The sequence below is a fragment of the Pseudoflavonifractor sp. An187 genome, from assembly GCF_002160275.1.
In the GTDB taxonomy this organism is placed as follows: Bacteria; Bacillota; Clostridia; order Oscillospirales; family Oscillospiraceae; genus Enterenecus; species Enterenecus faecium.
This window is the reverse complement of sequence record NZ_NFKG01000015.1, coordinates 1-52259: the sequence shown is the minus strand read 5'-3', so window position 1 is coordinate 52259 and position 52259 is coordinate 1. Positions and strand designations below refer to the sequence as shown.

51 protein-coding genes, 5 tRNA genes and 2 pseudogenes are annotated in these 52259 nt (G+C 58.6%); 32 read left to right on the top strand and 26 right to left on the bottom strand.

The features are described 5' to 3' along the window. Positions 1-417, top strand: a 417-nt coding sequence (locus B5F22_RS12305; RefSeq protein WP_087392140.1) for a hypothetical protein, incomplete at its 5' end; no start/stop codon positions are given. A gap of 53 nt (positions 418-470) precedes the next feature. On the opposite strand, the gene B5F22_RS07925 is transcribed toward B5F22_RS12305, so the two are convergent. The 9 genes from B5F22_RS07925 to B5F22_RS07885 are packed head-to-tail and all read right to left on the bottom strand — an operon-like array spanning position 471 to position 9008. After that, positions 471-1079 carry a V-type ATP synthase subunit D gene (locus B5F22_RS07925; protein ID WP_087232697.1) on the bottom strand — a complete coding sequence of 203 codons (609 nt, stop codon included), beginning with the start codon at positions 1077-1079 and terminating at the stop codon, positions 471-473. A gap of 30 nt (positions 1080-1109) precedes the next feature. Further along, positions 1110-2507, bottom strand: coding sequence for a V-type ATP synthase subunit B (locus tag B5F22_RS07920; protein ID WP_087392139.1), 1398 nt, complete (start codon positions 2505-2507; stop codon positions 1110-1112). A gap of 10 nt (positions 2508-2517) precedes the next feature. Further along, positions 2518-4281: a V-type ATP synthase subunit A gene (locus tag B5F22_RS07915; RefSeq protein WP_087392138.1), complete on the bottom strand. Its 1764-nt coding sequence runs from the start codon at positions 4279-4281 to the stop codon at positions 2518-2520. Positions 4282-4296: 15 nt separating this feature from the next. Beyond that, entirely contained in the window at positions 4297-4914 is a 618-nt protein-coding gene (locus B5F22_RS07910; RefSeq protein ID WP_158096653.1) for a V-type ATP synthase subunit E, read from the bottom strand. Between the two features lie 40 nt (positions 4915-4954). Continuing rightward, entirely contained in the window at positions 4955-5260 is a 306-nt protein-coding gene (locus tag B5F22_RS07905) for a V-type ATP synthase subunit F (protein WP_087232709.1), read from the bottom strand. A 12-nt stretch (positions 5261-5272) separates the two neighbouring features. Next, positions 5273-5707: an ATP synthase subunit C gene (locus B5F22_RS07900; protein ID WP_087232712.1), complete on the bottom strand. Its 435-nt coding sequence runs from the start codon at positions 5705-5707 to the stop codon at positions 5273-5275. Between the two features lie 36 nt (positions 5708-5743). Continuing rightward, positions 5744-7645 carry a V-type ATPase 116kDa subunit family protein gene (locus B5F22_RS07895; RefSeq protein ID WP_087392136.1) on the bottom strand — a complete coding sequence of 634 codons (1902 nt, stop codon included), beginning with the start codon at positions 7643-7645 and terminating at the stop codon, positions 5744-5746. Positions 7646-7656: 11 nt separating this feature from the next. Further along, positions 7657-8691 carry a V-type ATPase subunit gene (locus tag B5F22_RS07890; protein WP_087392135.1) on the bottom strand — a complete coding sequence of 345 codons (1035 nt, stop codon included), beginning with the start codon at positions 8689-8691 and terminating at the stop codon, positions 7657-7659. Then, positions 8688-9008: a hypothetical protein gene (locus tag B5F22_RS07885; protein WP_087232722.1), complete on the bottom strand. Its 321-nt coding sequence runs from the start codon at positions 9006-9008 to the stop codon at positions 8688-8690. The genes B5F22_RS07890 and B5F22_RS07885 overlap by 4 nt, the downstream gene beginning before the upstream one ends. 259 nt (positions 9009-9267) lie before the next feature. Here B5F22_RS07885 and B5F22_RS07880 point away from each other — a divergent pair, with 259 nt between their 5' ends. From B5F22_RS07880 to spoIIR, 5 genes are all read left to right on the top strand, one after another. After that, a complete protein-coding gene (locus tag B5F22_RS07880; protein WP_087232725.1) occupies positions 9268-9747 on the top strand; it encodes an Lrp/AsnC family transcriptional regulator in 480 nt (159 codons plus the stop codon). Then, positions 9747-10910, top strand: coding sequence for an aminotransferase class I/II-fold pyridoxal phosphate-dependent enzyme (locus B5F22_RS07875; RefSeq protein ID WP_087392142.1), 1164 nt, complete (start codon positions 9747-9749; stop codon positions 10908-10910). The genes B5F22_RS07880 and B5F22_RS07875 overlap by 1 nt, the downstream gene beginning before the upstream one ends. Positions 10911-10937: 27 nt before the next feature. Continuing rightward, positions 10938-11540, top strand: coding sequence for a bifunctional phosphoserine phosphatase/homoserine phosphotransferase ThrH (gene thrH / locus B5F22_RS07870; RefSeq protein WP_087392134.1), 603 nt, complete (start codon positions 10938-10940; stop codon positions 11538-11540). A gap of 15 nt (positions 11541-11555) precedes the next feature. Further along, entirely contained in the window at positions 11556-12395 is an 840-nt protein-coding gene (gene ispE / locus B5F22_RS07865) for a 4-(cytidine 5'-diphospho)-2-C-methyl-D-erythritol kinase (protein WP_087392133.1), read from the top strand. A gap of 185 nt (positions 12396-12580) precedes the next feature. Then, entirely contained in the window at positions 12581-13204 is a 624-nt protein-coding gene (spoIIR, locus tag B5F22_RS07860) for a stage II sporulation protein R (RefSeq protein ID WP_087392132.1), read from the top strand. A 3-nt stretch (positions 13205-13207) separates the two neighbouring features. Here the strand turns inward: spoIIR and B5F22_RS07855 are convergent, their stop codons facing one another. The 3 genes from B5F22_RS07855 to B5F22_RS07845 form a co-directional block, all read right to left on the bottom strand. Further along, on the bottom strand, positions 13208-14017 hold the full coding sequence (locus B5F22_RS07855; RefSeq protein ID WP_087392131.1) for a MetQ/NlpA family ABC transporter substrate-binding protein: 810 nt from the start codon (positions 14015-14017) through the stop codon (positions 13208-13210). A 444-nt stretch (positions 14018-14461) separates the two neighbouring features. After that, entirely contained in the window at positions 14462-15163 is a 702-nt protein-coding gene (locus tag B5F22_RS07850) for a methionine ABC transporter permease (protein WP_087232820.1), read from the bottom strand. 58 nt (positions 15164-15221) lie between these two features. Continuing rightward, positions 15222-16226 (bottom strand): ATP-binding cassette domain-containing protein, encoded by a 1005-nt coding sequence (locus B5F22_RS07845; RefSeq protein ID WP_087392130.1) that lies wholly within the window; start codon positions 16224-16226, stop codon positions 15222-15224. 783 nt (positions 16227-17009) lie between these two features. Here B5F22_RS07845 and B5F22_RS07840 point away from each other — a divergent pair. The 4 genes from B5F22_RS07840 (at position 17010) to B5F22_RS07825 (ending at position 22076) form a co-directional block, all read left to right on the top strand. Then, complete coding sequence (locus B5F22_RS07840; RefSeq protein WP_087392129.1) at positions 17010-17684, top strand: response regulator transcription factor; 675 nt, start codon at positions 17010-17012, stop codon at positions 17682-17684. Continuing rightward, positions 17681-18676 carry a HAMP domain-containing sensor histidine kinase gene (locus B5F22_RS07835; protein WP_087392128.1) on the top strand — a complete coding sequence of 332 codons (996 nt, stop codon included), beginning with the start codon at positions 17681-17683 and terminating at the stop codon, positions 18674-18676. Before B5F22_RS07840 ends, B5F22_RS07835 begins: the two co-directional genes overlap by 4 nt. Positions 18677-18774: 98 nt before the next feature. Continuing rightward, positions 18775-19458 carry an ABC transporter ATP-binding protein gene (locus B5F22_RS07830; protein WP_087392127.1) on the top strand — a complete coding sequence of 228 codons (684 nt, stop codon included), beginning with the start codon at positions 18775-18777 and terminating at the stop codon, positions 19456-19458. Further along, positions 19455-22076, top strand: a complete 2622-nt coding sequence (locus tag B5F22_RS07825; RefSeq protein ID WP_087392126.1) for an ABC transporter permease — start codon at positions 19455-19457, stop codon at positions 22074-22076. The genes B5F22_RS07830 and B5F22_RS07825 overlap by 4 nt, the downstream gene beginning before the upstream one ends. Positions 22077-22776: 700 nt before the next feature. On the opposite strand, the gene B5F22_RS07820 is transcribed toward B5F22_RS07825, so the two are convergent. The 8 genes from B5F22_RS07820 to B5F22_RS07785 all read right to left on the bottom strand — a co-directional run bounded on the left by B5F22_RS07820 (position 22777) and on the right by B5F22_RS07785 (position 29562). Next, positions 22777-24042, bottom strand: a complete 1266-nt coding sequence (locus B5F22_RS07820; protein ID WP_087371560.1) for an ATP-binding protein — start codon at positions 24040-24042, stop codon at positions 22777-22779. A gap of 6 nt (positions 24043-24048) precedes the next feature. Beyond that, positions 24049-24705, bottom strand: coding sequence for a response regulator transcription factor (locus tag B5F22_RS07815; protein ID WP_087232758.1), 657 nt, complete (start codon positions 24703-24705; stop codon positions 24049-24051). 20 nt (positions 24706-24725) lie between these two features. Beyond that, positions 24726-25370, bottom strand: a complete 645-nt coding sequence (phoU, locus tag B5F22_RS07810) for a phosphate signaling complex protein PhoU (RefSeq protein ID WP_087232761.1) — start codon at positions 25368-25370, stop codon at positions 24726-24728. A 13-nt stretch (positions 25371-25383) separates the two neighbouring features. Next, positions 25384-26139, bottom strand: coding sequence for a phosphate ABC transporter ATP-binding protein PstB (gene pstB, locus B5F22_RS07805; protein WP_087392125.1), 756 nt, complete (start codon positions 26137-26139; stop codon positions 25384-25386). Positions 26140-26154: 15 nt separating this feature from the next. Continuing rightward, the gene (pstA, locus tag B5F22_RS07800) at positions 26155-27003 is read right to left on the bottom strand and encodes a phosphate ABC transporter permease PstA (protein ID WP_087232767.1); all 849 of its coding nucleotides are present in this window, start codon (positions 27001-27003) and stop codon (positions 26155-26157) included. A 3-nt stretch (positions 27004-27006) separates the two neighbouring features. Then, positions 27007-27921 carry a phosphate ABC transporter permease subunit PstC gene (pstC, locus tag B5F22_RS07795; RefSeq protein ID WP_087392124.1) on the bottom strand — a complete coding sequence of 305 codons (915 nt, stop codon included), beginning with the start codon at positions 27919-27921 and terminating at the stop codon, positions 27007-27009. 126 nt (positions 27922-28047) lie between these two features. Then, positions 28048-28908, bottom strand: a complete 861-nt coding sequence (locus tag B5F22_RS07790) for a phosphate ABC transporter substrate-binding protein (protein WP_204210557.1) — start codon at positions 28906-28908, stop codon at positions 28048-28050. Positions 28909-29043: 135 nt separating this feature from the next. After that, on the bottom strand, positions 29044-29562 hold the full coding sequence (locus B5F22_RS07785) for a putative ABC transporter permease (protein WP_087392123.1): 519 nt from the start codon (positions 29560-29562) through the stop codon (positions 29044-29046). 158 nt (positions 29563-29720) lie between these two features. Between B5F22_RS07785 and pyrB the strand changes: the two are divergent. The 6 genes and pseudogenes from pyrB to B5F22_RS07755 form a co-directional block, all read left to right on the top strand. Next, positions 29721-30617: pseudogene (gene pyrB / locus B5F22_RS07780) on the top strand (aspartate carbamoyltransferase); the annotation flags it as partial. 244 nt (positions 30618-30861) lie between these two features. After that, positions 30862-30935: transfer RNA gene (locus B5F22_RS07775), tRNA-Gly, on the top strand. 3 nt (positions 30936-30938) lie between these two features. After that, positions 30939-31015, top strand: a tRNA-Arg gene (locus B5F22_RS07770). A 212-nt stretch (positions 31016-31227) separates the two neighbouring features. Next, a tRNA-His gene (locus B5F22_RS07765) sits at positions 31228-31303 on the top strand. Between the two features lie 55 nt (positions 31304-31358). After that, a tRNA-Gln gene (locus B5F22_RS07760) sits at positions 31359-31433 on the top strand. 52 nt (positions 31434-31485) lie between these two features. Continuing rightward, positions 31486-31561, top strand: a tRNA-Lys gene (locus tag B5F22_RS07755). Positions 31562-31833: 272 nt separating this feature from the next. Here the strand turns inward: B5F22_RS07755 and B5F22_RS07750 are convergent. Further along, the gene (locus tag B5F22_RS07750) at positions 31834-32403 is read right to left on the bottom strand and encodes a site-specific integrase (protein ID WP_242955083.1); all 570 of its coding nucleotides are present in this window, start codon (positions 32401-32403) and stop codon (positions 31834-31836) included. A 6-nt stretch (positions 32404-32409) separates the two neighbouring features. On the opposite strand from B5F22_RS07750, the gene B5F22_RS12600 reads away from it, so the two are divergent. The 4 genes from B5F22_RS12600 (at position 32410) to B5F22_RS12595 (ending at position 33944) form a co-directional block, all read left to right on the top strand. Then, entirely contained in the window at positions 32410-32640 is a 231-nt protein-coding gene (locus B5F22_RS12600) for a hypothetical protein (protein ID WP_242955082.1), read from the top strand. Between the two features lie 184 nt (positions 32641-32824). Then, on the top strand, positions 32825-33511 hold the full coding sequence (locus tag B5F22_RS07745; protein WP_087392120.1) for a class I SAM-dependent methyltransferase: 687 nt from the start codon (positions 32825-32827) through the stop codon (positions 33509-33511). Between the two features lie 36 nt (positions 33512-33547). Then, complete coding sequence (locus tag B5F22_RS07740; RefSeq protein WP_242955084.1) at positions 33548-33763, top strand: copper resistance protein CopZ; 216 nt, start codon at positions 33548-33550, stop codon at positions 33761-33763. A gap of 37 nt (positions 33764-33800) precedes the next feature. Beyond that, positions 33801-33944, top strand: coding sequence for a hypothetical protein (locus B5F22_RS12595; protein WP_242955081.1), 144 nt, complete (start codon positions 33801-33803; stop codon positions 33942-33944). A gap of 197 nt (positions 33945-34141) precedes the next feature. On the opposite strand, the gene B5F22_RS07730 is transcribed toward B5F22_RS12595, so the two are convergent. Next, on the bottom strand, positions 34142-34537 hold the full coding sequence (locus B5F22_RS07730; RefSeq protein WP_087232781.1) for a metal-dependent transcriptional regulator: 396 nt from the start codon (positions 34535-34537) through the stop codon (positions 34142-34144). Between the two features lie 243 nt (positions 34538-34780). On the opposite strand from B5F22_RS07730, the gene B5F22_RS07725 reads away from it, so the two are divergent. From B5F22_RS07725 to B5F22_RS07670, 12 genes are all read left to right on the top strand, one after another. After that, the gene (locus B5F22_RS07725; protein WP_087232784.1) at positions 34781-34993 is read left to right on the top strand and encodes a FeoA family protein; all 213 of its coding nucleotides are present in this window, start codon (positions 34781-34783) and stop codon (positions 34991-34993) included. Positions 34994-35130: 137 nt separating this feature from the next. After that, positions 35131-37137: a ferrous iron transporter B gene (locus B5F22_RS07720; protein ID WP_087392118.1), complete on the top strand. Its 2007-nt coding sequence runs from the start codon at positions 35131-35133 to the stop codon at positions 37135-37137. A gap of 387 nt (positions 37138-37524) precedes the next feature. After that, complete coding sequence (locus B5F22_RS07715) at positions 37525-38076, top strand: DUF3793 family protein (RefSeq protein WP_087373181.1); 552 nt, start codon at positions 37525-37527, stop codon at positions 38074-38076. 45 nt (positions 38077-38121) lie between these two features. Next, a complete protein-coding gene (locus B5F22_RS07710; protein ID WP_087232790.1) occupies positions 38122-38544 on the top strand; it encodes a flavodoxin in 423 nt (140 codons plus the stop codon). A 110-nt stretch (positions 38545-38654) separates the two neighbouring features. Then, entirely contained in the window at positions 38655-39575 is a 921-nt protein-coding gene (locus B5F22_RS07705) for an AraC family transcriptional regulator (protein ID WP_087392117.1), read from the top strand. Between the two features lie 169 nt (positions 39576-39744). Further along, positions 39745-40017: a DUF6110 family protein gene (locus tag B5F22_RS07700; RefSeq protein ID WP_087238102.1), complete on the top strand. Its 273-nt coding sequence runs from the start codon at positions 39745-39747 to the stop codon at positions 40015-40017. Between the two features lie 52 nt (positions 40018-40069). After that, positions 40070-42184, top strand: a complete 2115-nt coding sequence (locus tag B5F22_RS07695; protein WP_087392116.1) for a heavy metal translocating P-type ATPase — start codon at positions 40070-40072, stop codon at positions 42182-42184. Between the two features lie 214 nt (positions 42185-42398). After that, positions 42399-43409, top strand: a complete 1011-nt coding sequence (locus tag B5F22_RS07690; RefSeq protein WP_343223932.1) for an iron chelate uptake ABC transporter family permease subunit — start codon at positions 42399-42401, stop codon at positions 43407-43409. Continuing rightward, positions 43406-44383 carry an iron chelate uptake ABC transporter family permease subunit gene (locus tag B5F22_RS07685; RefSeq protein ID WP_087392114.1) on the top strand — a complete coding sequence of 326 codons (978 nt, stop codon included), beginning with the start codon at positions 43406-43408 and terminating at the stop codon, positions 44381-44383. Before B5F22_RS07690 ends, B5F22_RS07685 begins: the two co-directional genes overlap by 4 nt. 2 nt (positions 44384-44385) lie before the next feature. Then, positions 44386-45138 (top strand): ATP-binding cassette domain-containing protein, encoded by a 753-nt coding sequence (locus B5F22_RS07680; RefSeq protein ID WP_087392113.1) that lies wholly within the window; start codon positions 44386-44388, stop codon positions 45136-45138. Positions 45139-45186: 48 nt separating this feature from the next. Next, positions 45187-46191: an ABC transporter substrate-binding protein gene (locus B5F22_RS07675; RefSeq protein WP_204210558.1), complete on the top strand. Its 1005-nt coding sequence runs from the start codon at positions 45187-45189 to the stop codon at positions 46189-46191. A 91-nt stretch (positions 46192-46282) separates the two neighbouring features. Continuing rightward, positions 46283-46954 carry a peroxiredoxin gene (locus tag B5F22_RS07670; RefSeq protein WP_087232809.1) on the top strand — a complete coding sequence of 224 codons (672 nt, stop codon included), beginning with the start codon at positions 46283-46285 and terminating at the stop codon, positions 46952-46954. Positions 46955-47437: 483 nt separating this feature from the next. Here B5F22_RS07670 and B5F22_RS07665 read toward each other — a convergent pair whose 3' ends face one another. From B5F22_RS07665 to B5F22_RS07650, 4 genes and pseudogenes are all read right to left on the bottom strand, one after another. Continuing rightward, positions 47438-48637, bottom strand: coding sequence for a hypothetical protein (locus tag B5F22_RS07665; RefSeq protein WP_087392111.1), 1200 nt, complete (start codon positions 48635-48637; stop codon positions 47438-47440). Between the two features lie 5 nt (positions 48638-48642). After that, positions 48643-49065 (bottom strand): hypothetical protein, encoded by a 423-nt coding sequence (locus B5F22_RS07660; RefSeq protein ID WP_087232814.1) that lies wholly within the window; start codon positions 49063-49065, stop codon positions 48643-48645. A gap of 410 nt (positions 49066-49475) precedes the next feature. Next, complete coding sequence (locus tag B5F22_RS07655; RefSeq protein ID WP_242955080.1) at positions 49476-50936, bottom strand: IS1182 family transposase; 1461 nt, start codon at positions 50934-50936, stop codon at positions 49476-49478. Between the two features lie 157 nt (positions 50937-51093). Next, positions 51094-52259 (bottom strand): annotated as a pseudogene (locus B5F22_RS07650) (FIVAR domain-containing protein); the annotation flags it as partial.

The window sequence follows — 52259 nt, the reverse complement described above, 5'->3', positions numbered from 1 at the left end:
CCCCCCACGGTGGCCCCCACGCCCAACCCCTACGAGGAGGAGGCGGAGGCCTTTATGGAGACCTTCTCCCAGGACCACCCCGGCTATGAGCTGCTGGACTACGCCGTGGGCAGCCCGGACACCGCCCCCATCCATGCGGCTGTCATCGCCAAAGACACCGAGAGCGGCTCCTCCTCCACCCTGTTCCTTCTGGGTGACAACGGCGTGACCCAGCAGCTGGAGCTGGCCCAAGACTCCTACACCGTCTACCGGGAGGAGGACGGCATCACCCTGAAAGGAAATGTGGTCCACCTGTCCCTGGATCTGTCCATCCCAGCTGCTGCCTCCCTGTGGGAGATTCACGACTATGCCATCACCGTCACCCAGGACGAGAACGGCATCCAGAACACCAATCAGGACACCATCCGAAGCGAATAAGCAGAAAAATACCCCTGAGACTCGTTTGTGCGTCTCAGGGGTATTTTTTTCGGTTATTTGCCCGTCTGGCGCTTGATGACCTTCAAGCGCACAAACTCTTCCCGTTCCTTTTCCTCCAACGCCTCAGTGATGAAACGAATGGTGTTGTCCAGGTCGGGGATGACGATGTTTTTCAAGGCGTTGGCCCGCTTCTGGGCCTTCTTGATGGCCTGGGCCAGGCGGTAGATGGAGATCTCCACCTCCGCCATACGCCGGGTCAAGTCCTTGACCTTGGCAAACTGAATGTAAGCCTGGTCGAAGGCGGGGGACGTATAGGCAAAGCCATAGGTGGGGCTCAGGGGCGGGGTGTTGTCCGGGATGTGGGGCAGCTCCACCCCCATCACCGAGCGCCAGCGCACGTCCAGACTGTTGTCCGGCTCCACGCCCTCCGCGATGCGGTCGCACAGGCCCAGCTCGATGTTTGCCTTGGCCAGGGCGATATAGGCGGACTGGAAGACCTGGTCAATCTCCCGCTGGATGCGGGAGGCGTCCTCCATCAGTGTCATCATTTCACGGACCAGAATGTTCCGCTTCCGGTCCATCAGCTCATAGCCGGTGGTTGCCAGCGCCCGGGAGCGCTTGGCGGCCATGAGGTTACCCTTGGTGGGCAGAATGGCAGCCATTGGGCCACCCCCTTTCCGTCACATGTCCCATTACAGCTCGCCCAGGGACTCGAAGGCCCCTTCCTTGTAGTGCTCTTCCAGCTCCTTGTCGCTGATACGGTCCAGCTCGCCTTTGGGCAGGATGGACAGCAGGGCCCAGCCCAGCTCCAGGGTCTGCTCCAGGGTGCGGTCCTCCTGCTGGCCCTGGCGGACAAAGTACTGCTCGAAGGCCCGGCCAAAGCGCAGGTACTGCTGATCCAGGGGGGACAGCTCATCCTCGCCGATGACCGAGGCCAGGCTGCGGGCGTCCTGCACCTTGGAGTAGGAGGCAAACAGCTGGTTGGACAGGGCGGGGTGGTCGGCCCGGGTGTAGCCCTCACCGATGCCGTCCTTCATCAGACGGGACAGAGAGGACAGGATGTTGATGGGGGGATAGACCCCGGACTGGTCCATGTTCCGGTCCAGCACGATCTGGCCCTCGGTGATGTAGCCCGTCAGGTCGGGGATGGGGTGGGTGATGTCGTCGTTGGGCATGGTGAGAATGGGTACCTGGGTCACCGAGCCCTTCTTGCCCACGATCATGCCCGCCCGCTCGTAGAGGGAGGCCAAATCGGAGTACAGGTAGGCGGGGAAGCCCTTTCGGGAGGGAATCTCGCCCTTGGAGGAGGAGAACTCGCGCACGGCCTCGCAGTAGGAGGTCATGTCGGTCATCACCACCAGCACGTGATAGCCGTGGGTGAAGGCCAGATACTCGGCGGCGGTGAGGGCGCAGCGGGGGGTGAGGATACGCTCAATGATGGGGTCGGAGGCCAGGTTCAGGAACATGGCCACCCGGGGCAGGGCCCCGGACTCCTCAAAGTTGCGGCGGAAGAACTCGGCCACGTCGTTTTTCACGCCCATGGCGGCAAACACGATGGCGAACTCCCCGTCGTCCCCGGCCACGTGGGCCTGGCGCACCATCTGGGCGGCCAGCTCGTTGTGGGCCATACCAGCGCCGGAGAAGATGGGCAGCTTCTGGCCACGAATCAGGGTAGACGTGCCGTCGATGGCGGACACGCCGGTGTAGATGCAGCTGCGGGGGTACTGGCGGCTCACCGGGTTGATGGCGGAGCCGTTGATGTTGCGCCGCTCGTCGGGGTACAGCTCGCCCAGGCCGTCAATGGGGCGGCCCGCGCCGTCAAAGACACGGCCCAGCATCTCCTTGGACAGGGCAATGTCCATGGGCTTTCCGGTGAAGTGGGTGGAGGTGTTCTCCAGAGAGATGCCACGGGTGCCCTCAAACACCTGGAGCACCGCCCGGTCGCCCTCGATGAGAATGACACGGCCATAGCGGCGGGAGCCGTCGGCCATCACCAGCTCGGCCATCTCGTCGTAAGACACGCCGGAGACCCCTTCCAGGGCCACCAGGGAGCCGTTCAGGTCAGATAGTCCGGTATATTCCAATCTCATGGCAGTCACCTCAGCTATTGGCAGTGTTGACCTGCTCCAGGGCTTTGTCGATCATGGCGGCGTAGTCGTCGAACTTGGACAGGTCTTCGTTGGGAATCTCGTACTTCATCTTCACCACCGTGTCGAAGATGCCGGTGGCGGTGTACTGGGACAGGGGGATGGAGCGATCAATGCCCTCCTTCACCCCGTCGTAGAGCCGCAGAATGGTCTGCATCATCAGCAGCTGCTTTTTCAGGGGCACGTAGGTGTCCACCGGGTTGTAGGAGTTCTGCTGGAGGAAGCCCAGGCGGATGAGGCGGGCGGTCTCCATGATGAGCTTCTGGTTTTCAGGGAGAATGTCCGAGCCAATGAGCTTGACGATCTCCATGAGCTGGCTCTCCTCCCGCAGCAGGTTGGCAATGCGCTGACGGCAGGGGGCGAAGTCCGGGGAGACGTTCTCACTGTACCAGTCCTTAAAATCCACAGTGTACTCCGAGTAGGAGTTGAGCCAGTTGATGGAGGGGAAGTGCCGGGCGTAGGCCAGGCTGCGGTCCAGGGCCCAGAAGCAGCGGACAAAGCGCTTGGTGTTCTGGGTCACCGGCTCGGAGAAGTCGCCGCCCTGGGGGGACACGGCGCCAATGACGGTGACGGAGCCCTCCTTGCCCTCCAGGGTCTCCACATAGCCCGCCCGCTCGTAGAACTCGGCCAGACGGGAGGCCAGGTAGGCGGGGAAGCCCTCTTCGGCGGGCATCTCCTCCAGGCGGCCGGAGATCTCACGGAGCGCCTCGGCCCAGCGGGAGGTGGAGTCGGCCATGAGGGCCACGTGGTAGCCCATGTCCCGGTAATACTCGGCAATGGTCATACCGGTGTACACCGAAGCCTCACGGGCGGCCACCGGCATATTGGACGTATTGGCAATCAAGATGGTACGGTTCATCAGGGGCAGCCCGGTGCGGGGGTCCTTCAGCTCGGAGAACTCCTCCAGGGCCTGGGTCATCTCGTTGCCACGCTCGCCGCAGCCTAAGTAGACGATGATGTCTGCGTCCGACCACTTGGCCAGCTGGTGCTGGGTCATGGTCTTGCCTGCGCCGAAGGGGCCGGGGATGGCGGCGGCGCCCCCCTTGCCGATGGGGAAGAGGGTGTCCAAAATCCGCTGACCCGTGATGAGGGGCCGGTGGATGGGCAGACGCTGGGCGATGGGCCGGGCGCCTCGGATGGTGCACCGGGTGGCCAGCTTCAGCTGAGTCACCTTACCCCGGGCATCGGTGACCTCCACCAGCACGTCCTCCACGGTGTAGGGGCCATTGGGCACCACCCGGGTGACGGTGCCGTTGAGTCCGGCGGGGGTGAGGCAGCGGTGGAGGATGGCGGAGGTCTCCTGGCACTGGGCGTAGAGGGTGCCGGGCTTGACGGGGTCTCCCTCTTTCACGGTGATCTCCACGTCCCATTTCTTTTCAAGGTCCAGGGCGGGGATGTTGACGCCTCGGCCCAGGAAGGGGCCGGAAATGGCCTCCAGGCTCTTCAAGGGGCGGGCGATGCCGTCGAAGATGTTGCCCAGCAGGCCGGGGCCCAGCATCAGGGCCATGGGGGACCCGGTGGTGGTGACCGGCTGGCCGGGGGCCAGTCCGGCGGTGTCCTCGTACACCTGCACAGTGGTCATATCCCCTTCCACGCCCACCACTTCACCGATGAGCTGCTGGTCGCCGGCAAACACCATGTCCATCATGGCCAGGCCTTTGCCGCCCACCACCTTTACCACAGGGCCGTTGACACTGTAAATGCGATATTCACTCATTCCACTTCCCCCTCCTTACATCTCGTCCAAGTCATCGGACAGGGACAGCCCGAAGGACTCGGCGAAGTGGCCGGCCAGCTCGTCCAGCCGGTTGTCGAAGGAGCAGTCCACCCGCAGCCCTAACTGGCTGCACTGGAGGATGAAGCCGCCCAGGGAGAAGCTCCCCTCCTGGCACTCCACCTTCACCGGGGCCAGGGCGGCGGAGAGCTTGGGGGCAAAGGACATGTCCTCCCCCCGCAGCTGCACCGTCACCGCCTGAGCCCCGGGCAGCTGCTCCATGGCACGGCGGAGCATCTGCACCATGTGGTCGTAGTAGTCAGGGGTGACGGTGAAGGTGCGGATGCGCTCACACACCTGCTCAAACACTTCCTGGGTGATCTCCTTGCGGCGCAGGTAAATCTGGCGCTTGCTGTCCATCAGGTGCCGGGACACCTCCCGGCCGGACTCCGCCCGGATGCGAGCGGCCTCCCGGTCGTAATAGGACCGGGCCGCGTCCTTGGCCTCAATTTTGGCCTCCGCCAGAGCGGCAGCCCGCTCCTCTTCCAATTCTTTCTTCATCTGCTCACTCTGCTGGGCGGCGTTGCGCACCACCTCTTCGGTGAAGTGAAGCAGCTTTTCGGTTTGTTCTGGCATGTTGAGATCCCTCCTTGTCATATGGGACTTGCCTGTCCAGTTAGAGCTTGACTCCAATGGCCTCCCGGATGTATCGGCCAATGGCATCGTGGTTGCGAGTTCCATGTCGGTCTGGAATCTCCACCACCAGGGGGGTGCGGCCACTCATCTTCCAATCCCCCAGCTGGTCGGCACACAGCTGGGCCAGGCTCTCGGTGATGAGCAGAATGCCCACCGTGTCGTCGGCCAGAGCCTTTTGAATGGCCTTCTCCGCCTCCTCTTTGCTGCGGGCTACCACGCCCTCCACTCCGGCCAGGCGCAGACCCACTTGGGTGTCCGTATTATCGGAGATGACAAAGTAACGCATGGGTGGTCTCCATTAGGATACGAAAAGGAGCACCAGGGCGATGATCAGGCCGTACAGAGCCACGCCTTCGGCCAGACCCACGAAGATCAGGGACTTACCGAACATGGAGTCGTTCTCGGAGATGGCGCCCAGAGCGGCGGAAGCGGAGGAGGACACGGCGATGCCGCCGCCGATGCCGGACAGGCCCACAGCCAGGCCGGCGCCGATGTACTTCAGACCAGTGGCCAGACCGTCCGCAGCGGCGCCAGTGGCAGCGGCAGCGTCAGGGGCGGCAGCGGAGGCCCCGGTGAGGCCCAGCACAGCGGTAATCACGAACAGGCCGCAGAACATGGCGATGTTGCCCAGCAGGGCGTGACGGGCGGAAGCGCCGGTGAGCTTCTTGACCGCGATGGTCACCAGGGGCAGGAACAGCATCAGGGAGCCCAGGATAAACAGGATAATTTTCATAATAATGACCTCCAATGTTTGTGTTTTTGAGATGGATTAAGAATTTTTCGCCGTATAGTCGATGATGCGGGGGCTATACTCCCGGCCGCTGTCCTGATAGAACCGGCCGAACAGCTCGTAGAATTCCAGACGCAGCACCTGGATGCCCACCAGCAGGCCCTCAAAGCCCATGACAAACAGGTTGCCCAGAATGAGGACGATGGGGTTGAGGTTGGCCCCTGCCATGGTGTGGATAACCAGCATCAGACACACGTGGGTGATGGCATAGGCGCCCACACGCAGGAAGGACAGGGTGTTGGTGAGGAAGGACAGCAGGGTCTCAAACAGCTCGAAGAAGCCGGAGACCAGCAGGCCGCCCAGGGATTCGGGCTTCCAATCCTCTTTTCCCTCCGCCAGTGCGGACAGGGGCTCCCGGAACAGGATGAGCACCAGGGGCAGCACCAGCACCGGCAGGACGTACCACACCCGGAACAGGCTGAACCCGGTGAGCAGGGTCACCATAGCGGCAATGATGAGGCCTAAATAGAACACCATCCCGGCCAGGCCGTTGGGGCCAAAGAACATCTTATCAAAGTCGTGCTGACGGATGCCGTTGAGCACATTGAGCACCATCACAAAGGCCAACATCACCACGCCCATGGCCAGAGAGGCCACCAGCAGGTACACCACATTGTTGCCCTCCAGGATCTTAAAGCCTGGGAGGATGTCCTCAAAGCCAAACACAGAGCCGTAGACAAATCCGAATATGGTGGAGGAGATGCCGCAGCAGACGATGATCTTCCCCAGCCACATGTGCTTTTTGGTGGCTAAAAACAGGCCGATGAGGGCCAGGCCAATGCCCTGCCCCACGTCTCCGAACATGATGCCGAAGAAGATGCAGTAGGTGATGGCCATAAAGGAGGACGGGTCATACTCGTGGTAGTTGGGCAGGCCGTACATCCGCAGGAAGGGCTCGAAAATCCGGCCCAACAGGGAATTTTTCAGCTTGGTGGGCGGGGTCAGCTCGGTCTCCTCCGCCTTATCCACCACATAGTCCAGCTTGCCATAGGCGTCCACCCGGGCCAAGAACTCGGGCAGATCGTCCTCGGGCACCCAGCCCATGAGGTAGAAGGTCTCTTTGGAGCGGGCACCGAAGCGGCGCATCTCCATGACCTGGTTTTCCCGGCACAGCCAGGACCGCAGGCTCAAGAGGTGGTCCTTCTGCTGCTGGGCCAGGTCCTGGCGCTGGGTTTTCAGCTGTCCCAGGGTCTGCTCGTCGTCCTCCATCTCGTGGCGCAGGGCCTCAATGGCCTCCTGAGCGGTGCCGCCCAGGCGCTCGTCCAGGGGCACAGGCACAAAGTGCATGGAGTCAAAGAGGGCGTCCACCTTCTCCTCCCGGGCCTTGAGGGCGAAGTAACAGCCGTACACTTGGTTGTTCTCCGTGTGGGTGGGGAAGAAGAAGCAGTCCTCTCGCTTGTCCAGCACCTCGGAGAAGGTGCGGTAGCTGTCCTCAGGCAGGTGCCCGAAGCGGAAGGACAGGTGGTCCATGTTGCGCAGGGTGTCCAGCTGCACCGAGATGCCAGCCAGCTTCTCCAGCTGGGACACGGAAGAGCGGTCGTCCGCCTCCTCCTGGCGCAGGGCCTCCTCCCACTGGTCCATCTGGTCCAGCTGCTGGGTGAGGTCATCCAGATATCTCTGGCCCTCTTCCAGGTCTGCCCCCTCGGCAAAGGGGCGGTATTCCGGCTCCAATTCCAGCCGGGTGAGCACTTCCTCTGCTTGCCGCAGCAGAGGCATCACCTGGTTGGGCATGTTCAGGGACCGCAGGTGGTTGTTGCGGTGCATCACCTGTAACACGCTCTCCGGGTGAAACGGTCGGTCCACGACACACTGGCGCACCACCGCTTCAAATTCCGGCAGCGGGCCTGTGACCGTGACAAACTTCATTGCTTGAACAGACATGTACTCCCTCCTCAGCGGTCCATCATGTCCAGTATGGACGGATTCAGGGCCATCTGGTATTTTGCCGCCTCCACCGCGGACACCACCGCTTTGAGCTCGATCTCTCGCAGGTTCATCAGCGCCACGGCGCTGTAAATGGAGGGTTTGCCCATCATCAGCTGGCGGCGGCTGGTGCGGTAAATGGTGGCGGTGTAGAGATAATTCAAGTCCTCCCCGCTATGCTGGTCAAAGATGCGGCCATAGGGGGTCTGCTGGGCCAGCTCCAGCACCGCCTCAGCGTTGGGGGCGGCGCACATGGCGTGAATCATCTGGGGCTTGAGCTTGTAGTGGTAGGGCAGCAGCACCGGCAGGTAGTTGTCCTCCTGGGGGAAATACCGCTTCATGCGCAAAATGTGCATGAGGTTGAGCATATCCACCTGACTTCCCACGGATTTCTCCATAATCCGGCGCACATCTCCGTCGTATTTCCGGCGGATGATGGACTGGAGCTTTTGGTAGTATACCCCGCTCAGCAGCGCCTCGGTGACGCCGTAGTCGGGCAGAGCACCGTCGGCGGAGCGCAGCCGCTCCAGGGCATCGTGGTAGATACTTCCCCGCGTGGCCTCCACCAGCCCGTCATAGGTGGTGCAGCGGCGCAGGGCCTGCACATCCACCCGGGTGTGGCTCATAAAGGCCGGGGGCAGCGGCTCCACTTCCTTATAAATACTGGCGTGGAGGTGGCGCAGAGCGGTGAGGATCTCGTCCATCCCCGCCCGCATAATGGGAAAGCCCATGACGGCCCGGTCCTTGTGGGGCACAAAGGCCATCAAGCTCAGGTACTCCCGGCGAATCTGCTCCCGCAGGGCGGTCTCCAGGGTGGCACGGGTCAAGAGAGCATCTTGGGGCAGATGCTCCGCTGCATGGCTCCACCCGGGCAGCTGGCGCAGCTCGGCCAGCACGTCGTCCACCGAGCGCATCCCGGCCAGATGCTCCAGGTCCTGCCGGGTGATGCGCTTGCCATAGATGGCCTTGGCCTTGGTGGCCAGGGCCTCATATCCGGCGCTCACGGAATGTCAACCGTCTGGTGGAACAACGTATGCACCCAGTTGTCCCCATACCGAGTGTACGCCCGCTCCATTTTGGCGTTTGCGTCATCCAAACGCACCTTCTGGGCAGCAATCAGCTGCTCTTTCTTCTCTTCCTCCTGGCTTTTCAACTCCTCCAGCCAGGCTTTGGCGCGATCCAGATACTTCTGTCGAATTGCAGCCTTTTCCTGCTCCAATTCTGCCTCGAAATTGGCTTTCTGGGTCTTTACCTCTTCCGCTACATCCCGGGCAGATCGTTCTGCTTCCAGAATTCGGTCAATTAGCATGGTATAGTCCATCCACACTGCCTCCTTCTTTCTAAATTGCACCATGAATTTGTATCAATTCACACAACTGCATATTATACCACTCCCCTCCCACCATGGGAAGCACCTTTTTACAAATCTTGCAAGAAACAAAATCCTGCTTTTTCCCGCCCCACAATGGGGATTGCATTGCACTATGGTAAAGTGTATAATACGTTTCAACCACATTTCTCCATACAACCCCCGGGTTGCAGGGAGAAAAAGCGGTGAAATAAGCAAAGGAGGACGTACCATGAAACAGCTGCTGCAACTTTTGGAAAATGATTGCACCCTCACCCCCGCCCAATTGGCATCTATGACCGGTTCTACCCAGGAGGACGTGGCAGCAGCCATTGCCGACTACGAGAAGAATCGTGTGATTCTGGGCTACAAGGCCATTGTGGACTGGGACCGTACCCACCGGGAGTCTGTCACCGCCCTCATTGAGGTGAAGGTCACCCCCCAGCGGGGCGACGGCTTCGACCGCATTGCCCAGCGCATTTACCAATATGATGAAGTGGAATCCCTCTTTTTGATGAGCGGTTCCTTCGACTTCACCGTCATCATCTCGGGGCGCACCTTGCAGGAGGTGGCCCGGTTCGTGGGTGAGAAGCTGGCCCCCATGGAGGGCGTCACCGGCACGGCCACCCACTTCATCCTGAAGAAATACAAAGAGAAGCACCTGATTTTCCCGGTGCAGGAGGAACAGGAAGAGAGGTTCGTATTGGAATGATGGATTATAAACAGATTTTAAGCCAGCGCATTCAGGAAGTGCCTCCCTCCGGCATTCGGAAATACTTTGACATCATGGCGGAGATGGACGACGCCATCTCCCTGGGCGTGGGAGAGCCGGACTTCCAGACCCCCTGGCACATCCGGGATGCGGGCATCTACTCCCTGGAAAAGGGCTTTACCAAGTATACCCCCAACGCCGGACTCTCCGACCTGCGCCGGGCCATCTGCCGCTATCTGAAGCGGCGGTTTGATTTGGACTATCAGCCCATCGGCCAGACCCTGGTCACCGTGGGCGGCAGTGAGGGCCTGGATTTGGCCTTCCGCTGTCTGCTGGAGCCGGGGGACGAGGTCATCATCCCCACCCCCTCCTTCGTGTGCTACGGGCCCCTGGTGTCCATGATTCACGGCGTGCCCGTGTACGTGGAGACCAAGGTGGAACATGAGTTCCGCCTCACCCCCGAGGAGCTGAAAGCCGCCATCACTCCCCGCACCAAGATTCTGGTGCTCCCCTTCCCCAACAACCCCACCGGCGGCATCATGCACCGGGAGGATTTGGAGGCTCTGGCGGAGGTGCTGCGGGGCACCAATATTATGGTGGTGTCCGACGAGATCTATGCCGAGCTCACCTATGGCCAGCACCACGTGTCCATGGCCAACATTCCCGACATGTACGAGCGCACCATTGTCATCAATGGCTTCTCCAAGGCATATTCTATGACCGGCTGGCGTATGGGGTACGTGTGCGGACCCAAGGAGCTCATCGCCGCCATGACCAAACTGCACCAGTACGGCATCATGTCCGCCCCCACCACCAGCCAATACGCCGCCATTGAGGCCATGGAGCACGGGGACCGGGACATTGAGACCATGAAGCAGGAGTACGACGGCCGCCGCCGTTTCCTGGTGGACGGCTTCCGCCAGTTGGGGCTGGATTGCTTCGAGCCCCGGGGGGCTTTCTACGTCTTCCCCTGCATCCGCTCCACCGGACTGTCCAGTGAGGAGTTCTGCGACCGTTTTCTGGAGCAGGAGCATGTAGCAGTCATCCCCGGCTCTGCCTTCGGACCCGGCGGCGAGGGCTTTGTGCGGGCCTGCTACGCCGCCTCCATGAAAAACCTCACCGAGGCCCTCACCCGCCTGGAGCGGTTCTTGGGCACCCTGTAACCATATATGAAAAAGGAGGAACCGGCTATGTACATCACCTGTCTGGATTTGGAGGGCGTGCTGGTCCCTGAGATCTGGATTGCCTTCGCCCAGGCCCGGGGCATCCCCGAACTGGAGCGCACCACCCGGGATGAACCGGACTACGACAAGCTGATGCGCTATCGCCTGGACATTCTGGCTCAGCACGGACTGAAACTGTCCGACATCCAGGAGACCATCGCCACCCTGGACCCTCTGCCCGGGGCCAAGGAGTTCCTGGACGCTCTGCGGGAGAAGACCCAGGTCATCATCCTCAGCGACACCTTCGAGCAGTTCGCCCAGCCCCTGATGAAAAAATTGGGCTGGCCCACCATCTTCTGCAACACCCTGGAGGTGGCCCCGGACGGCACCATCACCGGGCACCAGATGCGCTGTCCCCAGTCCAAGCTCACCACGGTGAAGGCCCTGCAATCGGCGGGCTTTACCACCATCGCCGCTGGGGACAGCTACAACGACCTGGGCATGATCGGGGCCAGCAAGGCCGGGTTCCTCTTCAAGAGCACCCCCGCCATCCAGGCCGAACACCCGGAGGTGCCCGCCCTGGAGGAGTACCATGAGCTGCTGGAGGCCATTGAGGCCGCCATGGACTAAGGCTGGAGGGTGCACATGGAAAAACAAGCCTATGCCAAGCTGAATCTGTCCCTGGACATTCTCCGCCGCCGGGAAGATGGCTTCCACGACTTGCAGATGGTGATGGTGTCCATCGACCTCACCGACACCCTCACTCTCACCCCCGGTGAGGGGAGTATGTCCACCAACCTGTCCTTTCTACCCTCCGACGGCAGCAATCTGGCCCAAAAAGCCGCCGCTGCCTTCCGCTCTGCCACCGGGCAGGGGGAGGTGCTGGACATCCACATTGACAAGCACATCCCTGTGTGTGCGGGCATGGCGGGGGGCAGCTCTGACGCCGCCGCCGTGCTGCGGGCCATGAATGAGATGTACCACACCAATCTGTCCCCTCTGGAACTGGCGGACATTGGAGCCACCGTGGGTTCCGACGTGCCCTACTGCGTGGTGGGGGGCACTGCCCTGGTGGAGGGCCGAGGGGAGCGGGTCACCCCCATCTCCCCCCTGCCTCCCTGCTATATCGTGGTGTGCAAGCCCCCCTTCCCCATCTCCACCCCCCAGTTGTTTGGCCGGGTGAATGTGAAGAAGATCACCTGCCGCCCCGACACCCAGGGACTGGTGAAGGCCCTGGAGGCGGGAGACTTGCAGGGGGTGGCACGGCGGCTGTACAACGTCTTTGAGGACGTGCTGGAGCCCCGCCACCGCCAGACGGTGGACGAGATCAAGTCCACCCTCATTGAGTACGGCGCTCTGGGGGCTGTCATGTCGGGCAGCGGCCCCACTGTGTTTGGGCTCTACCAGGACGAGGGCACCGCCCGCAAGGCCGCCCAGGTGCTGGGGGGGCAGTACAAAGACGTATTTGTGTGCCAGCCCTGCTGAGAACACCGTAGGGGCCGGGCTTGTCCGGCCCGCAAGCAGCCGGACATTGCCCTGTGATATTCGGGAGGGGCAAGCCCCTCCCCTACGGATCAACTTAAAAAATGCTTGCATTTTTTGGACTAAACAATAAAAACACCGTCCATACTGTAAGAGACTTCAATCTCTTACTTAGGACGGTGTTTTTTATGTATACCCATCGTTTGTACCGCTGGGAAGCGGCCCTTCTCATGGCCTTCGCCATCCTCCTCACCATCGGCATGTGGGCCAGCGTCACCCAGAGCGCCCTGGCCGACGAGGTGCTGCGCCTCCACGTGGTGGCCAACTCGGACAGCGACGCCGATCAGGCGGTGAAGCTCCAGGTGCGGGACGCCATTCTCTCCGCCGCCACCCCCTATCTGGATGGGGTGCAGGGTCAGCAGCAAGCCCAGCAGGCCCTGGAGCCCCATTTGGAAGAACTGGCTCAGGCGGGGGCACAGGTACTCCGTGAAGCGGGGATGGACTACCCCATCACTGTGTCCATCCAGGACGTGTGGTTCCCCACCCGGGAGTACACCGACTTCGCGCTGCCCGCCGGGACCTACCGCTCCCTCCAGGTGATTCTGGGGGACGGGGTAGGCCACAACTGGTGGTGCGTGGTGTACCCCCCTCTGTGTGTGGGGTCGGTGAGTGAGGAGAGCGTGGAGACCTCCGCCTCCGGGGTCCTCAGTGAGGACCAGATCTCCCTCATCTCCGGCCAGGACGGGGAATATGTGCTGCGCTTCAAGGTCTTAGAGTGGTGGGACAGCCTGGTGCAGAAGTTTCAGGGGTAACCCTTAGAATACAGGTACCACAGCGCCCTGATAGGTCTCCTCCATGTACTCCTTGACCTCGTCGGACTTGAGGGCCTTCACCAGAGCCTGGATGGCCTCATCGTTCTCCCGGCCCTCTTTCACCGCCAGGACGTTGACATAGGCGGTAGCGGCAGCACCGTCGGCGGACTCAATGGCCAGGGCGTCGGACACCTTCAGTCCAGCCCCGATGGCATAGTTGCCGTTGATGACCGCCAGGTCCACGTCCGCCAGACGGGAGGGAATCTGGGCGGCCTCCAGCTCCACGATCTCCAGGTTCTTGGGGTTGTCCACAATGTCCAGGATGGTGGCGTTGATGCCGGCGTCCTTGTTCAGGGTGATGAGCCCCTCCTGCTCCAGCAGCAGCAGAGCCCGGGCCTCGTTGGTGGCGTCGTTGGGCACGGCGATTTGAGCGCCGTCGGGCAGAGCGTCAATGGAAGCGGTCTTGCCCGCGTACAGGCCGAAGGGCTCGTAGTGGATCTCGGCCACGCTCACCAGGTGGGTGCCGTTGCTGGCATTGAAGTCGTTCATGTAGGTGATGTGCTGGAAGTAGTTGGCGTCAATGGAGCCGTCCTCCACCGCCTCGTTGGGCATGATGTAGTCGTTGAAGGTCTTGATCTCCAGGGTGTATCCCTCTTCGGCCATGATGTCCTTGGCCACCTCCAAAATGCCGGCGTGGGGAGTGGGGGAAGCGCCCACCACCACGGTCTTGTCGTCTTTCTTGCCGCCGCAGCCAGCCAGCAGGGACAGAGTGGCCGCACAGGCCAGGGTCAGAGCTAAAATCTTCTTTTTCATAAAAACCTCTCCTTTTTCGATACATAAAACAAAAACGCCCTTAACAGAAATCCAATTCTGTCAAGGACGAGAGCCTTCGCTTCGTGGTACCACCTTGGTTCACGACCCCCTCACGGAACGTCGCCTTAGAGAGTGCGGGAGGGTCAGCTACTACCATCCGATACTCCTGTGCGATGACGGGCACTCCCGTCGCAGCCTATGCAAGGGCCCTTGCAGTCGGTGCGCAGCTCCGAGACCATGTTCACCGTGACCTTCCGTACCCGTTTGCAGCTACCCGGGCTCTCTGTGCCGTATCTTCACGCCTACTCTTCTCTTCATTGCCTTTGTGAAACCGTATTTTGTTTTACTGGGCAAAAGTATAACCTCCTCCACCCCAGTTGTCAACCAGCGCATTGCACAAAACATAAACCGAGAGAGCGTTTCGCCCTCTCGGTTTTACACACATTATTGGAGTCCGGCCTTCTCGCCCCGGTGTGCTTTCCGGGCAGACTTGCCTCGCTTGTTGGTGACCCGGCGGTCCAGAGCCACAGCGAAATGGGTGCCCAGGGACTGGAACACCTGGACCATGACCACCAAAATCACCACGGACACATAGAGGATGAAATACATCTTGCGCTGGTAGCCGTAGTTGATGGCCAGGCTGCCCAGACCGCCGCCGCCGATGGCGCCGGACATGGCGCCATAGCTCAAAATGGTGATAAAGGCGGTGGTGAAGCCGATGAGGAGGGAGGGCAGGGCCTCCGGCAGCATCACCTTGCGGATGATCTGCATGGGGGTGCAGCCCATGGCCTGGGCGGCCTCCAGAATGCCCTTGTCGGTCTCCCGCAGGGAGGCCTCCACCAGGCGTGCCACAAAGGGGAAGGCGGCACAGATCAGGGGGATGATAGAGGCGGTGGTGCCCACCGAAGTGCCCAGAATCATCCGGGACAGGGGGATGACCATAACCATGAGGATGAGGAAGGGCACGGAGCGCAGGAGGTTTACCACGGTGTTGAGCACCTTCATCAGCCAGCCGGGCAGGGGGCGCACGCCGCCCTTCTCCCCGGTGACCAGAATCACGCCCAGGGGCAGGCCGATGACGTAGGAGAAGAAGGTGGCCACGATGGTGGAGTAGATGGTCTCCCAGATGGCGGTGCCCAGCTCCATTTGCAGATACATGAGCTGTTGGCTCAGGGGTGTGTTGCCGAACAGGGTTCCAAACAGTTCATCCATGATAGTCGTGCACCTCCTCCATGGTCACATTGGGTTGATTCTTGATGTACTGGATGGCCCGCTCCCGCTCCTCTGCGTTTTCCGGCAGGCCCAACAGCATGGTGCCGAAGGCCTTACCGTCCACGTTGCGGGTGTCGGCGCCCAGGATATTCACCTTCACCTGGCAGTCCATGGCCAGGGAGGCAATCAGCGGCTCGTAGGAGGAGCTTCCGTTGAAGGCGATGCGGATGACGTTGGCCGCAGGCAGCTGGTCAAGGATGACCCCGTCGGGGTACACCAGACGGCGGCCCGCCTCGGTCTTGGGGTTGGAGAAGGTCTCCTCCACCGTCCCCGTCTCCTGAAGCACGCCGTGGTCCAGAATGGCCACATGGGAACAGATCTCCTCGATGACCCCCATCTCGTGGGTGATGATGACCACGGTGATACCCAGACGGCGGTTGATGTCCTGGATGAGGCGCAAAATGTCCCGGGTGGTCTTGGGGTCCAGGGCGGAGGTGGCCTCGTCACACAGCAGAATTTTGGGGTCGGAGGCCAGAGCCCGGGCAATGGCAATGCGCTGCTTCTGGCCGCCGGAGAGCTGGGCGGGGTAGGCATCTGCCTTGTCCGGCAGGCCCACAATCTCCAGCAGCTCTTTCGCCTTTTTCTTCACCTCAGGCCCCTTCTTCCCCGCAATCTCCATGGGGAAGCAGATGTTGTCCAGGCAGGTGCGCTGCATGAGCAGGTTGAAGTGCTGGAAAATCATGCTGATGGACCGACGGCGGCGGGTCAGCTCCTTGGTGGACATGGCACACAGGTCCTCCCCGTCAATGACCACCTGTCCCTCGCTGGGACGCTCCAGCAGGTTCAGGCAGCGCACCAGAGTGGACTTGCCCGCTCCGCTCATGCCCACGATGCCGAAGATATCCCCGTCTCCAATGGTCAGGGACACATCGTTCAGGGCGGTGAACGCTCCTTCGGCGGTGGGGAAGCGTTTTGTGATATGTTTTAACTCAATCATAGGATCTTCTCCCTTTGTTTTCAAACAGTGGTTTGATTCTATGACAATTTTCCTACTGTGTCAATAGGGCATACATCCCATTGTCTCCTCCTCTGCTTTAGAAGTCTCTACTTCTCCGATTTCTCCGGCGCAAACCTGCGTCCCAGCCGGGGACGCTGGCGCTGGGGTGACTTTTGTTCGGGCAAAAGTCACCAAAACCCGCCTAGGGCGTTCCCCCCTAGGTACCTCCCTTGGGGTACGAGGCTGTCAATGCGTCAAGCTGGTGTTCGGCCCGTCACCCTTGCTGTGGCCCCTGTCTCTGCCACCACACCAAGCCACCATGGCAACTGGCCCTATGACTGGGTGGTTTCCACCTCCGGGCCTACTCTGGAGAAGCGGCGTTCCCGCCGCCGGGAGCCAAACCTCCGGCAACTGGGAACAGTTGCACACCAGGGTAAGGCCCTGGCGGTAGAAGCATAATGTTCCACAACAAGCAGGTGCATTCTGTGGAAATTCCATGCCATCTATGTGACCCCACCGGGCCAAGGGCCGAGCAGAGGAGGTTGCACACCCATCCAGTACCGCGGGGTGGATTCCACAAGGCGGGGGAAGGCCCCGCCTTTGGCGATTCTTTCCCCAATTTCTCATCGCTGAGAAATTGGGCCCAGCGGAGCGTCCCCGCCAAGATGGGGACATTCTCCTGAGAAATTGGAGAAGAGAAAGCCTTCCTGTTACTCTTGGCATGTTTCTCCCTGGAAAAAGGCATGCATGTATGGTATCATGACAAAAAAGGCGGGTGAAACTATGCAATCCATTCTCTTAGTGGAAGACGACAGACACATTGTGGACAACCTCACCGAGTATCTGGAGGGGGAGGGCTTCCGGGTGGGCTGCGCATCGGGTCAAGCCCTGGCCCTGGAGCGGCTGGAACAAGAGCGGTTCGACCTCATCCTGCTGGACATCTCCCTCTCCGACGGCAACGGCTTTGCGGTGTGCTCGGCGGTGAAGGCCCTATACCACCTTCCGGTGATTTTCCTCACCGCCTCCGGGGACGAGTACAGCACCGTCACCGGGTTCGAGGTGGGGGCGGACGACTACATCCCCAAGCCCTTCCGTCCCCGGGAACTGCTGATGCGCATCAAAAATGTGCTGCGGCGCACAGGCAGCGGCGGCGGGCTGGTGCGCCTGGGCCGTGTGGAAGTGGACACCGTGCGGGGCACCGCCACCAAGGACGGCCGGGACCTGAACCTGTCCGCTCTGGAGTATCGGCTTCTGCTGATGTTCCTCAACCACCCCGGGGCCGTGCTCACCCGAAGCCAGCTGCTGGAGGGCATCTGGGACATCGCCGGGGATTTTGTCAACGACAACACCCTGACGGTGTACATCAAGCGGCTGCGAGAGAAAATCGAGGACGACCCCCAAAGCCCCACCCTCATCAAAACGGTGCGGGGTCTGGGCTATAAGGCGGAAATGAGGTGAATCCCTTGGAGCACAAGACCATCACCCGGCTGCTGTATCTGGCCCTCACCGGGGCTGCCACCGGGTTCGGGTGGTACCTGGGCGGACTCCAGGGGCTGCTCCTTCTCCCCCTGTGCCTGGGCTTTTGGGGCTTGGCAGAGTGGAACGCCGCCCGCACCGACCGGGAACTGGCCCAGCTCTCCCAGACCCTCAACCGCATTCTCCACGGGGAGGAGCACCTGGGGGTGGAGGAATACAGCGAGGGAGAATTGGGCATTCTCCGCAGCGAAATTCACAAGATGACGGTGCGGCTGCGGGAGCAGCAGCAGGCCCTGCAAGCGGACAAGGTGTATCTGGCCAACTCCCTGGCCGACCTGTCCCACCAGCTGCGCACCCCCCTCACCTCCATGAATCTGGTGGCGGAGCTGCTGTACAAAGAGGACCTCACCCCCCAGCGGCGGGCCAAGCTGTGCCGGGAGCTCTATCAGCTGCTGAGCCAGATGGACTGGCTGGTGACCACCCTTCTCAAACTCTCTAAGCTGGAGGCGGGCACCATCCCCTTCCGCTCGGACACCGTCCCCCTGGAGGAGGTGGTGCGCCAAGCCGCCGCCCCCTTCCTCATCCCCATGGAGCTGCGGGAACAGACCTTCTCCGTGGACTGCTCCGGCTCCTTTATTGGAGATGTGCACTGGACGGCGGAAGGAGTTGGCAATCTCATCAAAAACGCCATGGAGCACACTCCCGCCGGGGGTTCTATTACCGTTCGTGGGCGGGAAAATGCCCTATTTAGTGAGCTGGTGGTGGAGGACACCGGGCCGGGGATTGACCCCCAGGACCTGCCCCACCTCTTTGAGCGGTTCTACCGTGGCTCTTCCCGCACGTCCCACGGCTTTGGCATCGGCCTGTCCCTGACCCAGCGCATTGTCACCGGACAGGGCGGCACCATCCAGGCCCGCAACCGCACCCCCCAGGGGGCACAATTCGTGTTACGCTTTTACAAGGGGACCGTCTGATGGGCGGTCCCTTTTGTGACGGATCTGTCACTTGAAAGTCACGGCCCTGTCACCTGGGTCTGATATCATAAAGCCACAATCCCAAAGGAGGAATGAACATGGAACTGCTTCGTGTGGAGCATTTGTGTAAAACCTACGGCACCGGGGAAAATCAGGTCAAGGCCCTGGATGACGTATCGTTTTCCGTAAACAGAGGGGAATTTGTGGCCATCATCGGCCCCTCCGGGTCGGGCAAGTCCACCCTGCTGCACCTGCTGGGGGGCGTGGACAAACCCACCAGCGGCAAGGTGTATGTGGACGGCTGCGACGTGTACGCCCAAAACGAGGAGAAGCTGGCCATCTTCCGCCGCCGTCAGGTGGGGCTCATCTACCAGTTTTACAACCTCATCCCCGTGCTGGACGTGGTGGAGAACATGACCCTCCCCGTCCAGCTGGATGGACAGAAGGTCAACCAAAAGCGGCTAGGCGAACTGCTGGACACCTTGGGTCTGCGGGGCCGGGAGCGGCACCTGCCCAATCAGCTCTCCGGCGGCCAGCAGCAGCGGGTGTCCATCGGTCGGGCGTTGATGAACGCCCCGGCGGTGGTGCTGGCCGACGAGCCCACCGGCAACCTGGACTCCAAAAACAGCCAGGAGATCGTGGAGCTGCTGCGGCTGTCCAACCGCACCTATCACCAGACCCTCATTGTCATCACCCACGATGAACAGCTGGCCCTCCAGGCCGACCGGGTGATCGCCATTGAGGACGGCAAAATCGTGCGGGACGAGGTGATCCGTCCATGAATGTGCTGCACAAGGTCACCCTCCAGGCCCTGAAGCAAAACCGCACCCGCACCATTGTCACCATCATCGGCATCATCCTGTCCACCGCCATGCTGTGCGCCGTGACCACCTTCACCACCAGCTTCCAGCAGTATTTGCTGGACGACAGTGTGTACTCCTCCGGCAGCTGGCATGTGGGCCAGACGGACGCCACGTACCGCCAGTATCAGCAGCTGTCCCAAGCCGACGGCGTGGCGGAAGCCGTCTATTTACAGCACCTGGGCTATGCCCAGGCAGAGGGTAGTTTCAACGAGTACAAACCCTATTTCTATGTACTGGGTCTGTCTGATACCGGGGCCGATCTGCTCCCCATCCATCTCACCCAGGGCCGCATGCCCACTTCCCCCGATGAAATCATCCTACCTCAGCACTTTTTTGACAACTCCACCCAGCGCTATCAGGTGGGAGATACCCTTACCCTGGACTTGGGACAGCGCATGTCCGAGGGTTTCGCCCTGGGGCAAAACAATCCGTTCAACCTTGACACCGAGGAGACTCTGGAGGCCACAGACACTCGTACCTACACCGTGGTAGGCATCTGTCAGCGGTTTGGAATGGAGGACTACTCCGCCCCAGGATATACCGCCTTCACCGTGGCCGACTCCAATCTGGCCGAGGATGCCACCTGTGACGTATACCTGGCCATGGAGGACATGACCCAGGCCTACGACTTCCAACAGGCCCACGATTTAGAGCAGGACAATCGCAACGTGCTGATGTACTCCGGCGTATCCAGATATGATACGTTTTATACGGTGCTTTACCGCCTGGCCGCCATTGTCATGGTCATCATCATTGCCGCCTCGGTGGTGCTCATCTACAACGCCTTTGCCATCTCGGTGTCCGAGCGCACCCGGCAGTTCGGCCTGCTCTCCTCTCTGGGCGCCACCAAAAAACAGATGCGGAACATGGTGCGCTTTGAGGCCCTGGCCCTCAGCGCCATTGGCGTCCCCCTGGGTATCCTGTCCGGCATCCTGGGCATTGGGGTTACCCTCCACTTTGTGGGAAAACTCTTTGCTTTCTCCAGCACCCAAGGGGGAGTGGCCATGGAGCTGCATGTGTCCTGGGTGGGCGTTCTGGTGGCGGTGGTTCTGGGTGTAGCCACGGTGCTGCTCTCCGCCTGGATCCCCTCCCGTCGAGCCACCAAAGTCTCCGCCATGGAGGCCATCCGCCAGTCCCAGGACATCCACAGCACGAAAAAACTGGTACGTCCTTCCCTGCTGACCCGGAAGCTGTTCGGCCTGCCCGGAGTGCTGGGGGTGAAGTACTACAAGCGCAGCGCTAAAAAGTATCGCACCACCGTGTTCAGTCTCTTCCTCAGCGTAGTGCTCTTTGTCTCCGCCTCCTCCTTCTCCTCCTCCCTGGCCAAATCCGTGGGCGGGGCCTTCGGCGGGGACACCTACGACCTGTCGTTTCCCTTTTACACCGAGGACACCGACCTATCCCCCGACACCCTGCTGGACCAGCTGCGGGGGTTGGACAGCGTGGACGACTCCGCCTATGTTCTGAGCTTCCAGCTCACCGGTGGCTTCCGCCCTGAGGATTTGAGCCAGGACATGCAAGCGCTGTCCACTCCGGTGGACGGGACGATTTACCAGCCCTTCGATCTGAGCTTTGTAGACGACGACACCTACCAGGCCCTGTGTGCAGCGCGGAAGCTGGACCCCGCCGCCACCTCCGGCATCGCCTTTGACGGCATCACGGAATTCGATTCTCAACAAGAGAAATACGTGTACCTGTACCAGCTGGAAGCCTCCTCCCTGTCCATGTCGGCCCTCACCTTTGACCAGGTGGCCAACCACTACCCCAGCCTCCCCACGGAAGGGCTGGACGGAACCGTCCAAGTGCCCTATATTGATGCGGATAACGGCACGCCCACCCTCTACCCGCTGGAGGATGTGGCCCACATCACACCCATAGAGGTGACCTTGGTGGAGAAAGAATGGCCCTATTTTCTCTCCAACGGGGGACTTGTGACGGTGCTCTATCCCATGTCCCAGCTGGAGGAGTTCCCCGTAGACCTCTCCCGGGGAAGCTATTACTTCTATATAATGGCCTCGGACCACCAACAGGCTGAGCAGGATATCAAGGACTTGCTGGGCAAGCAGCAACTGCGTCCCGGCAACCTGTTTAACAACGCCGAATATGACGAGTCCAACCGGAACCTCATCACCATCATCAATGTGTTCTCCTATGGGTTCATCGCCCTCATCTCCCTGGTGGCCATGACCAATGTGTTCAACACCATTTCCACCAACGTGATGCTGCGCACCCGGGACTTTGCCATGCTCCAGTCGGTGGGCATGACGGCGCGGGAGATGCGGCGGATGCTGGGCTTTGAGTGCATCCTCTACGGCACCCGGGCCTTGATTCTGGGCATTCCCGTGTCCATCTTCCTCAGCTACCTCATCTTTGACGCCATCGCCCAAGGCTATCCCCTCCCCTTCCAAGTGCCCTGGATTCCCCTGGGCATCGCCTGTCTGAGCGTGTTCCTGGTGGTGTTTGCCACCATGGCCTACGCCGCCCGAAAGGTTGGCAAGCAGCAGCTGGTGGAGGCGCTGAAAAACGAGAATTTGTAACCGATTTCTTGTATACAGAAGGATTGTACTCCTCCGATTTCTCAGACGGAAACCTGCGCCCCCGGTGGGGACGCTCCGCTGGGGTGACTTTCTGCCGCCAGAAAGTCACCAAAGGCCGCCAAAGGCGGGGCCTTCCCCCGCCTTGTGGAATCCACCTCGCCGGTACTGGTTGCAGCGTGCACCTTCCTCTTTTCGACCCTTGGACTGGTGGGGCCACATAGATGGCATGGCAATTCTATTGTAAGTTTCAACTTCTATGGCAAATAAACTTCTACCTTCAGGGCCTTACCATGGTGTGCAACTGTTCCCAGTTGCGGATAGCCTGGCTCCCGGCGGTGGGAACGCCGCTTCTCCAGGGTAGGCCCGGATAGGGAAATCACCCAGCCATAGGGCCAGTTGCCCAGGGGAACTTGGTGTGATGGCAGTAACAGAAGCCACAGCAAGGGTGACGGGCCGAATCGAGACTTGACGCAGGTCCAGCCTCGTACCCCAGGGAGGTCCTTAGGGGGGAACGCCCTAAGCGGGTTTTGGTTCCTTTTGACCGAGCAAAAGGAACCCCCAGCGGGAAGCGTCACCACCAGGCTGGCAAGCCGGAACCATGGGCGGTTAGAGCGTTCATTCCTCCACCTCATGGATATTAAATGAAGATTTACTCAAAATAAGGGCTGTCCCCCGTGGACAGCCCTTATTTTGTACGTATTCAGTTCTTAGCCAGAGGCAGGGTCACCGACACAGTGGTGCCAGAGCCCACCACGCTGGCCAGCTTGATCTGGCCCTGGTACAGGGCCACGATGTGCTTAACAATGGCCAGGCCCAGTCCCGTGCCGCCAGCGGCGCGGCTGCGGCCCTTATCCACCCGGTAGAACCGCTCAAAGACACGGCTCTGGCTCTCTTCTGGGATGCCGATGCCGGTGTCCGCCACCACAAAGCGGGCCATACCTTCTGCCACACCCACGGTGACGGTGACCCGTCCCCCCTTGCGGTTGTACTTGATGGCGTTCTCCACCAGGTTGATGGCCACTTCCTTGAAGCGGTCGGGGGCAATGCAGGCCACCACCTCGCCTCCGGTGACGTTGAGCTTCACCCCGGCCTTGTCCGCCTGGGGCTGGAGAATGGTCTGCACCTCCTGGGCAATGCTCTTCAGCGGGGCCCGCTCGGTGCCGGTGGCTCCCGCCACGGTCTCCAGCTCGGAGACGGTGAGAATGTCGTCCACCAGATTGGACAGCCGGTCCACCTCCACCGAAATCATGGTCAAAAACCGCTGTTGGTCCTCCGGCTTGGTGACCATCCCGGAGGAGAGCATGTCGGTAAAGCCCTTGATGGAAGTGAGGGGAGTTTTCAGCTCGTGGGTGACGTTGGCGGTGAACTCACTGCGTGCCGATTGCAAGGTCTCGTCCACCTGGCGCACGGCCACCTCGGCCTCCTCCACCGGCTTGGCGGTGGAGGCCGCCAGACGGCGGGCCAGCAGCAGAGCCAGCGCCAGAGACAGCACCGCAGCCGCCACAAGGCCCACAGCGGTCTGGGCCACCAGGGTGTCCACGGTGGACAGGGACATGGCCGCCCGTCCGATGTAGCCGTCGGTAAACACCCGGGCCACGTAAATGGTGTAGATGCCGGTGGTGGCGGAGCGGCGCACGTCCTCTCCCACCCCGTTTTCCTTGGCCTCCACCACCTCAGGACGGGTGGCGTGGTTCTCCCGGGACTCCTTGTCCGTATCGCCCAGCACGGTGCCGTCCGGGGAAATAATAGTCAGTCGCTTTTCCGGGGCCGCCTTGGTGAACTGCTCCAGCAGCTCCTCCGTCCAGGTCTCGTAGTTCTGGGCGTCCATGAGGGCCAGCAGCTCGGTGAGGTTTTCTCGGGCAGTGTCCATCTCCCGCTGGTGGAAGGTCCAGATACCCACCACCCCAGAGAGCAGCACCGACAGAGCGGCAATGAGGAAAATGGATATGGTCAGTTTCTTCTTCATCGGTTCTCACCCCATCTTATAGCCCACGGAGCGCACCGTGGTGATATAGCCCTCCCCCAGCTTCTGGCGCAGGGCTTTGATGTGCATGTCCACGGTGCGGGTCTCGCCGGTGAAGTCGTAGTTCCACACGGCGGCCAGAATCTCGTCCCGGGTGAGGACGGTGCCCCGGCGGCGCACCAGCAGGCACAGCAGTTCGAACTCCTTGTAGGTCAGGGCGATGTCCTCCCCGCCCCGGGTGACGGTGCGCCCGGCGGGGTCGATGACCAGGTCCCGGTAGCGAAGCATGGGGTCCCGATCGCCCACCCGGCGCATGACGGCATTGACCCGGGCTTGCAGCTCCATGACCCCGAAGGGCTTGGAGATGTAGTCGTCCGCCCCCAGGTCCAGGGCAGTGACCTTGTCCATCTCGGTCTGACGGGCGGTGAGCATGATGATGGGCATCTTGGCCGTGGCCTCCTCCCCTCTCAGACGGCGGACAATGTCCAACCCGTCCATGCCGGGGAGCATCACGTCCAGCAGCGCCAAGTCTGCCACGGGGGCGGCATCAAAGAAGTCCTCCCCGCTTTCAAAGGCCAACACCTCATGACCCATGGATTTGAAATAATACTCTAACATGGTGCGGATGGACTCGTCGTCCTCCACCACCGCAATACGAAGGGTCATGGTGCCTCTCTCCTTTTTTCTTACTGAATTTCTCCGGTGACACAGAAAATGGCCCAGTTGGCAATGTTCACGGCGTGATCGGCCACTCGCTCCAAGTACTTGCCGATGATAATCAGGTCCACCGAGCGGTCGGAGTGGTCGGCCCGGGAGGCAATGCGCTCCACCAGAATCTTCTTGAGCTGGACAAACAGGTCGTCCACCACGTCGTCCAGGTTGATGACCGCCCGGGCGGTGTTCTCGTCCCGGTCCACGTAGGCGGCAATGGCCTGGCGCACCATCAGCCCCGCCTGGCGGCTCATGGCCACGATCTCCTCGGGCACGTCGGGCTTGTCGCCGCTCTCGGCAATGAGCAGGGAGATCTCGGCGATGTTGGCGGCCTGGTCTCCAATGCGCTGCAGGTCGGTGACCATCTTCATGGCAGCGGAAATGGTGCGCAGGTCCCGGGCCACCGGCTGCTGGCGCATGAGCAGGGACATGCAGCGGTTCTCAATGTCCCGCTCCATCTGGTCCATGGTGTTGCGCATCGCGATGGTGGCCTTGGCTCCCTCCGCCTTGCCCTGGGTCAGGGAGGCGGTAACCAGGTCGATGGCGTCCTGGGTAGTGGTACCCATGGCGGTGAGCTCGTGGCTGAGCTCCACCAGCTCGGCATCAAATGTCTTTCTCATGCAGCGTCCCTCCTTAGCCGAATCGTCCGGTGATGTAGTCCTCGGTGCGCTTGTCCTTTGGCACGGAGAACAGCTTCTCGGTGTCGTCGGCCTCCACCAACTCGCCATGGAGGAAGAAGGCGCAGCGGTCGGACACACGGGTGGCCTGCTGCATGTTATGGGTCACGATTACTATTGTATACGATTTTTTCAATTCTGCAATCAGATCTTCGATCTTGGAAGTGGAGATGGGGTCCAGAGCGGAAGTGGCCTCGTCCATGAGCAGCACGTCGGGCTCCACGGCCAGGGCTCGGGCGATGCAGATACGCTGCTGCTGGCCGCCGGACAGGGACAGGGCGGACTTCTTCAAACGGTCCTTCACCTCGTCCCAGATGGCAGCGCCCCGCAGAGACTTCTCCACGATCTCATCCAGTTGCTTTTTGTTGCGGATGCCGTGGGTACGGGGGCCGTAGGCGATGTTGTCATAGATGGACATGGGGAAGGGGTTGGGCTTCTGGAACACCATGCCCACGTGACGGCGCAGCCAAGTCACATCCACCTGGGGGTCAAAGATGTTCTGGTCCCGGTAGAGCACCTTGCCCTCGATCTTCACCGTGGGCACCAGGTCGTTCATCCGGTCCAGGGTCTTGAGGAAGGTGGACTTGCCGCAGCCAGAAGGCCCGATGAGGGCGGTGACCTGGTTTTGGGGCATCTCCAGATTGATATCCTTCAGGGCATGGTTCTGGCCATACCACAGATTCAAATTCTCCGTTTTTAAAATGGCGTTCATGGGAGCAGTTCTCCTTTACTTGTTCTTCAGACGGCTGCCGGCCACAGAGGCCAGGAGGTTGATGACCAGGGTGATCACCATCAGCACAGCGGCCACGGCCAGGGCGCTCTGCACGTCACCGTTTTCGTTGACGTACACGTACAGGGCCACGCTGAGGGTGCCGGAGGAAGTGGTGAGGGCGTCAAAGAAGTTGTTGACCACGCTGCCCATACCGGCGGTGAAGAGCAGGGCGGCGGATTCGCCCACGATACGGCCAACGGCCAGGATGCAGCCGGTGACGATGCCGTCCACGGCGTTGGGCAGCACCACGGTGCGCACCATGCGCCACTTGCCGGCGCCCAGGCCCAGAGCGCCCTCCCGGTAGGACTGGGGCACGGTCTTCAAAGACTCCTGGGTGGTACGCACGATGGTGGGCAGAATCATGATGACCAGGGTGAGGCCGCCACCCAGGATGCCGTACTTAAAGCCCAGAACCTGCTGGAAGAAGAGCATACCCACCAGACCGAAGATGATGGAGGGGATGCCGGTGAGGGTCTCGGTGGCAAACTCGATGATGGACACCAGCTTGTGGTTGGTGGCGTACTCGGTGAGGTAGATAGCCGCTCCCACACCCAGGGGGAGCACGATGACCATGGACAGAAGGATGATGTACAGGGTGTTGAGGATGTTGGGCAGAATGCCGTCGGTGCCACGGATGAGGCTGCGCTGGGTGGTGAGGAACTCCCAGGTGATGCCGCCCAGGCCACGGTAGAAGACGTAGCCGATCATAAACACCAGCAGGGCGATGGTGAGGGCGGCGCACAGGTAGAGCAGGCCCCGCAGGCCGCGGTCATAGATGCGGCGACGCAAAGACAGATGTTCCACGAGTTAACCCTCCTTTTTATTTTTGACAAACAGGTTGAGTGCCACGTTAATGAGCATGATGAAGAGGAAGAGGACCAGAGCAATGGAGAAGAGGGATTCCCGCCACAGAGAGCCCACGGTGGCGTAGTTCATCTCGGAGGCGATGGCGGTGGTGAGGAAGCGCACGGGGGTAAACAGGCTGCCGGGCATGTTGGGCACGTTGCCGGAGACCATGATGATGGCCATGGCCTCGCCGATGGCACGGCCCACGCCCAACACGATGGCGGTGGCCACACCGGAACGGGCGGCGGGGAGAGAGACCCGGAAGATGGTCTCGGTGTGGGTGGCGCCCAGAGCCAGGGAGGCCTCCTCATACTCCTTGGGCACAGCCCGCAGCGCGGTCTCAGCCACGTTGATGATGGAGGGCAGAATCATGACGGTAAGTACCACGATGGCCGCCAGCAGGTTGGCGCCGGAGGACAGGTGGAAGGCCTTCTGAATGGCGGGCACCAGCACCACCATACCCACCAGGCCGTACACCACCGAGGGGATGCCAGCCAGCAGGGACACGGCGGAGCGAATCACAACCGCCAGGCGGTGGTTGGCCACCTTGGCCAGGAACATGGCGGTGAGCACACCCACAGGCACGCCAATGAGAATGGCGCCGCCGGTACCGGCAAAGGAGGTGAGGATGAAGGGCAGGATGCCGTACACTCCGTTTTTGCCGTCCCAGGTATCTCCAAACAGGAAATCGGTCACGCCAATTTCCAGCATAGCAGGCAGACCGGAGATCACCAGGTAGATGCTGATGAACAGCACGCTGGCCACTGCCACAATGCCGCACAGGAAGAAGATGTTCTTCACCAGCCACTCTACGCTGTCCCGCAGCCGCCGGGCCTTCTGGGCCTTGGCCTGGTCGTTTTGTTTCTCTTGCGCCATGGGGACCGCCTCCTTAGGGGTTTGGGTTATCACGTTCTCGTTATCCAAGTTTTTCATTCTCCTTTACACAGGGGAACGGCCCCCATCCCGTGTGGGGGATGGGGGCTGGTCCCGTAGCCTTGTTTCTTACTTGGCGGTAGGCACAGCGCCAGCCTGACGGATGAGGTCAGCGGCGTCGGTGGACATAGCCCAATCAAAGAAGGCCTTAGTCTGAGCGGACATCTCGGCGCCCTCCTTGGTCACGATGACGAAGGGACGCTGAATCTTGTAAGTACCGTCCAGAATGGTGGACTCGCTGCACTCCACACCGTCCACGGTGATGGCGGACACGCCGTCCTGGCCCTCCACCTCAGACAGAGAGGCGTAGCCGATGGCAGCGGCGTTGCCGCGCACGGCCTCGATGACAGCGCCGGTGGAGGTCAGCTCCTGGTCCAGCTTGCAGCTATCCTCGGTCTCGGTGATGGACTCGAAGCCGTCACGGGTGCCGGAACCAGCCTCACGGCCGATCACAGCGATGTCACCAGCCTCGCCGCCCACCTCAGACCAGTCGGTGATCTCACCGGTGAAGATCTTGGCGATCTGCTCCACGGACAGGTCGGCCACGGCGTTGTCGGCGTTGACGATGATGGCAATGCCGTCCAGAGCAACGATGTTCTCCACCAGACCCTGCTCCTTCTCCTCGTCCTTCAGAGCGCGGGAGGCCAGGCCCAGATCAGCGGTGCCGTTGGCAGCAGCCTCCACACCAGCGGAGGAACCGCCGCCCTCCACGGACACGGTGACACCGGAGTTGTCGGTGCTGAACTGCTCAGACAGGTAGCCCATGACCTTGGACATAGAGGTGGAACCCAGGCACATCACGGTGCCGGACAGCTCAGAGCCGTCGGTCTTGTCGGAACCGCTCTGGGTGTTCTCAGCGGACTGGTTGCCGCAGGCAGCCAGGCTGAACGCCATGGCACCAGCCATCAGCATAGCGATAAACTTCTTCATTTGTTGTCTCTCCATTTCATATTCGTTGTGTTTCATGGTCTCTCTTGGGAACAGCTTTGAGTTTACAAAAGAATTGTAAAGAGTGCGTCCAGGGCTTTGTAAAGTCTGTGTAAAGCGGCCCTTTTCTACCTATTCTTAGCGATACCATTGTAATACCGCTGTGTTTTTCTCCCGTTTTAGTGCAATACTACTAATGAGGCAGTCCGCCCCCAGCACAATCCAGGCGGGCACGGTAAAGGCGGTTGGCAGGGCGGAAACGCAAATCTTTACAATTGGGTGCACTGTGTAAACCAGTGCCAGAGCCAGGCCAGACCAGGCCAAAGAAAAGGGTAAACAAACCAATCCGCACACATTCCAACGGATTTGGGAGTAATTCCAAAAAGCCACCCCCAACACATATTTATAATAGAGTCCAAACAGCAGCTCCACCACCGTGGCCGCCCCGAAGCCTACCCCCATCAGCCACAGGGGCTGAGGATTGGGACCGCTGAGGGCCACAATGGCCACGGCCCCCACCCCATACACCGGGCATAAGGGCAGCAGCAGCAGGCACTTGCGTCCACTGCCCCGGCCGTGGACGATCTTGGCGTAGGCCACCTCCAGCAGGTAGCCCAAGAAGCTGTAAACCAAAAGATACCAGATCCATGTGCTCATATCTCATCCTCCCCGTCTGCATAGTCTGTCCCAAAGGTGGGATTCTCATGAAGTGTATAAGATTTTTTCTCTGCGGCCTGTGATTTACCACCAGTTACCTGTTGTTTGCCCGGTGGGATTGTGATACAATGTATCGAACTTTGCAAGGAGGGACCGATATGCGTCATTTGATTGACTTCGGGGATTTGAGTAGACAGGAATGGGACGAGATCTATCAGAGAGCCGACAAAATCATCAACAACCCAGAACAGTATTTAGATGTATGCCACGGTAAGGTGTCGGCCAACCTGTTCTATGAGCCCTCCACCCGCACCAACTTCTCCTTCCAAACCGCCATGATGCGCCTGGGCGGGTCGGTGTTCGGCTTTGCCGACCCCAACTCCTCCTCGGTAGCAAAAGGCGAGACGTTGAAGGACACCATTAAGATGGTATCCAACTATGCGGATGTCATCGTCATGCGCACCCCCTGGGAGGGCGCTGCCAAGGCCGCCTCTCTCTACGCCGATGTGCCGGTGATCAACGCCGGTGACGGCGGCCACATGCACCCCACCCAGACCACCGCCGACCTGACCACCATCACCCGCCTGCGGGGCAGTGTGGACGGGCTGTCCATCGGTCTGTGCGGCGATTTGAAAAACGGACGTACCGTCCACTCTCTCATCAAGGCTCTGTCCAAGTTCAAGGACATCCGCTTCTATCTCATCGCGCCCCGGGACCTGGCCATCCCCCAGTACCTGCGCCAGTTCATGCAGGAGCGCAACATGCCCTTCGTGGAGGTCACCGGCCTGGAGGCCGTCATTCCCCAGCTGGACGTGCTGTACATGACCCGGGTGCAGAAGGAGCGGTTTGTGGACCCCCTGGAGTATGAGCGCAACAAGGGCATTTACGTGCTCACCCGGTCCAAGCTGGAGCGAGCCCGGGAGAACCTGCTCATCATGCATCCCCTGCCCCGAGTGGACGAGATCACCGTGGACGTGGACGACGACCCCAGAGCCGTGTATTTCCAGCAGGCCCGGTTTGGCATGTTTGCCCGCATGGCTCTGCTGTCTGATCTGGCCAACCAGCCCCGGAAGACTCCTGCCCCGGTGGAGATTGGCACCAAACCCGTGTGCCACAACCCCCGGTGCATCACCCAGACGGAGCTCTATTTGCCCCCGCTGGTGAAGAAGAACGGCGGCGTGGACTGCTGTGCTTTCTGCGACGCACCTCTCTAATTGATTTTTTGAAAAAAGGGCTTGACACCCCAGACATTCTGTGCTATTATACACAGGCTGATGTTTGGGGCGTCACCCTTAACCTGCGGGTGTAGTTCAATGGTAGAATCCCAGCCTTCCAAGCTGGTCGCGTGGGTTCGATTCCCATCACCCGCTCCATACGCGCCTGTAGCTCAGGTGGATAGAGCAACTGCCTTCTAAGCAGTGGGTCAGGGGTTCGAGTCCCTTCAGGCGTGCCAATCATTTAGAGTTTTGCCTCTGAATGAGATTCCTGCATTGCTGGCAGAAGGCACTCCTGTTGCGCATCAAGGTTCGCCTTCGGCTCCCTTTCTGCGGAAGGGACTTTGGCCGGCGAACTTGCCACCGGCAAGTCCGCTGATCGGCCAAACTTCAGGCGTGCCAGCCCATTTGAGGGCCTCTCCCCGTCCCAAGCGCAACATAAGTCAATATGGTGGGTATAGCTCAGTTGGCAGAGCACCGGATTGTGGTTCCGGGTGTCGTGGGTTCGAGCCCCATTACCCACCCCATACTGTGGCTAAGGGCCGGAGCGTCCGCTCCGGCCCTTGCTTCCATCCTCTTCATTGGGGTGTAGCCAAGTGGTAAGGCACGGGACTTTGACTCCCGCATTCGTTGGTTCGAGTCCAACCATCCCAGCCAGACCATTGTCCCCCTGGCTCGCCCGGGGGGACTTTGCGGAATAACTTCATATGACCTAGTAGCTCAGTTGGTAGAGCAACGCCCTTTTAAGGCGAAGGTCCGGGGTTCGAGTCCCCGCTGGGTCACCACGTCGGAGCAAGCGTCATATCGCTTGCTCCGACTTTTTTCAAAAGTCAGAGTGCGCTCATTTTGCTGCTCCTCCTTTCCAAATCGAACCCGCTGCGCTGGGCTTCGATTTGGTTTTAGGTGCAGACCTGATAGCCGTGCATCTATACTGTTGCGATACTTCATCGAAAGTGCGTTATTTTCTCTTTTTCGGAGGAAATAACGCATTTTTTCGTTATATTTCAAAATTACCTCTGATTGAAAATTCAACTTTAATTCAACTCGCTCTGAAAATTCAAGCCTTCTTCAAGAAAATCTCTGAGAGGATGTCGGCGTTGCGCTGGTCTGCCCCCTCCAGCACATGGGCGTAGATGTTGGCCGTGGTGGACACCTGGGCGTGTCCCAGCCGTTTGGAAATGCTCACACTGTCCACCCCATTGAAGTACAGCATAGAGGCCATTGTATGCCGGAACGCATGGGGGTTGATGTGCGGGAGATCGTGGCGGCGGCTGAACTTCTTGAGCCAATTTGTCACGCTGTCCGGGTGCATGGGGTTGCCGTTGTCCTGGGCAAAGACAAAGCCCTGGTTTTGGTAGTACTCCCCCAGCCTGAGCCGTTCCTCAGCTTGCCACGCCCGGTAACGCCGGAGAAGCTGCATGGTTTCCGTGGGCAGGGCCACATACCGCCGGGAGCGTTCCGTTTTAGGGCTGCTCTCATAGATGCCCACGTCTGCCCGGTAAAGAATGTTGTTGCAGATAAAAATACGGTTGCCCTCAAAGTCCACCTTGGCCCATTTCAGGCCCAGCACTTCTCCACATCGTGCCCCTGTAATCAGAAGCAGGTGGACAAGGGTTTTCCATTTCATTGGCTCTTGCTCCAGGGCCTCCCGGATAGCCGCCACCTGTTCCGGCTGGAAGTAGTTCACGTCCTTGTGTTCTGCCTTTGGCAGCGTGGCCCGTGCCGCCACATTGAAGGGGACAAGCCCCTCTTTCACCGCTTGCTCCAGCACTGTGGAGATCAGGCGGTGATACTTTTGGAGGAGGAGGGCATTTATCGCCGCTTCATCACCGCCCGCTCCAATCCCATCGGTTGGTGCCGGTAAAGGCAGAGGCGCGAAAGAAAAGAATGACCGGGATACGTGTCCCGGTCATTCTTCGTTCCAGCTTCTTCCCTTGATTGATCCCAGAGAACATGCAAAACCAATATGGCGGCATCTTGCAATTTCATGCGACAAAGAGTATGATGTGGTTAGCTGGTACTAACCATCATTGAGGTGACCATATTGTATGGATGACAACAAGCAGTTTTGGGAGCGGTTTTCACGGCATTACTCCGGTTTCATACGCCGCTCTCAGACAACCTATCAGCAGATCTGCAAAGCAATGCGTCCTTTTCTGAAACGGGACATGGACGTACTGGAGTTGGCCTGCGGAACAGGCCAGCTGTCCGTGCCGCTGTCTCCATGTGTCCGGAGCTGGGAGGCAACCGACTTTTCAGCTGAAATGATCCGTCAAGCCAAAAAGCAGGTTTATTCGTCCCGGCTCCACTTTTCCGTCCAGGACGCCACCAAGCTGCCCTACGGCCCGGAGAGCTTCGATGCGGTGGTGATCTCCAACGCCCTCCATGTCATGCCTCACCCGGAAAAGGCTCTGGCGGAAGCCTGGCGGGTTCTGAAGCCGGGGGGATGGCTGTTCGCCCCCACCTTTGTCTGGGGCAAAAGCCGAAGCGCCAGACTCCGGCTCTGGTTCATGGGGCTGTCAGGCTTTCGGGTGTACCACGTTTGGACTGCCGGGGAGCTGATGGCATACCTGTCCGAGCGCGGCTATTCCATCGTTCGCCATCCACTTCTCGGAAGTTCGTTGGCGCCGCTGTGCTGTCTGATGGCCAGGAAGATCCCGGATGAACGGACTGCGGCACGGCAGACCACCGTCCAATCTGTGCAGCTTGATCATACAAAAGCCAAGGAGGAATGAGAAATCATGTGGTAGTACACAGTGGAAGTCAACGGAATGATGTGCGGGATGTGCGAGGCCCATGTCAATGACGCCGTACGCAAAGCCTGCCCGGTCAAAAAGGTAAATTCTTCCCGCAGCAAAAACCAGACCGTGATCCTCTCTGAAACAGAGCTGGACACGGAGGCTCTTATGAACACCATTCGCGGCACGGGATATGAGGTCGGAGCGATCCAGCAGGAGCCGTACAAAAAAAGAGGATTGTTTGGTTGAGTTCCTTGGCGGCAGCGGTCAGAAAAGAGGTGTGAACATGAACGCGGCAATGCAGTCGTTTGGATATGGATTAGCAGCCTTGCTGTTTTGCATCGCTATTCTTGGCGTGTGCCATAACATCAAAAAAACTGCCCGAAAAGTTTTGAAAAGCCAGCAAACACATAAGGATGAGCTGCCGTAAGCGTTTGGAGCTATGGAGCAGATGCGCTTGGCGGTGAACTTACACAGCAGGTCGCTCCTGATTTAAAAGCGCAGATCACATAAAATGCGGTGGAGGCCATATCCAGGCTCCACCGCATTTGATATTCCGTGCCAAATGGCAGGTATTCACTTATCGCGTTGCCGCTCGATAGCAAAGTCCGCCAAATTTGCACAGGCTCATTGCCCGTGCGCATCTTCCCGCATTTTCGTTACCTGCTCCAAGTGCGCCTGCACCGCCGCAAAGGATTTTTCGCTGATCACATGCTCGATCCTGCAGGCATCCTCTGCGGCTGTTTTTTCATCCACGCCAAGACCCTTGAGCATTTCTGTCAGTACTGTGTGCCGGGTGTACATGGTCTCAGCAATGGCGAGGCCTTTTGATGTCAGAGTGATTGCGCCTTCTCCGTCCACCTCCACATAACCGTCTTTTTTTAGAATGGACAGAGCACGGCTGACGCTGGGCTTGGTATAGCCCATTTGTTCTCCTACATCAATAGCCCGCACGAAGGATTTTGTTTGCCTTAAAATATAAATGGTCTCCAAATACATCTGACCAGATTCATGGATTGCCATATAAGACCTCCATTGGATAAAGCATTTTGATTATTATAGCACAGTCCGGAAAAATGAACCAGCCTGTTTATCGGAAACGGAGATTTCTTTGCTGAATATAGGTTCCCGCTTGACAATTGATTAGGCATGGTATATTATAGCAGAGGGTTAGATGTTGCTAACCTAATTTTTTCGCGGTCTGGTTTCCTATCGCTAACCAGACTGTGGAAAAATGATTAAATCAACTGTGAAAAGGTGATGGATATGACATTGTTGGATGCTCTGGACGGTCAGGAATATATCGTCAAGCAAATCAATACGGACGATGAGGAGCTGAATGCGTTCCTTTTTTCTTTAGGTTGCTATGTGGGAGAGCCGGTGACCGTGGTATCCCACCTCAAGGGCGGCTGCGTGGTTTCCATCAAGGATGGCCGCTACAATATCGACAACCAACTGGCCTCGGCCATCGAGATATAAGATCTGGAGCACTTATGACGCCCCAGAGCCCCAGATCTAAGGTATTCATTCATGTTTATTCTGCCCAACGGTTAGCGTAGGGCAACCGCTGAGTTGTGAATAAAGTACATCGCACACATAGAAAAGGAGGAAATGTCATGCGTATTGCCTTGACTGGCAACCCGAACTCCGGCAAAACCACCATGTACAACGCCCTCACCGGGCGAAATGAGAAGGTGGGCAACTGGGCCGGCGTGACGGTTGAAAAGAAGGAGCACCCCATTAAGAAAGCCTACTGCAGCGGGACGGAGGATCTGATTGCCGTGGATCTGCCCGGCGCCTACTCCATGTCCCCGTTCACATCGGAGGAAAGCATCACCAGTTCCTATGTAAAGCACGAACATCCTGATGCCATCATCAACATTGTGGATGCCACCAACCTGAGCCGCAGCCTGTTCTTCACGACCCAGCTGCTGGAACTGGGCATCCCCGTGGTGGTCGCCCTGAACAAGAGCGATATCAATGCAAAAAAGCAGACCGTCATTGATGTAGCGTCTCTCTCCGCCAAACTGGGCTGTCCCGTGGTGGAGACCGTCTCCACCGCTGCGGAAGGGCTGAAGGCCGTAGTGGACGCCGCGGTTGCACAAAGCGGTAAAATCCAAAGAGCTCCTTATGTCCAGGGCGACATTGATCTGACTGACAAGAAGGTTGTGGAGGAAGCCGACCGTAAGCGTTTCGCGTTTGTCAATTCCCTGGTCTCCCAGGTGGAGAAGCGGAAGGTCCTCACCAAGGACAAGGGCACGGGGGACGCCATTGACGCCGTGCTGACCAACAAGTTCCTGGGCATTCCCATCTTTGCCGTGGTCATGTTCCTGGTGTTTCAGATCTCTCAGGTGTGGGTGGGCACACCCGTTGCCGATTATCTGGTGGGCTGGATCGAGACCTTCCAGGGCTACGTCGGCGAGGTGCTGCTGGCTGACGCCAATCCTCTGCTGACCGCGCTGCTGGCCGACGGCATCATCGGCGGCGTGGGCGCCGTGGTTGGTTTCCTGCCCCTGGTGATGATCATGTATTTCCTCATCGCCCTGCTGGAGGACTGCGGCTATATGTCCCGCGTGTCCGTAGTGCTGGACCCCATCTTCAAAAAGGTTGGCCTGTCCGGTAAGTCCGTCATCCCCTTCGTCATCGGCACCGGCTGTGCCATCCCCGGCGTCATGGCCAGCCGCACCATCCGCAACGAGCGGGAGCGCCGGGCCACCGCCATGCTGACCCCCTTCATGCCCTGCGGCGCCAAGATCCCCGTCATCGCCCTGTTTGCCGGTGCTTTCTTTGACGATGCCGGCTGGGTAAGCTTCCTCATGTACTTCACCGGCATCGTGCTTATTTTCCTGGGCGCCCTGCTGGTCAACAAGATCGCCGGCTACAAGAACCGCAAGTCCTTCTTTATCATCGAGCTGCCGGAGTATAAGGTACCTTCTCTCTGGTTCGCCTTCAAGGCCATGTGTGCCCGTGGCTGGGCCTACATCGTGAAGGCCGCCACCATTATTCTGCTGTGCAACACCGCCGTGCAGATCATGCAGACCTTCAACTGGAGCTTCCAGGTGGCGGAGACCGCCGACAGCTCCATCCTGGCCTCCATCGCCCATCCCTTTGCCTATCTGCTGGTGCCCATTGTGGGCGTTCTCAGTTGGCAGCTGGCAGCCGCTGCCGTCACCGGTTTCATTGCTAAGGAAAATGTGGTGGGCACGCTGGCCGTCTGCTTTGCGGGCCTTGAGAACTTCATCGACACCGATGCCCTGGAGATGATGGAGGGCGCTGGCGCCGAGGTGGCGGGCGTCATCGCCATCACCAAGGTGGCGGCTTTGGCCTACTTAATGTTCAACCTGTACACACCTCCCTGCTTCGCCGCCATCGGTGCCATGCACTCTGAGATCAAGAGCGCCAAGTGGCTGTGGGGCGGCATCGGCCTCCAGCTGGGTACTGGCTATACAGTGGGCTTCCTGGTCTACCAGATCGGCACCCTGATCACCACCGGTTCCATTGGCGCCGGCTTTGTCCCCGGTCTTATCGCTGTAATTGTGTTCGCCGCAGTTCTGGTGTGGCTGTGCCTGAAGGCGGATAAGGATCTGAAGCAGGAGTATGCGCTGAATGGAGCGAGAGCCTGATGATCGACTATATCGTAATTGGCATTCTTGTGGTAATTATCGCAGCCGCCGCGTTCTATGTCTATAAGGCAAAAAAGAGCGGCAAGAAGTGTATCGGCTGCCCGGATGGATGCTCTTGCAGTTCCAAAAAGGCAGACCAGCATCACTGCTGCTGCAGTACCCATGAGAAATAGAAAAGATGCGGGGGCCTTCCGTTTGGATGGCCCCCGCTAATCATTTCATGCATCCATGAACTTTCCTATTGACAAACACGATGTGATATATTAGAATCAGAACATAGGTTAGCTATCGCTAACCTCCGGGAGAAATCCCGAATATTTTTTGAATATAAGTTAGCTGTTGCTAACCATCTACTTTGGGAGTGACTCTCTATACAGGAGGCGTGTTATGTCAGAGGATCTGCTGATTCGTCACTGCTCTCCCACCCTGGCGGGAATCAAGACGGGAAATCTTTTTTCCTGTGCCTGCCCCAGCCGGAAGGATCTGACGAAAGACTTGTGTCGGCTGAACAAGAAACTGGTGCCCAAGGGCATCCGCGTCCTTCCGCTTCGGGTTGGCAAAGGCCGCGCTTTGATCTACGCCTACCGGCCCAATGCATTGGAGAGCGATCTGACCGATTACCGCGCCAGAGCCTTGCTTCTCAAATACGGCTATGTGCCGGAAAACCCCAATGGCTGCGTGGTTCACCTGATCCACCGGCTCCGGAGCGAAGGGGAATTCCCCCATGAGATCGGCCTGTTTTTGAGCTATCCCCCTGAGGATGTGCTGGGCTTTATTTGCAACCGGGCGTGCAATCACAAATGCGTGGGCTGCTGGAAGGTCTACGGCGACGAGCAGGCCGCCAGAAACCTCTTTGAGAAATACGAGATGTGCAGCAAAATCTACTCCCGGCAGTGGCAGCAAGGGAAATCCATCGAGCAGCTCACCGTGGCTGGTTGATGTTTCTACCATAACAAATCCAGAAAGAAAGGTCGCTAAAGTCTTATGAGTAAAGTTGCAGTTGTGTATTGGAGCGGCACGGGAAACACCGAGGCCATGGCCATGGCGGTGGCCGAAGGAGCCAAGGGCAAGGGTGCCGAGGTATCTGTGATCACCGCCGCAGAGTTCTCCCCGGAGCAGGTCAGCGAGTATTCCGCCATCGCTTTCGGCTGCCCCTCCATGGGGTCGGAGCAGCTGGAGGAGAGCGAGTTCGAGCCCATGTTCACCGCCTGTGAGGGCAGGCTGAGCGGGAAGAATATCGCCCTGTTCGGCTCCTACGGCTGGGGCGATGGCGAATGGATGCGCAGCTGGGAGTCCCGCTGCAACGACGACGGCGCCAATCTGGCCTGTGACAGCGTGATCTGCAACGAGACTCCGGACGATGACGCTCTGGCGGCTTGCCGCGAACTGGGTGCGTCGCTGGCCTGACAAAAACACCGCAGAAGGCAGGAGGCGCTCGTCTCCTGCCTTCTGCCTGTATCCCCAGTCAGCATAGGCAAAACCATTTCCGAACCCAGAGAAACAGGTCGTGAGAAATCATGCTGAAAGAATATTTATCGAGCCAGGGCTCCGCCACAGGCCGTTGGAGCAGCAGTATGCCAGGGGTGCAGATCTGCCGGTTTTCCCTGCCGGAGCCGGAGCAGGAACCTCTGCGGTCTGTCCCGGTGTGCGGCGCACCGCTCCAGTTTGAGGTGCTGTTCTGCCTGACCGGCCGCCTTACTGTCCGAACGTTACAAGGTACCTCCTGCACGGTGGAGGCGCCGGGGATTTTCCTGCTCTCCGACAGCTCCGCTCTCCGCTCGTGTCGGTACAGCGGAAACCTGAGCGGTGTTTTGATTGCCGTAGACGCCAAAGCCGCAAAGGAAAGCCTTGTGACGGTCTGCTCCACTTTGGGGATGAAGCTGGACACCAGGATCGTCAAGAAAAAGATGACAGCAAGAAACGGCTGCACGGCCCTGCACGGCACACCTTGGACGCAGGCTTTTTTTGAAACCGTTCGTCGTCTGTCAGAGCAGGAGCAGGAACGCTACTGTGTTTTCAAGTCGGTGGAACTGCTGTATCTGCTCTGCACCGAGGTATCTGAATCGGATGAATCTCTCTCCGGCTCAGGCTGTCCTGTATCCCACAGTCTGTTGGAAGTCAAGGCATACATCCAGACGCATCTGTCTGATAAGCTCACCATTGCGTTCCTCTGCAAACAGTTTTCCGTTTCCCCCACCTTCTTGAAAGAAGGGTTTCGCCGCGCCTATGGCATGCCGATCCACACATATTTGATCCAACTGCGCCTCCGACGGGCACAAGAGCTGATCTGCACCACCCGAATGTCCATTCAGCAAATTGCGCAGTCTGTGGGGTATGAGGGTATGAGCCAGTTCAACGCAGCGTTCAAGCGGGAGTATGGCATGACTCCCGGCCAGTACAGAAAAATGTCGGAAACCGCAACTCTGCGTCCGTTTTGACAGCGACAAACACCCACCTTTTCTGCTACAATAATCAGACATTCCAAAGCATTCAGAAGGAGTGAGAGCGATGAAACAGCATCGTTTTTGGGCGTGGGGCGCTGTGATCTGCATGATTATGGTCATGGTCACCGGCTACAAGCGGAAATAAGGGAAAGGAAGTATTGCGATGAGTGTTTATACGAAACTGGCCTGCTTTGCGGGTGGTGCGTTGTTTGGCTCTTTTGGCGTTAAGCTGCTGTCCAGCAAGGACGCCAAGAAGGCCTATGTCCATGTCACGGCCGCCGGCCTGCGGATGAAGGACTCAGTTATGGGAACCGTGACCACGGTGCAGGAGAACGCCGCGGACATTCTGGCCTCCGCCAAGGAGCTGAACGAGGACCGGGCTGCAAAGGAAGCGGAGGAAGCCGCCGCTGCCAATCTGGAGAGCGAAGAAGCCTGATTGACCCAGAGGGAGCCGCCAGCGGCTCCCTCTTTTCGTGAAGGAGGAACCTATGAACGCAACCATATTGCACGAAAGCCGGGGGCGCATCCGGTTCCGGCTGCGGCAAAAACAGATGACACTCGCTCAGGCGGATCTGCTGGAGGCATGGATTCAGGGAAAGTCCTGGTGCCGGCAGGTCACCGTCCATGAGCGAACCTGTGCTGTGATCCTGTACTACGATGGGGATCGACAAACTGTGCTGGAGGCCATCCGGCAGTTTTCCTGGCAGGAGGCGGAGCGGACCACATCACTGCCCGCCCACAGCACCCGGGCGCTGAACCGGGAATTTGAGGAGAAACTGGTAACTAAGGTAGTGTGCAAAGCCGCCTGCACCCTGTTTCTCCCACCTCCATTGCGGATTGCCCGCATTCTCTGGCACATGATCCCCTTTGTGCGGAGAGGACTGCGCTGCCTGCTGCGCCGCCGCATCAAGGTGGAGCTGCTGGATGCCCTGTCTATTTCCATTTCTGCCTGCAGAAGGGACTTCGGAACCGCCGGAATGGTCATGTTTCTGCTGGAGGTGGGCGAGCTGCTGGAGGAGTGGACAAGGAAGAAATCTGTGGCGGATCTGGCCCGGTGTATGTCGCTGAATGTGGACCGGGTCTGGCTGCGCACAGCCCAGGGCGAAGTGCTGGTCCCCGTGTCCCAGATCCAGCCGGGGGATGCGGTAGTCGTCCGCGCCGGCGGCATCATCCCCGTGGATGGCCTGGTGCTGGAGGGGGAGGTCACCGTCAACCAGGCGTCCCTCACCGGTGAGTCCATCCCGGTACCCAAGCACCCCGGAGGCGCGGTCTATGCCGGCACCGTGGTGGAGGAGGGCGAGTGTGTGCTGGAGGTGAAGCAGGCCTCTGGTCAGAGCCGCTATGACCAAATCGTTCACATGATCGAGCAGTCGGAGCAGATGAAGTCGGAGGCTGAGAGCAAGGCTGCCAATCTGGCGGACAAGCTGGTGCCCTATACCTTTGTAGGGAGTCTGCTGAGCTTCGTCCTCACCCGGAATGTGGCACGGGCTTTGTCGGTGCTGATGGTGGACTTCTCCTGCGCACTGAAACTGGCCATGCCTCTGGCCGTCCTCTCTGCCATGCGGGAGGCGGGACGGGCCCATATCACCGTCAAGGGCGGCAAGTTCCTGGAGGCGGTGGCTGCCGCCGACACCATCGTTTTCGACAAGACCGGCACCCTGACCCACGCCTGCCCCCGGGTGGCTCAGGTGGTGTCCTTCGGCGGCAAAGAGGAAGCCGAAATGCTGCGGCTGGCTGCCTGTCTGGAGGAGCACTTCCCCCATTCCATGGCCAACGCCGTGGTGGAGGAGGCCAAGCGCCGGGGCCTGCGCCACGAGGAGTACCACTCCAAGGTGGAATATCTGGTGGCTCACGGCATCGCAAGCACCGTCGATGAGGAGCGAGTCCTCATCGGCAGTGCCCACTTTATTTTTGAGGATGAGGGGTGCGTCATTCCAGAGGGCGAGCAGGAACGCTTTGATGCCCTGCCGCCGGAGTATTCCCACCTGTATCTGGCAGTAGGGGGGCAGCTGGCCGCTGTGATCTGCATCTCCGACCCGCTGCGGGAGGAGGCGAAGGAAGTCCTGTCCACCCTCCGTGCTCTGGGGGTCACCAATACCGTCATGCTCACCGGCGACAGTTACCGCACCGCCGCAGCCATTGCCGCCCAGGTGGGAGTGGATGACTTCCGCGCTGGAGTCCTTCCGGCGGACAAGGCGGAGTATGTGGCACGGCTCCGCCGGAAGGGGCATACCGTGTTGATGGTGGGCGACGGCATCAACGACTCACCGGCCTTGTCCGAGGCGGATGCGGGCATTGCCATCAGCGACGGCGCCGCCATCGCCCGGGAGATTGCGGACATCACCATTGCCGCCGACAGCCTCTGGGAGCTGGTAGAGCTGCGTCGGATCGCCATGGCGCTGATGGCGCGCATCCACTCCAACTACCGCTTCGTTATCGGCTTCAACGGCGCCCTGATTGCTCTGGGCGTGGCCGGAGTCCTGCCACCTGCCACCTCTGCCACGCTGCACAACCTCTCCACTTTGGGAGTCAGTCTGCGAAGCATGAGCCGGCTGACTACTCAGACGCAGTCCGCTCGGGGCAACAATTCGCAGAATGGATAAAAAAAGAATCCTTTCCGCTTGGTAGCTTGTGCTTTTTGCGTGGTTGCACATGGCTAACTCCATGTGCTATAATACACTCACGATGCGCAGTGCGTGATGCATGGTAAGTCCAATCGCCGCTGCGCATCTTTTTTCGCAAAGTAGTTAGCCATAGCTAACCGCATGAAAGAAAGGGGAGGATTGTATCAGACCGTATCGTTCTACCATAGTTCTCTTGGCTCTGTTGCTTGTCTTGTCCTGCTGCTCACTGTTTGTGGGCGTGATCGATCTGACGCCGGGCGAGCTTCTGGCGGGCAATTTTGAGCAGCTGGAGATTTTCATCATCTCCCGGCTGCCGCGCTTGCTGGCCATCCTGTGTACCGGAATCGGCATGAGCGTAGCAGGGCTCATCATGCAGCAGCTGTGCAGCAACAAATTTGTGTCCCCAACCACCGGCGCCACCATCTCCTCGGCCCAGTTCGGCATCCTGCTGGCTCTGCTGTTTATGCCGGCCTCCACACTGTGGAGCCGGGCCATCTTCGCCTTTGCCACAGCAATTCTGGGCACTTGGATCTTCGTCTGGTTCATTCAGCGCATCCAGTTCAAGGATGTGGTGATGGTCCCTCTGGTGGGCATCATGTTCGGCAATGTCATCGGCGGCATTACCAACTATCTGGCTTACAAATATGAGATGACCCAAGCTCTGTCCTCCTGGCTGGTGGGCCACTTCTCGCTGGTGCTGAAGGGCCGGTATGAGATCGTCTGGCTGACGGTCCCGCTGGTGGTACTGGCCTTCCTCTTCGCCAACCATTTCAATATCGTTGGGCTGGGCAAGGATTTTTCCAAGAACCTGGGGGTCCCGTACAATCTGGTGCTCTTCTCCGGCCTCACCATTGCCGCCATGATTACCGCCTCCATCGTGGTGGTGGTCGGCTCCATCTCCTACATCGGCCTGATCGTGCCCAATGTGGTAGCCATGTACAAGGGCGACAAGATTCGGGGCACGCTGGTGGACACCGCCCTGTTCGGCGCCATCTTCGTGCTGGTATGCGACATGATTGGCCGGATCGTAATCGCCCCCTACGAGCTGCCCATCGAGCTGATCGTGGGCATCCTGGGAAGCCTCATTTTCATCGCCCTGCTGTTTTACCGGCTCAAGCACGGCCGAAAGGCCATTCGTCTGGGCGGCGCCGGAACAAGCTGCTGCTCCGCCTTGCCTAACCTGAAAGGAGGTGCGGACCAGTGAACACCGCTGCCGTGCGCGCCAACCGGCGCAAACTCCTGATCCTGGCTGCGATTGTTCTTCTCTGTGCAGCAGGATACATGCTGGTGGAGGTCAACTTTTCCAATCCCAAGCTGCTGGCCTATGCCATGAAGATCCGCACCCCCAAGCTCATTGTCATGCTCATTACCGCCTTTTCCATCGGCGGCGCCTCTCTGGTATTCCAGTCTATCATTAACAACACCATCGTGACCCCCTGCCTGCTGGGGATGAACTCCCTGTATACCCTCATCCACACCGCTGTGGTGTTTTTCCTGGGGTCTGCCAGCGTGGTGGCCTCCAATGCCAACCTGTCCTTCGCAGTGGACGTGGTGCTCATGGGCGTTACCGCCACCATTATCTACAGCTGGATCTTCAAAAAGACCAAGCACAATGTGCTGTATGTGCTGTTGGTGGGCACAGTGCTGACTTCGTTTTTCAGCAGCATTCAGACCACCCTTACCCGGGTCATGGACCCCAACGAGTACGACAGTCTGCTGAATACCCTGGTGGCAAGCTTCAGCAACATCAATTCCGAGATCATCGTCTTTTCCCTGATCCTCTTGGCGGGCGTCATCTTCGCACTGCGAAAGGAGCTGGCCCTGCTGGATGTGCTGACCTTAGGCAAGGAACAGGCCATCAACCTGGGTGTGGACTATGACCGCTGCATCCGCCGCCTGCTGCTGGGGGTGACTCTCTGCATCGCCGTGGCCACCGCCATGGTGGGACCCATCTCCTTTTTGGGGCTCATCATCGCAAACCTGTCCCGTCAGCTGCTGAAAACCTTCCGGCACACCCAGCTGGTGCTGGGCTCGGCCCTGTTCGGCATGATCGTGCTGGTGGGCGGACAGCTCATTGTGGAGCATGTGTATTCCTACTCCGTGCCGGTGAGCGTATTCATCACTGTGGGCGGCGGCCTTTACTTCCTCTATCTCCTCCTGACAAGAAAGAAGGTGTGACCATGCGCGTACAAGAACTGACAAAACAGTATGATGGAAAAACCGTGGTGGACGGCGTGAGTTTCGCCATCCCCAAGGGTAAGGTAATTTCTCTGATCGGTCCCAACGGTGCGGGCAAATCCACCGTTATGGGCATGATCTCCCGGCTCATCGCCCACGACAGCGGACTGGTGGACTTTGAAGGCAAGGACATCGGCAAATGGAAAAGCAAGGAGCTCTCCAAGCGTCTTGCCATCCTGACCCAGTCCAATAACATCCAGATGAAGCTGACTGTGCGGGAGCTGGTGACCTTCGGGCGCTTTCCGTACTCAGGCAACCGGGTCACCCCAGAGGATCAGAAGATCATCGACCGGGCGATTGCCTACATGGAGCTGGAAGAATTCCAGGATCGCTTCATTGACGAGCTCTCCGGCGGCCAGCGGCAGCGGGCCATGATCGCCATGGTCATCGCCCAGGACACCGAGTATGTGCTGCTGGATGAGCCCACCAACAATCTGGATATCTACCACGCCACCAACATGATGAAAATCGTCCGCCGCCTCTGCGACGAGCTGGGGAAGACGGTGATTTTGGTGCTGCATGAGATCAACTATGCGGCATTCTATTCCGACTACATCTGTGCCTTTAAGGACGGAAAAATCGCCAAGTTCGGCACTGTGGAGGAGGTGATGACGAAAGAGAACCTGTCCCAGATCTATCAGGTGGACTTCGAGATCCTGACCATTGCGGGCAAGCCTCTGTCCATCTACTACTAACCCCCGTATTTTCAGTACTTTTTAGAAAAGGAGTAATTAAAAATGAACATGAAAAAGATGCTTTCTCTTGCCCTGGCCGGCGTGATGGCCCTGAGCCTCATGGCCTGCTCCGCTCAGAACGGCGGCGATTCTTCCGAGAATACCTCCTCGCCCAGCAGCAGTCAGTCCAGTGAGGAAACCCCTGAGTCTGTGACCATTACCAGCCTCAATGCCAACAAGGAGGCGGCGGAGCTGGAGGTGCCTTACGATCCCCAGCGTATCGCCATTCTGGACATGGCTTCCCTGGACATTCTGGATGCCCTGGGTGTGGGTGACCGGGTAGTGGGCACTGCCTCCACCAGTCTGGAGTATCTCCAGGACTACATCAATGACGATATTGCCAACCTGGGCACCATCAAGGAGGCCGATCTGGAGGCCGTCATGGCCTGTGAGCCGGATGTCATCTTCATCGGCGGCCGCCTGGCTTCCAGCTACGACGCCCTCAGCGAGATTGCTCCTGTGGTCTACCTGGCCACCGATACCGAGCTTGGGGTCGTGGAGAGCGTGCGGCAGAATGCCACTACCATCGCCTCCATGTTTGGTCTGGAGGACAAGGTAGACGAGTTGATGGCTGACTTCGATGCCCGGATCACCGCCCTGTCCGAATTTGCCGCCGGCAAGACCGCCATCGTGGGACTGGTCACCAGCGGCAGCTACAATGTGCTGGGCAATGACGGTCGCTGCTCCATGATTGGACGCGAAATTGGTTTCGAAAATATTGGCGTGGACGCCAACATTGACACCTCCACCCATGGCAACGAGGCATCTTTTGAGTTCATCGTGGAGAAGGCACCCGACTATATCTTCGTTATGGACCGCGACGCCGCCATCGGCACCGACGGGGCAAAGCTGGCCCAGGAGATCATGGAAAACGAGTTGGTGATGGGAACCGATGCCTACCAGAATGGCAACATCGTCTATCTGGCTCACCCCGCCGTGTGGTACACCGCCGAGGGTGGTATCTCCGCACTGGACATCATGCTGCAGGATTTGGAGAGCGAGCTGCTGGGTTAACGCTGTTTCAGATGGAGTATTACGGCCTTTCTCCATAGAACCCATATATCATATTCATCGAACTTGACTGCTAACGAAAGGAGCGCTTACCATGGATCAGGAAAACAGAATGCCTCTTATTGGCGACAAGGCCCCGTCCTTCGAGGCTGTCACCACCCAGGGTCCTATCAAATTCCCGGAGGATTACGCTGGCAAATGGGTGATTCTCTTCTCCCATCCTGCGGATTTCACCCCAGTCTGCACCACGGAGTTTATGACCTTCGGCTCCATGATCGACGAGTTCAAGGCTCTCAATACTGAGCTGGTGGGGCTTTCGGTGGACTCCATCTATTCCCACATCGCCTGGCTGCGGAAGATCCAGGAGCTGGAGTGGAACGGTAAGAAACACATCAATGTGACCTTCCCCCTCATCGAGGATATCCGCATGGAGGTGGCCAACAAGTACGGCATGATCCAGCCGGGACAGTCCAACACCCAGGCGGTACGGGCAGTGTTTGTCATCGACCCCAACGGCGTGGTGCGAACCATCCTGTACTATCCGCTGTCCACGGGCCGCAACTTTGACGAGATCAAGCGCATCATCCTGGCGCTCCAGAAAGCGGACGCCGACGCCTGCGCCACCCCGGCCGACTGGCGGCCCGGCGATGATGTCATCGTACCCACCGCTGGCAGCTGCGGCGTAGCCAAGGAGCGGATGGACAACCAGAGCGAGAATCAGTATTGCCTGGATTGGTTCATGTGCTTCCGCAAAGAGGCGAAGTAATACTAAGTTAATTCCCCAATAACAGAAAACCGGTCGAGATTTCATGCACGAGATCTCGACCGGTTCTTTTTTTATTCGACACCATTTGTCCTTACTCACTATATACCGCTCAAGCTCGGCAAATATTTCTCTTCGTATGCACTCACCGCACGGTGGGTGCATTTTTTGTTTGTCGAAAAATGGCGGCCTCTGCTCAGCGTCCGGTATGTCCGGTCGCTCCATTGCCGCGACCCACCGCTCCGAAATTTGGTTCGCATCCAAATTTCAGAAGACGGAGTCAATCACCATGTACTTTCATAGAGAGGACTATCCTTATAGGATGCCTTGTGGGAACGGAAGTTGACCGTATGCCCCATATACTCCGGCTTGGATAAAATCTGCCCGACTATATAGCCGCTCCAGTTATACGGGTTGGGAAATTCCTTCCTGCTTTTCCAGACACCCATACCTGTCTCCTTTTATCCACTTTTCAATTTGCGAAACTTATTGTACCTTATCGAAATAAGACTGATGGTGTACCATAACATCGTCTAGAATTCCCGAATCATCAAAGCCAAGCCTCCAAGAAGCCAGGTCAAAAGAGTCATTCGTTTCGTAAGTAAGAACATATGCCTCAGAGCTATCGCTTGGCTGTCCATATAACTCTAACACATCTTCTCTGGTAGACCATCCCAGCATCAACCCACCGGGAAGGCGGAGTTCCGTGCCGGAAAAGTCGTAATTGCCATAGATTACATGGACGCCTCCCACCGTGCTCTCGGCGACAGGGATCGTGCTTTCGGTGGGGTTGAAAGCACAGACGCTGACAGTCTGTTCACGGTCATTGGTCAACGAGACCCATTCCCATTCATAGGACGCATACGGGCCTTCCGCGCCGGCCAGAGAAAGCCCGGCATCCTCCTCGGAAATCACCCATCCATCGTTCAGGAAAGCCGCAAGGGGAACCGGCAGCGTATAAACCGTATCATTGATTTGAATCGAAACATTTTTCCAGTCATTCGAAAGTTCAGGGGATGGCGGGTACAATTCTGCCCCTGCCGCATCGAGTTCTGTCATAAATTCGAGCGTCATCAAGGTGGAGGTATGCGGCAGGTAGGTAACTTTCGCAAACAGAGCAAAGTCGTTCCCGCCCCACAGCGCGCGCCCTTCCTCGAACCTCTTTTCACTGATTTCAAAGGAATGCCGTTCGCCGGTCATATCTACGCCGCGCAAATAATAGGAGTCTGAGCTATAGTCCCCGATTCCTCTCGAATATTCAAACTCCAGCCGCTCCAAATAGGCGGCTTCCGGGCGCTTGAGGTAGGGGATGTCCAAAACGAGCGGCCGGACAAGGAAGAAAGCGGCGGCGAGGCAAAGCAGAATGCCTGCGGTTCTGCCAACCTTTTGCAGGAACGTTGTGTCCGGCTGAATCAGCAGTATGAATAAGACAAGGGCGATGATCACCGCCACCAGCCCCAAGCCGCCATAGACAATGACGGCTTGCATAAACCCTGTGATGCCGATGGCAAAGGCATCGGCGCTTGTAAACCATCCCACCACCGCGAGGATGGTGATCGGCAGAAAAAAGATGACGGCAGGGAACAAAATAAACCATTTTAACTCCGCCTTGCTTTTTTCGCCGCCGGGCGCTCTTTTGTCTGTTCGGTTCTCATTTATATTGTTCATTTTCTCTCTTGCTTTCATGAAAATCAGTGTTTCAAACGCTCCAGCGTCTCGCAAATCGCAAGCATCCCCTGTTTTTGATCTTTGATTTTGGCGGTGATGCTGTTGTTGACCAGCGACAATTTTATTTTGGTTTTCCCGCTTTTCGCTTTGATGATCCGCTGGGAAGGCAGTAGCCCTTTTTGTACGTTCAGTTCGTCAAACTGGTCAAACGGAATGCAGATTTTACCGTAAATATGCGAGATATCAAAAGTTTCCAACACTGCGATAACCAATGTTTTTTCTGTCACGCCAACATAACAATATACATTACTCAAAGCTCCCAGTGCCAACATTTCAGCCGTCCCAGACATCAAGGTTCCCCATGCTTTTCCCTGGTATGTTTCTCCTTCCGGACAGATACTATCTAACATTTCATTCATATCTTTCTCGTTCATAAATAAAGTCATAAAATTCACCTCGTCGTTTTGCCCTCTAGTTAGTAGATCTGGTTCCGGTTTAATTATAACACTTAGCTGGTTTTTCGGTGTGAATTCAAGGTAAAACACTCGTAAATGTTAGGCAGAAAAGCCCCAACGATTGCCATATCCTTTGCTGTGTCTGATGTTTTTGTTTCTGATGCAAGCGTTCACGGATGGGGCGTACTATTACTTCTTCATTGAGCATATTAGCTCCTTTCGTTTCGTTCAGGCCAGTGGGGCGGAACGAAACGGGGCGGGGAGCGGCATCCCACACCCAGCCGCCGGCGCTCAAAAGAGCGGGGAACAATATGGGTGAGCCCTGATATATAAAAAGCGAGCCACAGCTCACTTCCATGAGCGTGGCTCGCTACAGCCTGTAGAAAAACCTGCTCCGGCAATTAAGCCAGAGCAGGTTTTTTGCTTGGAAATGAAAGCGGAAACGGAAAAAGCATCAAAACAGCAGCTACACTTTTCCCCCATCCTGTTTGTTTTCCGCCATCCGGCGCCGAATGGCGGCCATTCCATTTCCAAATGGCCAGCTTTTTCAGATTCATGGCAGCAAATTTAAGCTTCACCCAGTTTGTCACCTGGGCCAAGCCTCTGTACTGCGTGTAACGCATCCCGTGTTTTTCCTTCGCATCGGCAAACACACGCTCAATCTTCTCTTTTCGCAGCCGGTACAGTTCTTTGTACACCGCCATATGCCGCACGTGCTCTGCCATCTCCACATAGTCCTGCCAGACATGGCGCAAGACTGTTTTCTCGCACTTGGCGTTCTCGGTGCACGTCCCTCTGGTGGGACAGCTCTTGCAAAGATAGCCTCGGCTTTTGTATTCCCGGTAGCCCTCCCGGTTTGTGGTGGAATAATGCAGCGCACGGTATTCCGGACAGATCACATCGTCAAAGTATTCGTCATACACATAGGCCCACCAGGGGTGGCCGTTTCCTTTGGTCTTGGGGCGGGTATAGCAGGTGGAAAGAACGCGGCCGCTGTCGAAGATTCTCTTGCAGATCCAGGGGGTTTTGTAGGCGCTGTCCGCCACCACGGTTTTGTGCTCGGGGTAATACTGGCATACTTCATCGTACAGAGGATCAAAGGCTACACTGTCGTGGATATTGCCGGGAGTGACGTGAACACCAACAACAAAATTGTGCTTGTCACATGCTGTGTGCGCTTCGTAGGCAAAGCACTTTTTGTGCTCCCCCTTGTGGAATACACCGCTTTCCGGGTCGGTGGTGGACACCACCGTTTCCTTCTCCTCCGGCGGCTTTTTGTCGCTGTCATCGGAAAAGGGCTTTTTCCCGTGTTCCTCCCGGTCCTTGTTCACTTCATCGAACAGCTCTTTTGCGTACCGCTTTGCCTGCTTGGGGACCGCCTTTTTGGCCTGCTTTTTCAGATTAGCACTTGCCTTAATGTGGGTTCCGTCCACAAAAATCGCTTCTGTGTCCAGATATCCTTCCTCTGCGGCTGCTTTCAACACCCAGCGGAACACATATTCCACCGTGGCGTGGTTGAATCGGTGCTTGAAGTTGTAGCTCACTGTGGAGAAGTGCGGTACCGCTTCATTCAGCGGATATCCAATGAACCACCGGTATGCCAGATTCATGCTCACTTCCTCCAGGGTTCGGCGTAGGGAAGAAATTCCATAGATATGCTGGATCAACACGATCTTGAACAGCACCACCGGGTCAACGCTGGGCCGGCCGTTGTCCTCGCAATACAGATCCTCCACAAATTCGTAGATTTTCTTGCAGTCGATGGCGTCGTCGATTTTCCGCAGCAAGTGATCCTGCGGGACCATGTTCTCCAAACTTACAAATTCCAGCTGCTCTCGATTTTCTGCGTTCTTTACCAGCATTTTTATCACCCTACACCATTATACCGCATTTTCTCTCTCAATACGAGAAAAAGGCCACCAAAAGGTGACCTTTTTCGACAGGCTGAAGCCCGGAGGAAGCATTTGCTTCCTCCGGACTTTCGTCTTAGTTTGGCGGGTTCTTCGGTCTAAGAAGAACTTAGTTGCCGCGGCGCTTGCGCACCACAGTGGCAGTGCTCAGAGCCACCACAGCGGCGCCCAGAGCGGCCACATACAGCATCAGCTGAGCGGAGTCGCCAGTCTGAGCAGGCTTCTCAGCGGGCTTCTCGGTGGCCTGAGGCTTGTCGGTGCTCTCGGGCTTCTCAGAGGCCTCGGGCTTGTCGGTGGTCTCGGGAGCGCCACCGGCGGTGAGGCCGTCCATGGCGGCGCTCAGAGCGGCCACAGCGTCATCCACCTTGGCCTGATCGTCCTCGGACAGGGTGGCGTCAGCCATCACGGCCCGGGCGGTGGCCAGAGCGGTGCGGAAGGTCGCCACGGCAACCTCGCTGGCCCCGGTGGTGTCCACGGTCTCCGCCTCAGCCAGCAGACCTTCCAGGATGGACTTGTCAGCCTTGTAGCGCTGGGCCAGAATGGCGTTGAGCAGGTCACCAGCGGCCTTGTCCACGTCCTCCTGCATGGCGTCGCCGTCCTCAGCCACCTTCTTGGCGGCATCCAGAGCGTCCACCAGATCCTGCCAGTGGTCGGGCATGTACTTGTCGGCGTTGGCCATCATGTCCTCGGCGCGCTCAATGGTCAGGTTCAGCAGCTCCTTGTCGCCCTGAGTCAGGCCCAGGCCCCAGATGCCTTCCAGCAGCTGGTTCCAAGCGGCGTTGACCTCGTCCTGGGTGGCGTCGGCGTCAGCCAGAACGGTCTTTGCGTTGGCCAGAGCGTCCTCAAAGGCCTTCTTGGCGGTGTCGGTGACACCCTCAGTGGACAGGGTATCGGCGTACTTGACGGTCTTCTCCAGCAGGGTCTTGTTGACATCGCCGGGCTCGGGGGTCTCGTCCTTCTCAAACACGGCGGTGACGGTGACGTTGCCCTCGGGCATCACGAAGGTGTTATCGGTGACGGTGACGGTCTCGCTCTGCCACTCCACGAAGTGCCAGCCCTCAGCAGCCTGCTGAGTCAGGGTCACGGTGGTGCCAGCGGTGGCGGTGGTGGGCTCGGCGGTAGCGGTGCCCTCGCCCTGGGTGTTCACGGTGACGGTGTACTCCTCAGGCTGGGGCTCAGCGGCCTCCTTGAGCTCGATGACCAGCTTGTCCAGCTGGGGAGACTTCTTGTCGGGACCGGTGAACACCAGAGTGCCGGCGCCGGCCTCGGTGATCT

Coding starts and splice junctions, on each gene's coding strand:
- B5F22_RS07900 (WP_087232712.1), bottom strand. CDS start 5,707: ATGAAAATTATCCTGTTTATCCTGGGCTCCCTGATGCTGTTCCTGCCC.
- B5F22_RS07725 (WP_087232784.1), top strand. CDS start 34,781: ATGACATTGTTGGATGCTCTGGACGGTCAGGAATATATCGTCAAGCAA.
- B5F22_RS07695 (WP_087392116.1), top strand. CDS start 40,070: ATGAACGCAACCATATTGCACGAAAGCCGGGGGCGCATCCGGTTCCGG.
- pstB (WP_087392125.1), bottom strand. CDS start 26,139: ATGAACGCCATTTTAAAAACGGAGAATTTGAATCTGTGGTATGGCCAG.
- B5F22_RS07730 (WP_087232781.1), bottom strand. CDS start 34,537: ATGGCAATCCATGAATCTGGTCAGATGTATTTGGAGACCATTTATATT.
- B5F22_RS07910 (WP_158096653.1), bottom strand. CDS start 4,914: ATGCCAGAACAAACCGAAAAGCTGCTTCACTTCACCGAAGAGGTGGTG.
- B5F22_RS07875 (WP_087392142.1), top strand. CDS start 9,747: ATGGATTATAAACAGATTTTAAGCCAGCGCATTCAGGAAGTGCCTCCC.
- B5F22_RS07750 (WP_242955083.1), bottom strand. CDS start 32,403: ATGAAATGGAAAACCCTTGTCCACCTGCTTCTGATTACAGGGGCACGA.
- phoU (WP_087232761.1), bottom strand. CDS start 25,370: ATGAGAAAGACATTTGATGCCGAGCTGGTGGAGCTCAGCCACGAGCTC.
- thrH (WP_087392134.1), top strand. CDS start 10,938: ATGTACATCACCTGTCTGGATTTGGAGGGCGTGCTGGTCCCTGAGATC.
- B5F22_RS07785 (WP_087392123.1), bottom strand. CDS start 29,562: ATGAGCACATGGATCTGGTATCTTTTGGTTTACAGCTTCTTGGGCTAC.
- B5F22_RS07745 (WP_087392120.1), top strand. CDS start 32,825: ATGGATGACAACAAGCAGTTTTGGGAGCGGTTTTCACGGCATTACTCC.
- spoIIR (WP_087392132.1), top strand. CDS start 12,581: ATGTATACCCATCGTTTGTACCGCTGGGAAGCGGCCCTTCTCATGGCC.
- B5F22_RS07915 (WP_087392138.1), bottom strand. CDS start 4,281: ATGAGTGAATATCGCATTTACAGTGTCAACGGCCCTGTGGTAAAGGTG.
- B5F22_RS07855 (WP_087392131.1), bottom strand. CDS start 14,017: ATGAAAAAGAAGATTTTAGCTCTGACCCTGGCCTGTGCGGCCACTCTG.
- B5F22_RS07655 (WP_242955080.1), bottom strand. CDS start 50,936: ATGCTGGTAAAGAACGCAGAAAATCGAGAGCAGCTGGAATTTGTAAGT.
- pstC (WP_087392124.1), bottom strand. CDS start 27,921: ATGGCGCAAGAGAAACAAAACGACCAGGCCAAGGCCCAGAAGGCCCGG.
- B5F22_RS07660 (WP_087232814.1), bottom strand. CDS start 49,065: ATGACTTTATTTATGAACGAGAAAGATATGAATGAAATGTTAGATAGT.
- B5F22_RS07885 (WP_087232722.1), bottom strand. CDS start 9,008: ATGGACTATACCATGCTAATTGACCGAATTCTGGAAGCAGAACGATCT.
- B5F22_RS07895 (WP_087392136.1), bottom strand. CDS start 7,645: ATGTCTGTTCAAGCAATGAAGTTTGTCACGGTCACAGGCCCGCTGCCG.
- B5F22_RS07680 (WP_087392113.1), top strand. CDS start 44,386: ATGCGCGTACAAGAACTGACAAAACAGTATGATGGAAAAACCGTGGTG.
- ispE (WP_087392133.1), top strand. CDS start 11,556: ATGGAAAAACAAGCCTATGCCAAGCTGAATCTGTCCCTGGACATTCTC.
- B5F22_RS07925 (WP_087232697.1), bottom strand. CDS start 1,079: ATGGCTGCCATTCTGCCCACCAAGGGTAACCTCATGGCCGCCAAGCGC.
- B5F22_RS07905 (WP_087232709.1), bottom strand. CDS start 5,260: ATGCGTTACTTTGTCATCTCCGATAATACGGACACCCAAGTGGGTCTG.
- B5F22_RS12595 (WP_242955081.1), top strand. CDS start 33,801: ATGAACGCGGCAATGCAGTCGTTTGGATATGGATTAGCAGCCTTGCTG.
- B5F22_RS07710 (WP_087232790.1), top strand. CDS start 38,122: ATGAGTAAAGTTGCAGTTGTGTATTGGAGCGGCACGGGAAACACCGAG.
- B5F22_RS07830 (WP_087392127.1), top strand. CDS start 18,775: ATGGAACTGCTTCGTGTGGAGCATTTGTGTAAAACCTACGGCACCGGG.
- B5F22_RS07670 (WP_087232809.1), top strand. CDS start 46,283: ATGGATCAGGAAAACAGAATGCCTCTTATTGGCGACAAGGCCCCGTCC.
- B5F22_RS07820 (WP_087371560.1), bottom strand. CDS start 24,042: ATGAAGAAGAAACTGACCATATCCATTTTCCTCATTGCCGCTCTGTCG.
- B5F22_RS07700 (WP_087238102.1), top strand. CDS start 39,745: ATGAGTGTTTATACGAAACTGGCCTGCTTTGCGGGTGGTGCGTTGTTT.
- B5F22_RS07845 (WP_087392130.1), bottom strand. CDS start 16,226: ATGATTGAGTTAAAACATATCACAAAACGCTTCCCCACCGCCGAAGGA.
- B5F22_RS07740 (WP_242955084.1), top strand. CDS start 33,548: ATGATGTGCGGGATGTGCGAGGCCCATGTCAATGACGCCGTACGCAAA.
- B5F22_RS07920 (WP_087392139.1), bottom strand. CDS start 2,507: ATGAGATTGGAATATACCGGACTATCTGACCTGAACGGCTCCCTGGTG.
- B5F22_RS07720 (WP_087392118.1), top strand. CDS start 35,131: ATGCGTATTGCCTTGACTGGCAACCCGAACTCCGGCAAAACCACCATG.
- B5F22_RS07850 (WP_087232820.1), bottom strand. CDS start 15,163: ATGGAGCTGGGCACCGCCATCTGGGAGACCATCTACTCCACCATCGTG.
- B5F22_RS07790 (WP_204210557.1), bottom strand. CDS start 28,908: ATGAAGAAGTTTATCGCTATGCTGATGGCTGGTGCCATGGCGTTCAGC.
- B5F22_RS07715 (WP_087373181.1), top strand. CDS start 37,525: ATGTCAGAGGATCTGCTGATTCGTCACTGCTCTCCCACCCTGGCGGGA.
- B5F22_RS07840 (WP_087392129.1), top strand. CDS start 17,010: ATGCAATCCATTCTCTTAGTGGAAGACGACAGACACATTGTGGACAAC.
- B5F22_RS07815 (WP_087232758.1), bottom strand. CDS start 24,705: ATGACCCTTCGTATTGCGGTGGTGGAGGACGACGAGTCCATCCGCACC.
- B5F22_RS07880 (WP_087232725.1), top strand. CDS start 9,268: ATGAAACAGCTGCTGCAACTTTTGGAAAATGATTGCACCCTCACCCCC.
- B5F22_RS07665 (WP_087392111.1), bottom strand. CDS start 48,637: ATGAAAGCAAGAGAGAAAATGAACAATATAAATGAGAACCGAACAGAC.
- B5F22_RS07705 (WP_087392117.1), top strand. CDS start 38,655: ATGCTGAAAGAATATTTATCGAGCCAGGGCTCCGCCACAGGCCGTTGG.
- B5F22_RS07825 (WP_087392126.1), top strand. CDS start 19,455: ATGAATGTGCTGCACAAGGTCACCCTCCAGGCCCTGAAGCAAAACCGC.
- B5F22_RS07675 (WP_204210558.1), top strand. CDS start 45,187: ATGAAAAAGATGCTTTCTCTTGCCCTGGCCGGCGTGATGGCCCTGAGC.